Annotated in this window: 50 protein-coding genes, 1 pseudogene and 1 other annotated feature (2 of these 52 cut by a window edge); of the genes and pseudogenes, 16 read left to right on the top strand and 35 right to left on the bottom strand. The window is 52.7% G+C overall.

The window, feature by feature from the left end; translation table 11 throughout:
* A protein-coding gene (apaH, locus tag C2U41_RS00585; protein WP_044699010.1) for a bis(5'-nucleosyl)-tetraphosphatase (symmetrical) ApaH crosses the window boundary here: on the top strand, nt 1-325 show its 3' end. Its footprint begins 524 nt before the window's first position; 325 of the gene's 849 nt are visible here — the last part of the coding sequence; its start codon lies off the left edge, out of view; the stop codon is at nt 323-325.
* Between the two features lie 96 nt (nt 326-421).
* Here the strand turns inward: apaH and folA are convergent, their stop codons facing one another.
* The 9 genes from folA to C2U41_RS00535 all read right to left on the bottom strand — a co-directional run bounded on the left by folA (nt 422) and on the right by C2U41_RS00535 (nt 8,751).
* A complete protein-coding gene (gene folA, locus C2U41_RS00580) occupies nt 422-901 on the bottom strand; it encodes a type 3 dihydrofolate reductase (RefSeq protein ID WP_003018873.1) in 480 nt (159 codons plus the stop codon).
* Nucleotides 902-1,099: 198 nt separating this feature from the next.
* Nucleotides 1,100-2,962, bottom strand: coding sequence for a glutathione-regulated potassium-efflux system protein KefC (gene kefC, locus C2U41_RS00570; protein ID WP_103848354.1), 1,863 nt, complete (start codon nt 2,960-2,962; stop codon nt 1,100-1,102).
* The gene (gene kefF / locus C2U41_RS00565; protein WP_003018878.1) at nt 2,955-3,485 is read right to left on the bottom strand and encodes a glutathione-regulated potassium-efflux system oxidoreductase KefF; all 531 of its coding nucleotides are present in this window, start codon (nt 3,483-3,485) and stop codon (nt 2,955-2,957) included. Before kefF ends, kefC begins: the two co-directional genes overlap by 8 nt.
* 103 nt (nt 3,486-3,588) lie before the next feature.
* On the bottom strand, nt 3,589-3,822 hold the full coding sequence (locus C2U41_RS00560; protein WP_003018880.1) for a YgdI/YgdR family lipoprotein: 234 nt from the start codon (nt 3,820-3,822) through the stop codon (nt 3,589-3,591).
* Nucleotides 3,823-3,913: 91 nt separating this feature from the next.
* Nucleotides 3,914-5,257, bottom strand: coding sequence for an MFS transporter (locus C2U41_RS00555; protein WP_003845694.1), 1,344 nt, complete (start codon nt 5,255-5,257; stop codon nt 3,914-3,916).
* A gap of 147 nt (nt 5,258-5,404) precedes the next feature.
* Nucleotides 5,405-5,692: a ferredoxin-like protein FixX gene (fixX, locus tag C2U41_RS00550; RefSeq protein WP_000203736.1), complete on the bottom strand. Its 288-nt coding sequence runs from the start codon at nt 5,690-5,692 to the stop codon at nt 5,405-5,407.
* Nucleotides 5,689-6,975 carry an FAD-dependent oxidoreductase gene (locus C2U41_RS00545; protein WP_003018887.1) on the bottom strand — a complete coding sequence of 429 codons (1,287 nt, stop codon included), beginning with the start codon at nt 6,973-6,975 and terminating at the stop codon, nt 5,689-5,691. Before C2U41_RS00545 ends, fixX begins: the two co-directional genes overlap by 4 nt.
* Before the next feature lie 48 nt (nt 6,976-7,023).
* The gene (locus tag C2U41_RS00540; RefSeq protein WP_003837367.1) at nt 7,024-7,965 is read right to left on the bottom strand and encodes an electron transfer flavoprotein subunit alpha/FixB family protein; all 942 of its coding nucleotides are present in this window, start codon (nt 7,963-7,965) and stop codon (nt 7,024-7,026) included.
* A 15-nt stretch (nt 7,966-7,980) separates the two neighbouring features.
* Nucleotides 7,981-8,751 (bottom strand): electron transfer flavoprotein FixA, encoded by a 771-nt coding sequence (locus tag C2U41_RS00535; RefSeq protein ID WP_003018893.1) that lies wholly within the window; start codon nt 8,749-8,751, stop codon nt 7,981-7,983.
* A 480-nt stretch (nt 8,752-9,231) separates the two neighbouring features.
* On the opposite strand from C2U41_RS00535, the gene caiT reads away from it, so the two are divergent.
* From caiT to caiE, 6 genes are all read left to right on the top strand, one after another.
* A complete protein-coding gene (gene caiT, locus C2U41_RS00525; RefSeq protein WP_103848353.1) occupies nt 9,232-10,749 on the top strand; it encodes an L-carnitine/gamma-butyrobetaine antiporter in 1,518 nt (505 codons plus the stop codon).
* 34 nt (nt 10,750-10,783) lie between these two features.
* Nucleotides 10,784-11,926 carry a crotonobetainyl-CoA dehydrogenase gene (gene caiA / locus C2U41_RS00520; RefSeq protein WP_003018898.1) on the top strand — a complete coding sequence of 381 codons (1,143 nt, stop codon included), beginning with the start codon at nt 10,784-10,786 and terminating at the stop codon, nt 11,924-11,926.
* 105 nt (nt 11,927-12,031) lie between these two features.
* Nucleotides 12,032-13,249, top strand: a complete 1,218-nt coding sequence (gene caiB / locus C2U41_RS00515) for an L-carnitine CoA-transferase (RefSeq protein WP_044699018.1) — start codon at nt 12,032-12,034, stop codon at nt 13,247-13,249.
* Nucleotides 13,250-13,310: 61 nt separating this feature from the next.
* Nucleotides 13,311-14,864, top strand: a complete 1,554-nt coding sequence (gene caiC, locus C2U41_RS00510; protein WP_044699019.1) for a crotonobetaine/carnitine-CoA ligase — start codon at nt 13,311-13,313, stop codon at nt 14,862-14,864.
* 54 nt (nt 14,865-14,918) lie between these two features.
* Nucleotides 14,919-15,704: a crotonobetainyl-CoA hydratase gene (caiD, locus tag C2U41_RS00505; RefSeq protein ID WP_044699022.1), complete on the top strand. Its 786-nt coding sequence runs from the start codon at nt 14,919-14,921 to the stop codon at nt 15,702-15,704.
* A 6-nt stretch (nt 15,705-15,710) separates the two neighbouring features.
* A complete protein-coding gene (gene caiE, locus C2U41_RS00500) occupies nt 15,711-16,307 on the top strand; it encodes a carnitine operon protein CaiE (protein ID WP_032937507.1) in 597 nt (198 codons plus the stop codon).
* A 75-nt stretch (nt 16,308-16,382) separates the two neighbouring features.
* On the opposite strand, the gene caiF is transcribed toward caiE, so the two are convergent.
* The 11 genes and pseudogenes from caiF to C2U41_RS29615 all read right to left on the bottom strand — a co-directional run bounded on the left by caiF (nt 16,383) and on the right by C2U41_RS29615 (nt 29,896).
* Nucleotides 16,383-16,778 (bottom strand): carnitine metabolism transcriptional regulator CaiF, encoded by a 396-nt coding sequence (gene caiF / locus C2U41_RS00495; protein ID WP_003018912.1) that lies wholly within the window; start codon nt 16,776-16,778, stop codon nt 16,383-16,385.
* A gap of 273 nt (nt 16,779-17,051) precedes the next feature.
* Nucleotides 17,052-20,279 (bottom strand): carbamoyl-phosphate synthase large subunit, encoded by a 3,228-nt coding sequence (gene carB, locus C2U41_RS00490; RefSeq protein WP_048216847.1) that lies wholly within the window; start codon nt 20,277-20,279, stop codon nt 17,052-17,054.
* Nucleotides 20,280-20,296: 17 nt separating this feature from the next.
* On the bottom strand, nt 20,297-21,445 hold the full coding sequence (gene carA / locus C2U41_RS00485) for a glutamine-hydrolyzing carbamoyl-phosphate synthase small subunit (protein ID WP_003018918.1): 1,149 nt from the start codon (nt 21,443-21,445) through the stop codon (nt 20,297-20,299).
* A 455-nt stretch (nt 21,446-21,900) separates the two neighbouring features.
* Nucleotides 21,901-22,722: a 4-hydroxy-tetrahydrodipicolinate reductase gene (gene dapB, locus C2U41_RS00480; RefSeq protein WP_049016558.1), complete on the bottom strand. Its 822-nt coding sequence runs from the start codon at nt 22,720-22,722 to the stop codon at nt 21,901-21,903.
* Nucleotides 22,723-22,895: 173 nt separating this feature from the next.
* Entirely contained in the window at nt 22,896-23,810 is a 915-nt protein-coding gene (rihC, locus tag C2U41_RS00475) for a ribonucleoside hydrolase RihC (protein ID WP_103848352.1), read from the bottom strand.
* Nucleotides 23,811-23,876: 66 nt separating this feature from the next.
* Nucleotides 23,877-24,827, bottom strand: a complete 951-nt coding sequence (gene ispH, locus C2U41_RS00470; protein ID WP_003018925.1) for a 4-hydroxy-3-methylbut-2-enyl diphosphate reductase — start codon at nt 24,825-24,827, stop codon at nt 23,877-23,879.
* 1 nt (nt 24,828) lies between these two features.
* Nucleotides 24,829-25,278 carry an FKBP-type peptidyl-prolyl cis-trans isomerase gene (gene fkpB / locus C2U41_RS00465; protein WP_003018929.1) on the bottom strand — a complete coding sequence of 150 codons (450 nt, stop codon included), beginning with the start codon at nt 25,276-25,278 and terminating at the stop codon, nt 24,829-24,831.
* A 117-nt stretch (nt 25,279-25,395) separates the two neighbouring features.
* Complete coding sequence (lspA, locus tag C2U41_RS00460) at nt 25,396-25,893, bottom strand: signal peptidase II (protein WP_003018932.1); 498 nt, start codon at nt 25,891-25,893, stop codon at nt 25,396-25,398.
* On the bottom strand, nt 25,893-28,709 hold the full coding sequence (gene ileS, locus C2U41_RS00455) for an isoleucine--tRNA ligase (RefSeq protein ID WP_103848351.1): 2,817 nt from the start codon (nt 28,707-28,709) through the stop codon (nt 25,893-25,895). Before ileS ends, lspA begins: the two co-directional genes overlap by 1 nt.
* 37 nt (nt 28,710-28,746) lie before the next feature.
* Entirely contained in the window at nt 28,747-29,685 is a 939-nt protein-coding gene (gene ribF / locus C2U41_RS00450; protein ID WP_003837336.1) for a bifunctional riboflavin kinase/FAD synthetase, read from the bottom strand.
* Between the two features lie 7 nt (nt 29,686-29,692).
* A pseudogene (locus C2U41_RS29615) lies at nt 29,693-29,896 on the bottom strand (DUF2575 domain-containing protein).
* A gap of 117 nt (nt 29,897-30,013) precedes the next feature.
* Here C2U41_RS29615 and rpsT point away from each other — a divergent pair.
* From rpsT to C2U41_RS00430, 3 genes are all read left to right on the top strand, one after another.
* Nucleotides 30,014-30,277: a 30S ribosomal protein S20 gene (gene rpsT / locus C2U41_RS00440; protein WP_003018940.1), complete on the top strand. Its 264-nt coding sequence runs from the start codon at nt 30,014-30,016 to the stop codon at nt 30,275-30,277.
* 463 nt (nt 30,278-30,740) lie between these two features.
* Complete coding sequence (locus C2U41_RS00435) at nt 30,741-32,114, top strand: MFS transporter (protein WP_003837335.1); 1,374 nt, start codon at nt 30,741-30,743, stop codon at nt 32,112-32,114.
* Nucleotides 32,115-32,154: 40 nt separating this feature from the next.
* A complete protein-coding gene (locus tag C2U41_RS00430) occupies nt 32,155-34,194 on the top strand; it encodes a glycoside hydrolase family 31 protein (RefSeq protein ID WP_003845653.1) in 2,040 nt (679 codons plus the stop codon).
* A 49-nt stretch (nt 34,195-34,243) separates the two neighbouring features.
* On the opposite strand, the gene nhaR is transcribed toward C2U41_RS00430, so the two are convergent.
* The 4 genes from nhaR to dnaK form a co-directional block, all read right to left on the bottom strand.
* A complete protein-coding gene (nhaR, locus tag C2U41_RS00425; protein WP_003018949.1) occupies nt 34,244-35,143 on the bottom strand; it encodes a transcriptional activator NhaR in 900 nt (299 codons plus the stop codon).
* A 38-nt stretch (nt 35,144-35,181) separates the two neighbouring features.
* Nucleotides 35,182-36,348: a Na+/H+ antiporter NhaA gene (gene nhaA, locus C2U41_RS00420; RefSeq protein WP_003018952.1), complete on the bottom strand. Its 1,167-nt coding sequence runs from the start codon at nt 36,346-36,348 to the stop codon at nt 35,182-35,184.
* A 206-nt stretch (nt 36,349-36,554) separates the two neighbouring features.
* Entirely contained in the window at nt 36,555-37,688 is a 1,134-nt protein-coding gene (dnaJ, locus tag C2U41_RS00415) for a molecular chaperone DnaJ (RefSeq protein ID WP_003837322.1), read from the bottom strand.
* An 85-nt stretch (nt 37,689-37,773) separates the two neighbouring features.
* On the bottom strand, nt 37,774-39,696 hold the full coding sequence (gene dnaK / locus C2U41_RS00410; protein WP_003018959.1) for a molecular chaperone DnaK: 1,923 nt from the start codon (nt 39,694-39,696) through the stop codon (nt 37,774-37,776).
* A 383-nt stretch (nt 39,697-40,079) separates the two neighbouring features.
* On the opposite strand from dnaK, the gene C2U41_RS00405 reads away from it, so the two are divergent.
* The 3 genes from C2U41_RS00405 to satP all read left to right on the top strand — a co-directional run bounded on the left by C2U41_RS00405 (nt 40,080) and on the right by satP (nt 41,946).
* Nucleotides 40,080-40,484 (top strand): DUF2541 family protein, encoded by a 405-nt coding sequence (locus tag C2U41_RS00405; RefSeq protein ID WP_003018965.1) that lies wholly within the window; start codon nt 40,080-40,082, stop codon nt 40,482-40,484.
* Between the two features lie 33 nt (nt 40,485-40,517).
* Entirely contained in the window at nt 40,518-41,231 is a 714-nt protein-coding gene (gene msyB / locus C2U41_RS00400) for an acidic protein MsyB (protein ID WP_003837316.1), read from the top strand.
* Nucleotides 41,232-41,379: 148 nt separating this feature from the next.
* A complete protein-coding gene (satP, locus tag C2U41_RS00395; protein ID WP_003018969.1) occupies nt 41,380-41,946 on the top strand; it encodes an acetate uptake transporter in 567 nt (188 codons plus the stop codon).
* 34 nt (nt 41,947-41,980) lie between these two features.
* On the opposite strand, the gene C2U41_RS00390 is transcribed toward satP, so the two are convergent.
* The 3 genes from C2U41_RS00390 to tal all read right to left on the bottom strand — a co-directional run bounded on the left by C2U41_RS00390 (nt 41,981) and on the right by tal (nt 45,064).
* Nucleotides 41,981-43,288, bottom strand: coding sequence for an MFS transporter (locus C2U41_RS00390; protein ID WP_003837314.1), 1,308 nt, complete (start codon nt 43,286-43,288; stop codon nt 41,981-41,983).
* A gap of 124 nt (nt 43,289-43,412) precedes the next feature.
* Nucleotides 43,413-44,000 carry a molybdopterin adenylyltransferase gene (gene mog, locus C2U41_RS00385; protein ID WP_103848350.1) on the bottom strand — a complete coding sequence of 196 codons (588 nt, stop codon included), beginning with the start codon at nt 43,998-44,000 and terminating at the stop codon, nt 43,413-43,415.
* Nucleotides 44,001-44,110: 110 nt separating this feature from the next.
* Entirely contained in the window at nt 44,111-45,064 is a 954-nt protein-coding gene (gene tal, locus C2U41_RS00380) for a transaldolase (RefSeq protein ID WP_003018974.1), read from the bottom strand.
* A 274-nt stretch (nt 45,065-45,338) separates the two neighbouring features.
* On the opposite strand from tal, the gene C2U41_RS00375 reads away from it, so the two are divergent.
* Both C2U41_RS00375 and yaaA read left to right on the top strand, forming a co-directional pair.
* Nucleotides 45,339-46,769, top strand: a complete 1,431-nt coding sequence (locus C2U41_RS00375) for an alanine/glycine:cation symporter family protein (RefSeq protein ID WP_054528040.1) — start codon at nt 45,339-45,341, stop codon at nt 46,767-46,769.
* Between the two features lie 77 nt (nt 46,770-46,846).
* On the top strand, nt 46,847-47,620 hold the full coding sequence (gene yaaA, locus C2U41_RS00370) for a peroxide stress protein YaaA (RefSeq protein WP_003018978.1): 774 nt from the start codon (nt 46,847-46,849) through the stop codon (nt 47,618-47,620).
* A gap of 84 nt (nt 47,621-47,704) precedes the next feature.
* Here yaaA and thrC read toward each other — a convergent pair whose 3' ends face one another.
* The 6 genes from thrC to yjjY form a co-directional block, all read right to left on the bottom strand.
* Nucleotides 47,705-48,991, bottom strand: coding sequence for a threonine synthase (gene thrC, locus C2U41_RS00365; protein WP_103848349.1), 1,287 nt, complete (start codon nt 48,989-48,991; stop codon nt 47,705-47,707).
* A 3-nt stretch (nt 48,992-48,994) separates the two neighbouring features.
* Nucleotides 48,995-49,924 (bottom strand): homoserine kinase, encoded by a 930-nt coding sequence (gene thrB / locus C2U41_RS00360; protein ID WP_003018982.1) that lies wholly within the window; start codon nt 49,922-49,924, stop codon nt 48,995-48,997.
* A gap of 1 nt (nt 49,925) precedes the next feature.
* Nucleotides 49,926-52,388, bottom strand: coding sequence for a bifunctional aspartate kinase/homoserine dehydrogenase I (gene thrA, locus C2U41_RS00355; protein ID WP_003018985.1), 2,463 nt, complete (start codon nt 52,386-52,388; stop codon nt 49,926-49,928).
* A gap of 23 nt (nt 52,389-52,411) precedes the next feature.
* Nucleotides 52,412-52,538, bottom strand: a sequence feature (Thr leader region).
* Entirely contained in the window at nt 52,468-52,533 is a 66-nt protein-coding gene (thrL, locus tag C2U41_RS00350; protein WP_032337689.1) for a thr operon leader peptide, read from the bottom strand. Its footprint overlaps the feature before it by 66 nt.
* Nucleotides 52,539-52,744: 206 nt before the next feature.
* On the bottom strand, nt 52,745-53,431 hold the full coding sequence (locus tag C2U41_RS00345) for a tRNA/rRNA methyltransferase (protein WP_003018988.1): 687 nt from the start codon (nt 53,429-53,431) through the stop codon (nt 52,745-52,747).
* A gap of 398 nt (nt 53,432-53,829) precedes the next feature.
* Entirely contained in the window at nt 53,830-53,970 is a 141-nt protein-coding gene (gene yjjY / locus C2U41_RS00335; protein ID WP_042998021.1) for a protein YjjY, read from the bottom strand.
* 95 nt (nt 53,971-54,065) lie between these two features.
* Between yjjY and arcA the strand changes: the two genes are divergently transcribed.
* On the top strand, nt 54,066-54,782 hold the full coding sequence (arcA, locus tag C2U41_RS00330; protein WP_001194359.1) for a two-component system response regulator ArcA: 717 nt from the start codon (nt 54,066-54,068) through the stop codon (nt 54,780-54,782).
* Nucleotides 54,783-54,842: 60 nt separating this feature from the next.
* Here arcA and creD read toward each other — a convergent pair whose 3' ends face one another.
* Entirely contained in the window at nt 54,843-56,204 is a 1,362-nt protein-coding gene (gene creD / locus C2U41_RS00325; protein WP_032937489.1) for a cell envelope integrity protein CreD, read from the bottom strand.
* Between the two features lie 57 nt (nt 56,205-56,261).
* On the bottom strand, nt 56,262-57,671 hold the 3' portion of the coding sequence (gene creC / locus C2U41_RS00320) for a two-component system sensor histidine kinase CreC (protein WP_046670903.1). It continues 15 nt past the right edge of the window; 1,410 of the gene's 1,425 nt are visible here — the last part of the coding sequence; its start codon lies beyond the right edge, outside the window; it ends in the stop codon at nt 56,262-56,264.

Below are 57,671 nucleotides of genomic sequence, written 5' to 3'. Positions count from 1 at the left end.
TATTACCAACGCCTTTACCCGCATGCGTTACTGCTTCCCCAACGGTCAACTGGATATGTATAGCAAAGAGTCACCAGAAGACGCACCTGCCCCGCTGAAGCCGTGGTTTGCCATTCCTGGACCTGTCAGTGAAGTGTACAGCATTGCATTCGGGCACTGGGCATCGCTGGAAGGCAAAGGCACACCAGAAGGTATTTACGCGCTGGATACGGGGTGTTGCTGGGGAGGCGATCTCACCTGTCTGCGCTGGGAAGACAAACAGTACTTTGTGCAGCCATCAAATCGCCATCTGAATCTGGATCCTGGCGAAGCGGTCAACGCCTGAGAGATTTATGCCTGATGGCGCTACGCTTATCAGGCCTACATCTGGCACAAGAGTAGGCCGGATAAGACTTTTCGCTGCCATCCGGCACTTACAGGATTAACGACGCTCCAGAATCTCGAAGCAGTAGCTGTGAGAGTTTTGCGCGTCGGCATCGTGGAATTCACTGAACACCGACTCCCAGTCATCCGGTTCGTAGTCTGGGAAATGCGTATCCCCTTCGACTTCAGCATCAATGTGCGTCAGATACAGCTTCTGCGCTTTTGGCAGGAACTGCTCATACACGCGCCCACCGCCAATCACCATAATCTCTGGTTCATCACCGCAGGCCGCAATGGCTTCATCAACAGACTTCACCCACTGCACACGATCGTCAGTGCCAGGCTTGCTGCTGATGACGATATTTTTACGCCCAGGTAACGGTCGCCCGATGGATTCCCAGGTGTGGCGTCCCATGACAACCGGCTTGTTTAAGGTATTACGTTTAAACCAGGCGAGATCGGCAGGGAGGTTCCACGGCATGGCGTTCTCCATACCGATGACGCGATCTACCGCTAACGCCGCAATCAGACTGATCATTGAATATTTCCCGGATACAAAAAAATTGTCGCCACTATACGGAAAGCGCAATCTTTCGTCGACTGGCGGAAAGAGGATGAACAGGAAAATTTTCCGTTCTGCTGGCGAACCGACCTATTTAAGGTGGTACGCCAGCATTACAGTAGTTCAAAAACAGCCAATTAGCAGTAAAGTTTGCAGAACATCACATTTTTTACCCTATGCTGACGGTTTCACTTCCGGCTCATCGGCGACGTCGCCCGTATGCTTACCTTCATCCGTGCCTTGCCAGCCATGGCGTTGAATTAACGATAAGTGCTGACGATCTTCCGCAATAATTTCACTCAGCATTGCGCTGGTGCGTTTATAAACGGCCGCGCGGGAAGTCGCGTCATTTTCCCCTTTCACCATCTCCTCTACCATCATGGTATTGAATCGGCGGAATACGTCCGCCCGCTCACGTGCCTCATAGCGCCCAAGCCCGAGACCCTCCAACGCCAGACGTCCGGTCTTCAGTGCACCTTCAAAGGTTTCGCGTTCCGGCATATCCACGCCCGCCTGGCGCAGGCGGATGTAATGATCCACATCGCGCGCACGAGCAATAATTTGCAGATGCGGGAAATGCTCTTTCACCATTTCGGTTAACTGCAGGCTGGTTTGCGGATCGTCAATGGCATTAATAATGACTTCAGCTTTCGCCGCCCCGGCAGACTCCAGCAGATCCATCCGGGTCGCATCGCCATAGAAAACCTTCATCCCGAATTTACGCAGCGTTTCGATATGGTCCGGGTCATGATCAAGAACCACCATTTTGACCCCACTCGACAACAACAGACGACCGGTTATCTGGCCAAATCGCCCAAATCCAGCGATGATCACCCGCGGTTGCTTCTCATCGATTTCATCGGCTTCCCGCTCTTCCGAAGTCGCCGATTTTTCCAGACGCGTCAAAATCACCAGCAAAATCGGCGTAGCCGCCATCGACAACGCCACCGCCAGCGTCAGCGATTTCGCCCAGTCAGGATCGAGCACATTTGCCATTTGCGCCGCGCCAAACACCACAAAGGCAAACTCACTGCCCTGCCCTAACAATACGGCAAACCAGCGACGCTGCTTGTTCGGTACCTGCAACGGTTTCGCTATCAACCACAGCATGACGGTTTTGATAACCAGGAAACCGACCAGCAAAATGATAATGCGCAAGGGATTATCAATCAGCGTACCAAAGTCGATAGACATCCCCACGCCAATGAAAAACAGTCCCAGCAGCAATCCTTTAAATGGCTCAATGTCGCTTTCCAGCGCGTGGCGATACTCAGAGCTTGCCAGCAGCACCCCGGCCAGAAAGGCCCCCATCGCCATCGACAGGCCAACCTCTTCCAGGAGCAGACCGAAGCCAAACACGAGGAACAGCGCAACGGCACTGAATACTTCCCGCAGGCCCGAACGCGCAACAAAACGCAAGGCCGGACGTGTGACATAACGCCCCAATACCACCACCAATACCAGTGCGCCCGCTACCTTCAGGGCTGACAATGCAAACGCCCCAAGCGTAGTCGATGCGCCGCTCGCCGCCAGTAACGGGATCATCGCCACCAATGGAATAGCGGCGATATCCTGGAACAGCAGCACGGCAAACGCGCTGCGGCCCATTTGCGAAACCATCAGGTTGCGTTCATTCATTGCCTGCATAGCGATAGCCGTTGAGGAAAGCGCCAGCGTCATGCCGATCAGTTCCGCTACCTGCCAGCGCAGGCCAAGGAACATACAGAACAAACCAATTAAGCCGCCGCAAACCACCATCTGTAGCGCACCGCCGCCGAACACCGATGCCCGCAATTTCCACAAACGTTGCGGATCCAGCTCCAGACCGATGACAAACAGCATCAGTACCACACCGATCTCCGCAAAATGCAGGATGGATTCGGCGTCCGTCACCAGCCTCAGACCCCAGGGTCCGATAATGCATCCGGCGATGAGATACCCCAGTACCGACCCTAATCCCAGCCGTACGGCGATGGGTACAATCAGCGCCGCCGATCCGAGATAAATCAGCGCCTGTATCAGCGTATGGCTATCCATGGTGTGCCTCCTGCCATTCCATCAGACGCTGTTTGTAGTGACGCGCCTGCGCTTGCAGCGTTTCATCATCACAGATAAACGTACAGTGCATCGCAAACGGCGGCAGCCATTTGAGGCCGCAATAGAGCGCTGTTGCCTGTAAAGGCTGAGAAAGCACATCAAATCCGGGATGGGAGCCAATATCGAAGTGGTTTTCACCGCCGCCGGTCGTCACCGCCCACAGCAGTTGTTTACCGTGCAGCGCAGTACCACCATGGCCATACGCCCAGCCGTGCGAAAGGACTTTATCCATCCACAGCTTGAGTAATGGAGGTGTGCTGTACCACTGCATCGGATGCTGCCAGATGATCAAATCAGCGCGCGCCAGCGCATCCTGTTCAGCGGCAATATCGATATTGAAGTCGGGGTAGAGCTGGTATAGCGAGCGTATCTCCACGCCCTCCAGCGTCCTTGCCTGTTCAAGCATCCGCTTATTCGCATGCGAATGCTGCGGATAGGGATGCGCATAAATGATGAGAATCATGATTAGCCTGTATCACTGCATTATTGTAATAACAGTGAGTTTAGTCACTTAATCCACAGGCTAACAGTCAATATTATTGAGTGGCTGAATGGAGAAAACTGAACTAGTTGTCCAGTTCGCTCATATCCTTAACCTGATCGCGGTTAATCTGTTCCGTCTTACCCGTCTGGGCATTTTTGTACGACACCAGACCAGTATCATCATCAACCTGCGGTTTGCCGTCAGTGACGATTGTTTTGCCATCGGTGGTTTTAACCGCCTGGTTTGAGGAACAACCGGCCACGGTAAACAGTGCTGCTGCGGTAAAAATTGAGGTGATCAGGATATGTTTTTGCATGGTGTTCTCCCTGCTTTTCAGTTGTTTTCAGTGATATACCCAGTTAACTGTAGGCTAACTGACTGAGTTGCAGGGAAAATACAGAACACTCCTAATAGCCCGCCCTGGTCACGGGCTTACTGCGAATCGTCATTTGACTGGTTTGCGCCAGCGTCAGACCTCGCGTTTCCGGGGCGAAAGCGATGGACACAAGCAGGCCAATCAGCGAAATTCCTGCGCCCATCAGCATGACATTGCTGATACCGTATTTGGTGATGAATACCGGCAGCGCCCAGGTTGAAACAATAGTACCGATGCGGCTTAAGGACATAATCACCCCGACGGCAGACGCGCGAATGTCGGTAGGGAACAGCTCGTTTGGGTATAGCCACTGCAGGTTTCCCGGTCCCCCCGAGAAAAACGCGTACACGGCAAACGCCAGCACCACCAGCCACGCCCCCATATCAGGAATTAACCCCAGTACAGCCAGCGCCAGCGTCATCATAATAAAACTGCCAATCAACAGCGGTCGGCGACCCGCGCTATTGAGCCAGAACATGGGCGGAATGCATCCCAGCATAAAGCACAGGCTTATCACCACATTGCCCAACGCTGCGCTTTTCCCGGCACCAAGCCCCAACAGTCCAACAATCTGCGGACCAAAGGTATAAATGGCGAACATCGGGATCACCTGACAGGTCCAGATAGCGGCAACAAACAGGACAAACGGGAAGTGTCGGCGATTAAACAACTGAAGGAAACGCGTCTCCTGCGGTGCCTCTTCGTCGAACACCACCGGTTCGCCGAACAGTTTGATCATCATCGCTTCACACTCTTTCACCCGACCTTTACGCAGCAGCCAGCGCGGCGATTCAGGAAGATCGAAGCGCCCAATCAGGATCAAAATACAGGGGATCACCGCGCTGCCCAGCATCCAGCGCCATCCTCCCTCAACATCATAAAGCCAGTAACCGACCAGATCGGCACAGGTGGCGCCGACATACCACATCGCGGCGATAAAACCGATGGAGAAAGCGCGCTGGCGGGTATTGGAGAACTCGGTAATCATCGAGGTAGCAATCGGATAATCGGCACCAATCACAATGCCGATCAGCACGCGCATCACCAACAGCTCAACGGGCGAGGAAACAAACATGGTTGCTGCCGATATCACGCCAATGGCGATAATATCGATGATGAACATTTTGCGCCGCCCGACCTTATCGGAAATGTAGCCAAACAGCGACGTCCCCACAAACAGACCAGCGAGAGTGCCGGCGCCCAGCAGACCAATCCACTGTGCGTCCAGTTTCAATGCTGGCGTGAGCTGTTCCAGCGCTACGCCAATCATCACCAGCACATAACCATCCAGAAATGGCCCACCGCTTCCCCACAGCATTATCCGGCGGTGAATAGAGGTAAATTTGATGTCATCAAAGTTCCTGGGCTGCTGCATAGCGACTTCCTGTTTCAACACGGGCAAAGTGTCATCTATAGGCCGGATAAGGCGTTTACGCCCCCATCCGGCACTGGCGTCACATGATTGCCGGATGGCGACGCTAGCGCGTCTTATCCGGCCTACGGGTGCACAACCTCGTACTTATTAACCGTAGCGAAACTCCACGCCAAATGTCCCACGCGGGTATTCCCACTTTTCCAGCGCTGTATCGAGCCCGAGAATGCGGCACGTTCCGCACTCCAGGCATCCGGCGTAATCAAACCGTACGCTGCCGTCGTCCTGCTTTTTATACAGCCCCGCTGGACAGGCCTTAATCAGCACTTCCAGCGCCTGTTTATCAGGATCGGTTTTGAGAATGATATGTGGGCTGTCTTCATCGACATTGAACTTATTGACGCCCAGTTTGACGTCCACATTGACGGGAGATGTCATAATACGGTCACTCCTTTCAGGCCATCTTTCATCAGGTTGATGAAGCCCACTTTCTTCGCATGGCGCAGGATTTTTTTACGCATTGGCACTGGGGCGGAACCATCTACGGTGAACAGGTCGCGTGCGATACTGACCGCCATTTCGGGATAGGCGGTAAACATGCGCGGGTTATCAAGAAAAGCAGGAAGCTTCTGGTACATACGCATATCGCGCATCGGGCCATCGTCCAGATGCTGACGGTATTCACCCAGCGACTGCTTGCTAAAGTCGTCGCGCTTCATCGCTGAAAGCACCGTTTTCGCCGCCGCTTCGCCTGCGGAAATGGCGAGATCCATACCGCGAATGGTAAAGCCGAGGTTCATACACATTCCGGCAGCGTCACCGGCGATCAGCACACCGTCCCCCACCAGTTCTGGCTGCATATTCATACCGGCTTCAGGTACGACGTGCGCGGCATATTCCACCAGCTTGCCACCGGCGATCAGTGGGGCAACCGCCGGATGCTGTTTGAAATCTTCCAGCATTTGCGGGACCGATTTTTTCGCGTCTTTCAGGTGATGAAGGCCGCAGACCAGCCCCAGAGAAAGGGTCGTTTCATTCGTATAGAGAAAGCCACCACCCATCAATCCATCAGTTGGCGAACCGGCAAACAGGCAAGCTGCACCTTCGTTCCCCTGTAACTGGAAACGATCTTCAATTACCGATTTTGGCAGTTCGATCAGCTCTTTTACGCCGACGGCAACATGCGATGCCTCGACGCGCTTTGCCATACCCAGCTTTTCAGCCAGCAGAGAATTCACCCCGTCGGCGAGGATCACCACTTTGGCTTCCAGAATATCGCCGTCGGCTTCCACGCCCACGACTTTACCCTCGCGCTGCACAACGTTATCCACACGAATACCGGTGATGAGCTGGGCGCCCGCCTCCTCGGCCTGCTCCATCAGCCAGGCGTCAAATTTGCTACGTAAGACGGAATAAGAAACCTGCGACGATGCGGCCTCTTCACCATTGCAATAGTCGATGGTCATCGCCCCTTTGTCGGTCATAAAGGCGAGCTTTTCGTGGGTGATTATGCGTTCAATGGGGGCCTGCTCAGCAAAACCGGGAATGATGCGCTCCAGGCTATGCGCATACATGCGCCCACCGGTGACATTCTTCGCGCCAGCAGAATTGCCGCGCTCGATAACCAGCACCTGTGCACCTTCCCGAGCCAGCACCAGCGCCGCAACCGAACCAGCCAGACCTGCACCCACGATGATGGCATCAAAGATATCTTCGGACATACGTACTCCTGTCAGCGGCAGGATACCTTCGCATCCTGCCCGAATGGTTTAACGCGCTAAGGCAGCCGTCAGCGCAGGCAGGATCTTCAGCGCATCGCCAACGATGCCATAATCTGCATACTGGAAAATCGGCGCATTTTTGTCTTTGTTGATGGCGAAAATCGTCTGTGCGCCGTTGGCACCGACCATATGTTGGATCTGCCCGGAGATCCCCACGGCCAGATACAGTTCAGGCTTAAGCATCAGGTTGGAGATGCCGACGTAGCGTTCATGCTCCATCCACTTCTCGTTTTCCGCCACCGGACGGGAACAGGCCAGCTCAGCGCCAATCGTCTGGCACAGCGCTTCTGCCAGCGAGATATTTTCTTTGCTACCAATACCGCGTCCCACGCTGACCACCAGACGGGCTTTGTCGAGATCGACGCTGTTGCTCTGACGCGCCTGAGTTGCCGTACGGGTCACGACAATGGCCGGAGCCTGCCACTGTACGGTATGCATCTCGCCGCTGCGGGTGGTATCCGGTTGCTGCGCGTCAAACGTTCCGCTACTGAGAGTGATCACGGCAAACGGTGAAGCGATTGTTTCTGCTCCCATCGCCAGGCCACCGTAGACCATATGTTTGACCGCCGCTATTCCATCCTGCACCGCGACTGCGCTGGCGTCATTTGAGACTGCAGCCGACAAGCGAAAGCCCAGCTTTGCCGCTAACAGCTTGCCCCGACGTGTATTCGGCAGCAGCACCGCGCCGCCCTCGCTGTGCTGACGAATGGTCTGAGCCATCACATCGGCGTAGTCTTCAACCATACGGTCTTCTGGTTTGCCGCTGAGCAGCCAGACATGATCCGCGCCTAAATGACATGCCGTTGCGCTGTCCGCATCGCTGAGCACAAACGTGTTAACTTTTTCACCTAAAGCCTGCGCACCATTCATCAGTTCCGGCAGACGAGAAGGGGTATCGCTGAATACCCAGATACTGGAAAATTTGTTCATAACATCCCCTGATAATTAAATGATTTTGCGAAGATTCTCGACAAACGCGGCAATCTGTTCTTCACCGTCACCTTCAATTACAACGCGCTGACGCTCGCGCTGTTTCGGCGCAGCAACCTGTTGTGCGGAATACGCCTGCACGCTGTTCAGCCCAATGTCTGCAGGTGACCAAACCTGAACCGGTTTTTTCGCCGCACCAAGAATGGCTTTCATGGAAGGGATTTGAGGGGTGTTGATGTCAGTAGAGACCGCGATAACCGCCGGAAGCGGGATACTCAGGGTTTCAACTTCATCTTCCAGTTCACGCTCTACCGTCAGAGTGCTGTCGGTAAGAGAGAGGATTTTGCTCACGCCGTTTATCGCCGGCACGTCCAGCATTTCGCCCACCAGCAGACCAACCTGCTGAGCATAAAGATCGGAAGAACCGTCGCCGCAAATAAGCAGATCAAAACCGGATTTTTGCACCGCGGCAGCCAGCGCAGTGGCAGTTTGTTGCGGCAGCGCCTGTTCAAATTGATCGTCAATGACAACAATCAGTTCATCAGGGCCACGGGAAAGCACATCTTTGCGCCCTTTTGCATTGGTCAGCGCTTTGCCTCCGACGCTCATGGCCACAACCTGAGCCTCTCCCACCTGCTGTTTTAACTGGCAAGCCGCTTCGATCGCATTCAGATCATATTGGCTGATTTTGCCATCTGCTTTGCTGAAATCGAGTGTTCCATCAGCATTATTAATCGCAATATCCTGCTCATCAGGTACGCATTTGTAGCAAGTAATTATCTTCATTGCATCTCCAGAAATCATGAAGGAAACGTATTTATATCGGCGGTGTTAAATACAGATATCACGCTCTTTAATTCGGAAATAAAACCTTAATCACCAATATTGAAAATGTCACACATTGAAATTCGTAACTTTCAATAGTGTTACATGCCTCACCAATATTGAAAGAATCACGTCAAATATGAAAATTTTCAATATTGTCTGCTGGTTCAACAATATTGAACGCCAGTCACTTAAAAAAGTTAAAAAACCAATGTCAATATCATGATTAATAAAGAAATTATCTAGATTTCCAGACAAAATAACCAGCATAAAAAAGTGTGACACAGATAACAGAATAGCCGGAAATGAATACCCATTATGAGTTACTCACTGAGGCGTCCCAGAGGTTAAAAAGTCATCAACAAATCATTAATAATAAATAAACAAACGATCACATACGGGCACGCTAAATAAATTTCGTTTTCACACTGGAATTCACTTATGAAAAATGAAAAGAGAAAATCGGGAATTGAACCGAAGGTTTTTTTTCCGCCATTAATAATTGTTGGGATACTTTGTTGGCTAACAGTAAGAGATCTTGATGCCGCTAACGTCGTTATTAATGCGGTATTCAGTTATGTCACCAACGTCTGGGGTTGGGCATTCGAATGGTATATGGTCGTCATGCTCTTCGGATGGTTCTGGTTAGTCTTTGGCCCGTATGCCAAAAAGAAATTAGGCGACGAAAAACCCGAGTTTAGTACCGCCAGCTGGATTTTTATGATGTTCGCCTCCTGTACATCCGCCGCGGTGCTGTTCTGGGGTTCCATCGAGATCTACTACTATATCTCTACCCCGCCGTTCGCTTTGGAGCCCAATTCCACGGGTGCGAAAGAGATCGGTCTGGCGTACAGCCTGTTCCACTGGGGGCCGTTGCCGTGGGCAACCTACAGCTTCCTTTCCGTGGCCTTCGCCTATTTCTTCTTTGTGCGCAAGATGGACGTCATCCGTCCCAGCTCTACGCTGGTACCGTTAGTGGGCGAAAAGCATGCGAAAGGGCTGTTCGGCACCATCGTTGATAACTTCTACCTGGTGGCGCTGATCTTCGCGATGGGTACCAGCCTCGGTCTGGCGACGCCGCTGGTAACCGAGTGTATGCAATGGCTGTTCGGTATTCCGCATACGCTGCAATTAGATGCCATCATCATTACCTGCTGGATCATTCTGAACGCCATTTGCGTAGCCTGTGGCCTGCAAAAAGGAGTCAGAATCGCCAGCGACGTGCGTAGCTACCTGAGCTTCCTGATGCTGGGCTGGGTGTTTATCGTCAGCGGCGCCAGCTTCATCATGAACTACTTCACCGACTCGGTCGGCATGCTGCTGATGTATCTGCCGCGCATGTTGTTCTATACCGATGCCATCGGCAAAGGCGGATTCCCGCAGGGCTGGACTGTTTTCTACTGGGCGTGGTGGGTCATTTACGCCATCCAGATGAGTATCTTCCTGGCGCGAATTTCTCGTGGTCGTACCGTACGTGAACTGTGCTTTGGGATGGTGCTGGGCCTGACCGCTTCCACCTGGATCCTGTGGACAGTCCTTGGCAGCAACACGCTGCTGCTGATGGATAAAAACATTCTCAACATCCCGCAGCTGATTGAACAACACGGCGTGGCGCGCGCCATTATCGAAACCTGGGCCGCCTTGCCATTCAGCACCGCCACCATGTGGGGCTTCTTTATCCTCTGCTTTATTGCCACCGTCACGCTAATTAACGCCTGCTCCTACACCCTGGCGATGTCCACCTGTCGCGAAGTTCGTGATGGTGAAGAACCGCCGCTGTTGGTGCGTATCGGTTGGTCCGTTCTGGTCGGCGTCATCGGCATCGTTCTGCTGGCGCTGGGTGGGCTGAAGCCCATTCAGACCGCAATTATCGCCGGAGGATGTCCGCTGTTCTTCGTCAACATCATGGTGACGCTGTCCTTTATTAAAGACGCCAAAATGCACTGGAAAGACATGTAATTCTTATTAACCCAATTGATCAAGAGGCTGAAAGATGGATTTCAACTTAAATGACGAGCAGGAACTGTTTGTCGCCGGTATTCGTGAACTGATGGCCAGTGAGAACTGGGAAGCTTATTTTGCCGAGTGCGATCGCGACAGCGTCTACCCTGAGCGTTTTGTAAAAGCACTGGCAGATATGGGCATCGATAGCCTGTTGATCCCGGAAGAACACGGCGGGCTGGAAGCCGGTTTTGTCACCGTTGCCGCCGTCTGGATGGAACTCGGACGTCTTGGCGCACCAACCTATGTGCTGTACCAGTTACCGGGGGGTTTTAACACCTTCCTGCGTGAAGGGACTCAGGAACAAATCGATAAAATCATGGCGTTCCAGGGAACAGGTAAGCAGATGTGGAACTCTGCAATTACCGAACCGGGAGCGGGATCGGATGTTGGCAGTCTGAAAACCACTTATACACGCAAAAATGGTAAGGTTTATCTTAATGGCAGTAAGTGCTTTATCACCAGTAGCGCCTATACCCCGTACATCGTAGTGATGGCGAGAGATGGTGCATCGCCGGATAAACCTGTTTATACCGAGTGGTTTGTTGACATGAGCAAGGCGGGTATCAAGGTCAACAAACTGGAGAAACTCGGTCTGCGCATGGATAGCTGCTGTGAAATCACCTTTGATGACGTTGAACTGGACGAGAAAGACATGTTCGGTCGGGAAGGTAATGGCTTCAATCGTGTGAAAGAAGAGTTTGACCATGAACGCTTCCTCGTCGCACTGACCAACTACGGTACGGCAATGTGCGCTTTTGAAGACGCAGCGCGTTATGCCAACCAACGCGTACAGTTTGGCGAAACGATCGGCCGTTTCCAGCTGATTCAGGAGAAGTTCGCGCACATGGCGATCAAACTGAACTCCATGAAAAACATGCTGCTGGAAGCCGCATGGAAAGCAGATAACGGCACCATTACTTCGGGTGACGCGGCCATGTGCAAATACTTCTGCGCCAACGCGGCATTTGAAGTGGTAGACACCGCCATGCAGGTGCTGGGTGGCGTGGGTATCGCGGGTAACCATCGCATCACGCGCTTCTGGCGTGACCTGCGCGTTGACCGTGTTTCTGGTGGTTCTGACGAAATGCAGATCCTGACGTTGGGTCGTGCGGTATTGAAGCAATACCGTTGATTCGTTCGTTTCGTAGGCCGGATAAGGCGTTTACGCCACCATCCGGCAATATGCCCGGTGGCGCTGCGCTTACCGGGCCTACAAAAAAATGCCAGGAGAAAAATGATGAATCATTTACCAATGCCAGCCTTCGGCCCGCTTTCCGGGGTACGCGTTGTCTTTTCAGGGATCGAAATTGCCGGTCCGTTCGCCGGACAGATGTTCGCCGAATGGGGTGCTGAGGTTATCTGGATTGAAAACGTCGCATGGGCCGATACCATCCGCGTGCAACCTAACTATCCGCAGCTCTCACGCCGTAATCTGCATGCCCTGTCGCTGAATATTTTCAAAGATGAAGGCCGGGAAGCGTTTCTGAAGCTGATGGAAACCACCGATATTTTCATTGAAGCCAGTAAAGGCCCGGCCTTTGCCCGCCGCGGTATTACCGATGAAGTGCTGTGGGAACATAACCCGAAACTGGTTATCGCCCACCTTTCCGGCTTCGGCCAGTTTGGTACCGAGGAGTACACCAATCTTCCGGCGTATAACACCATCGCACAGGCGTTCAGTGGCTATCTGATCCAAAACGGTGACGTGGATCAGCCAATGCCAGCCTTCCCGTACACCGCCGATTACTTCTCCGGGATGACCGCGACGACAGCGGCGCTGGCGGCTCTGCACAAAGTCCGCGAAACGGGTAAAGGTGAAAGCATCGATATCGCCATGTACGAGGTGATGCTGCGCATGGGTCAGTATTTCATGATGGATTACTTCAACGGCGGCGAAATTTGCCCACGCATGACCAAAGGCAAAGACCCGTATTACGCTGGCTGCGGCTTGTATAAATGCGCCGATGGCTATATCGTCATGGAGCTGGTCGGCATCACGCAAATCAACGAGTGCTTCAAAGATATTGGCCTCGCCCACATTCTTGGCACACCGGAAGTCCCGGAAGGCACCCAGCTTATCCATCGCGTGGAATGCCCTTACGGTCCGCTCGTGGAAGAGAAACTGGACGCGTGGCTGGCAACACACAGCATCGCCGAAGTCCAGGCGCGCTTTGCTGAGCTGAATATCGCCTGCGCGAAGGTGCTGACCATTCCGGAACTGGAAGGCAACCCGCAGTACGTTGCCCGTGAATCCATTACTCAGTGGCAAACAATGGATGGCCGCACCTGCAAAGGGCCAAACATCATGCCGAAATTTAAAAACAACCCGGGGAAAATCTGGCGTGGCATGCCGTCACATGGCATGGATACTGCCGCCATTCTGAAAAACATTGGTTATAGCGAAGCAGACATAAATGAGCTGGTCGGCAAAGGCCTGGCCAGAGTTGAGGAATAAACGCGACGCGCTGACCGCTCATTGGTTAGCGCTCACGCCTGATTTCAGTGGATAAAGCAATATGGATATCGTTGGCGGACAAAACTTACGTCAGATGTGGGACGACCTGGCCGGGGTGTACGGAGATAAAACGGCGTTAATTTTCGAATCCTGCGAAGGAGTCGTTCGGCAGTTTAGCTATGCCTCGCTCAATGAAGAGATTAACCGCACGGCAAACCTTTTCCATTCCTTAGGGATCCGCAAGGGCGATAAGGTCGCATTGCATCTGGATAACTGTCCGGAATTCATTTTTTGCTGGTTTGGGCTGGCAAAAATTGGCGCCATTATGGTACCGATTAATGCCCGCTTACTGGGCGAAGAAAGTGCCTGGATCCTGCAAAACAGCCAGGTAAGCCTGCTGGTCACCAGCGCCCAGTTTTATCCTATGTACCGCCAGATACGGCTGGAAAATACCACGCCGCTTAATCATATCTGTCTGATTGGCGAACAGCTTCCGGTTGACGACGGCGTGAGCCACTTTACCCAACGGCAATCCCGCCAGTCCGCCACGCTGTGCTATACACCTGCGTTATCCACTGACGATACGGCGGAGATTCTGTTTACTTCAGGCACCACTTCACGGCCTAAAGGGGTGGTGATTACCCACTACAACCTGCGTTTTGCAGGCTACTACACTTCCTGGCAAATCGCTCTGCGCGATGATGACGTCTACATGACGGTGATGCCCGCTTTTCATATCGACTGTCAGTGTACCGCCGCAATGCCCGCATTCTCCGCTGGCAGCACCTTTGTGCTGCTAGAGAAGTACAGTGCCAGGGCGTTCTGGAATCAGGTGCATAGATATAAGGCGACAGTTACCGAATGCATTCCGATGATGATCAGAACGCTGATGGTACAACCTGCCGCGCCAACCGACAGACAGCATCACCTGCGCGAAGTGATGTTCTATCTCAATTTATCCGCACAGGAAAAAGACGCCTTTACCGAACGCTTTGGCGTCAGGCTGCTGACCTCCTACGGTATGACTGAAACCATCGTCGGTATTATCGGCGACCGTCCCGGTGACAAACGACGCTGGCCCTCCATTGGCCGCGTGGGATTTAGCTATGAAGCCGAAATCCGTGACGATCACAACCGTCCCCTGCCCGCCGGAGAAATTGGCGAAATCTGTATTAAAGGCGTGCCGGGCAAAACAATCTTCAAAGAGTACTATGCCCAGCCGGAGGCTACCGCCAAAGCGCTGGAACCTGAAGGCTGGTTACATACCGGAGATTCGGGCTATCAGGATGCGGATGGCTATTTTTATTTCGTCGACAGACGCTGCAACATGATTAAACGCGGCGGAGAAAATGTCTCCTGCGTCGAGCTGGAAAATATTATTTCTGCGCATCCGAAAATTCAGGACATTGTGGTTGTCGGTATTAAAGATTCAATCCGTGATGAAGCCATTAAAGCGTTTATCGTTCTTAATGAAGGTGAAACATTAAGCGAAGCCGAGTTCTTCAGCTTCTGCGAAAACAATATGGCGAAATTCAAGGTTCCCTCGTTTATGGAGATAAGAACCGACCTGCCGCGCAATTGTTCAGGAAAAATAATCAAAAAAAATCTGAAATAACCCTCCCGGTAGGAATTCCTCCTGCCGGGAAATCTATTTATCTGGAGATGAACTATGAGTGAATCATTACATCTGACCCGTAACGGCCCGATTCTGGAAATTACCCTCGACCGGCCTAAAGCCAATGCCATTGATGCCAAAACCAGCTTTGCCATGGGTGAAGCGTTTCTTAATTTTCGTGATGACCCGGAATTACGCGTAGCGATAATCACCGGCGGCGGTGAGAAATTCTTTTCTGCGGGCTGGGACTTAAAAGCGGCAGCTGAAGGTGAAGCGCCGGATGCCGATTTTGGCCCAGGCGGCTTTGCCGGTTTAACCGAAATTTTCGACCTTAATAAACCGGTCATCGCTGCGGTAAACGGCTATGCGTTCGGCGGTGGTTTTGAATTAGCGCTGGCGGCGGATTTTATCGTCTGCGCGGAAAATGCCAGCTTCGCGCTACCGGAAGCCAAGCTCGGGATCGTACCTGACAGCGGAGGCGTTCTGCGTCTGCCGAAGCTACTGCCACCGGCTATCGTCAACGAAATGATGATGACCGGCAGACGAATGAGTGCCGAAGAAGCGCTGCGTTGGGGTATCGTCAACCGCGTTGTCAGCCAGAGCGAACTGATGGATAGTGCGCGCGAACTGGCGCAGCAGCTAGTGAATAGCGCCCCGCTGGCGATCGCCGCGCTGAAAGAGATTTATCGTGCGACCAGCGAAATGCCGGTGGAAGAAGGCTACCGCTACATCCGCAGCGGCGTGCTGAAGCACTATCCGTCAGTGCTGCACTCCGAAGATGCGCTTGAAGGACCGCAGGCGTTTGCAGAAAAACGCGATCCGGTGTGGAAAGGACGCTGATAACCGATGAGCTATTACGCCTTTGAAGGCCTGATTCCGGTAGTGCATCCAGAGGCGTATGTTCATCCCAGCGCCGTGTTGATTGGTGATGTGATCGTGGGGGCTGGCGTCTACGTCGGCCCGCATGCCTCACTGCGCGGTGACTATGGTCGCCTGATTCTGGAGGCAGGTTCTAACTTGCAGGATGGCTGCATCATGCACGGTTATTGCGACACTGACACCATCGTGCATGAGAATGGGCATATCGGCCATGGCGCAATCCTGCACGGTTGCGTGGTGGGCAGAGATGCACTGATCGGCATGAACAGCGTCATTATGGACGGCGCAGTGATTGGTGAAGAGAGCATTGTCGCCGCCATGAGCTTTGTCAAAGCCGGATTTCAGGGGGAGGCAAGGCAGATGCTGGTGGGCTCACCCGCTCGCGTATTGCGTGAAGTCACGGACCAGGAACTGCACTGGAAACGGTTAAACACCAAAGAGTATCAGGATCTTGCGGTCCGCTGCCGGGCAGGTTTACGCGAAACGCAGCCATTAACGCGGGTCGAAGAACACCGGCCGCGCCTGAAAGGCACGACGGACGTAAAACCCAAATCAGCACAGTAATTGATGCCGGATTCGCTCACGCTTATCCGGCCTACGCGTCAACCACCGTTTATGCCGCCATCAGGCAACTGACAATTAGCGACGCATACTCTTGGAGAGCATCATCTGCCATTTCTGCTCACGGTTGAGCTCTGTTGGGGGAACGGCAGACAGCCGCGGCGTTTTCGCCACACTCACCTTTTTTTCCTGCAAATTGTGGCTCAATCGGTTGTAGAGGTGAGAATCAATACTGATGACTTTTACCAGACGCTGGCACTGGCAGCCCCGGCCTGCAATCTGATTAGGGATCATCTTAACTTCACAAACAATTTCTCCCACTTCCGACAGAATATAAGAGAGCGTATTAATTGCTTTGCAGTGTTCAATATCAAAATGGCGGGAAATTTCTTTTGCGGTGATCCAACGATCTTCAGCCATCATCCAGTCAGCAATTAACAAATAAAGCGGTCTTTCAACATATTTTTCACACATAAGCACACCATTTCACAAATTAAAAATCTGGCTACGGCCTGTCCAAATTAATAAAAACTAAGCCATATTAAAATTGTGGATATAAAAGATAGTATGCGACTTGAATGTTGATTAGTGTGAGCAATATCGTGCTTATTACATTGAAAATGTGGTTATGAAACTGCATTTGGCCAGGAATGACCTTACGAGAGATAAAAAAAGGGTTTCTTTACAGAAACCCTTTCAAGATTATATTGCAGGTCCGGTTAACGCAATTATCACCGGACTCTTTGTTTATGACTTTTTGATCTGCGCGTGCATTTCCTGTACCGAGGTCACCTTCTCAGTGGCATCGGCATTCAGCGCCATCGCCGTCGCGAAACCGCCGTTCAGGGTAGTGTCATAATGCACTTTGTACTGCAGGGCGCTACGGCGAATCAGCTTGGAATCCTCAATCGCCTGACGACCTTCGGTGGTGTTGATGATGTAAGTGTACTCGCCATTCTTGATACGGTCCTGAATGTGCGGACGCCCTTCATGCACCTTGTTCACCAGACGTGGATTGATACCCGCTTCGCCCAGCACAATCGCCGTGCCGTGCGTTGCATCCAGCTCAAAACCAAACTTCAGCAGTTTCGCCGCCAAGTCAACCACACGCTCTTTATCGCCTTCGCGAACGGAGAGCAGCGCACGCCCCTGTTTTTTCATGGTGGAGCTGCTGCCCAGCTGTGCCTTGGCGAACGCTTCCGCGAAGGTACGGCCCACGCCCATCACTTCCCCGGTAGAGCGCATTTCTGGCCCTAACAGCGGGTCAACGCCCGGGAATTTGTTGAACGGCAGCACTACTTCTTTTACTGAGTAGTACGGCGGGATAACTTCTTTGGTTACGCCCTGCTGTGTCAGCGTTTTCCCGGCCATCACGCGCGCCGCAACTTTCGCCAGCGGTACGCCAGTTGCCTTGGAGACGAACGGAACGGTACGCGCCGCACGCGGGTTCACTTCAATCAGGTAAACTTCGTTATTCTTCACCGCAAACTGAACGTTCATCAGACCGCGAACCTGCAGTTCGAAGGCCAGTTTCTGCACCTGCTGACGCATCACATCCTGAATTTCCTGGCTCAGGGTGTACGCTGGCAGAGAACATGCGGAGTCACCGGAGTGTACGCCCGCCTGTTCGATGTGCTCCATGATGCCGCCAATCAGCACCATTTCGCCGTCGCAGATAGCGTCCACGTCCACTTCAACCGCATCGTCAAGGAAACGGTCCAGCAGTACCGGCGCATCGTTAGAAACGCTGACCGCAGTCTGGAAGTAGCGACGCAGGTCGGCTTCGTCGTAGACAATTTCCATCGCGCGGCCGCCGAGAACATACGACGGACGCACCACCAGCGGGTAGCCAATCTCTTTCGCCTTCTCAACAGCCTGTTCGATAGCCGTTACGGTAGCGTTCGCCGGTTGCTTCAGCTTCAGACGGTCAACCGCCTGCTGGAAACGCTCACGGTCTTCCGCGCGGTCGATGGCATCCGGGCTGGTGCCGATTACCGGTACACCTGCCGCTTCCAGCGCACGCGCCAGCTTCAGCGGGGTCTGGCCGCCGTACTGTACGATGACGCCTTTCGGCTTCTCAATGCGCACGATTTCCAGTACGTCTTCCAGCGTGACCGGCTCGAAGTACAGGCGGTCGGAAGTGTCGTAATCAGTAGAGACAGTCTCCGGGTTACAGTTGACCATGATGGTCTCGTAACCGTCTTCGCGCAGCGCCAGAGAGGCGTGTACGCAGCAGTAGTCGAACTCAATGCCCTGACCGATACGGTTTGGACCACCACCCAGCACCATGATTTTATCGCGGTCGACGGACGGATTCGCTTCACACTCATCTTCATAAGTGGAGTACATATAAGCGGTGTCGGTCGCGAATTCCGCCGCACAGGTATCCACGCGCTTGTAGACCGGGTGAAGGTTATATTGGTCACGCAGTTTGCGGATTTCCGCTTCGCGAACGCCGGCCAGTTTTGCCAGACGCGCATCAGCGAAGCCTTTGCGCTTCAGTACGCGCAGGAAGTCAGCGTCGAGGCCGTTGATGCCAAGGTCAATGACTTTTTCTTCCAGGCGCACCAGCTCTTCAATCTGCACCAGGAACCAGCGGTCGATGTTGGTCAGGTTGAACACGCCATCGACGGACAGGCCAGCACGGAAGGCATCGGCGATGTACCAGATACGCTCAGCGCCAGCGTCTTTCAGTTCGCGACGGATTTTAGTCAGTGCTTCCGGGTCGTCCAGGCTGACTTTCGGGTCAAAGCCGGTCGCGCCCACTTCCAGACCGCGCAGCGCTTTCTGCAGCGATTCCTGCTGGGTGCGGCCAATCGCCATCACTTCACCAACAGATTTCATCTGCGTGGTCAGACGGTCATTAGCACCAACGAATTTCTCGAAGTTGAAGCGTGGAATTTTCGTCACAACGTAGTCGATGGACGGCTCAAACGAGGCCGGAGTACGGCCGCCGGTGATGTCGTTCATCAGTTCGTCGAGGGTGTAACCTACGGCTAGCTTGGCGGCGACTTTCGCAATCGGGAAGCCGGTAGCTTTGGACGCCAGCGCCGAGGAGCGGGATACGCGCGGGTTCATCTCGATGACAATCAGGCGACCGTTTTTCGGGTTTACCGCAAACTGGACGTTAGAACCGCCGGTTTCCACGCCGATTTCACGCAGTACCGCCATCGAGGCGTTACGCATGATTTGATATTCTTTGTCGGTCAGCGTCTGGGCAGGTGCTACGGTGATGGAGTCACCGGTATGGATGCCCATCGCGTCGAAGTTTTCGATGGAGCAGACGATGATGCAGTTGTCGTTTTTATCACGCACCACTTCCATCTCGTACTCTTTCCAGCCAATCAGCGATTCATCAATCAGCAGCTCGTTGGTTGGGGAAAGGTCCAGGCCGCGTTCGCAGATTTCTTCGAACTCTTCGCGGTTGTAGGCGATACCGCCACCGGTGCCGCCCATGGTGAAGCTAGGGCGGATAATGCACGGGAAGCCAACGTCAGCGGCAACCGCCAGCGCTTCTTCCATGGTATGGGCGATGCCAGAGCGCGCGGTGTCGAGACCAATTTTCTTCATCGCGATATCAAAGCGACGACGGTCTTCTGCTTTATCAATCGCATCAGCCGTGGCACCAATCATGGTCACGCCGAACTCAGCCAGCACGCCCTGACGCTCCAGTTCCAGCGCACAGTTCAGCGCCGTCTGACCGCCCATGGTTGGCAGCACCGCATCCGGGCGCTCTTTCTCAATGATTTTGCGTACCACTTCCCAGTGAATCGGCTCGATGTAGGTGGCATCGGCCATTTCCGGGTCGGTCATGATGGTTGCCGGGTTGGAGTTCACCAGAATAACGCGGTAACCCTCTTCACGCAGGGCTTTACACGCCTGTGCGCCGGAATAGTCAAACTCACACGCCTGACCGATAACAATCGGACCCGCGCCCAGAATCAGGATACTTTTTATGTCTGTACGTTTTGGCATGGCTCTTTTACTCCTGATTATTTCGCGGACTGACGGTATTGCTCAATTAACTCGATAAAGTGGTCGAACAGCGGTGCAGCGTCGTGCGGCCCCGGACTCGCTTCAGGGTGCCCCTGGAAGCTGAATGCCGGTTTGTCGGTACGATGAATCCCCTGCAAAGTGCCGTCGAACAGTGACTTGTGGGTCACGCGCAGGTTGGCAGGCATGGAGGCTTCATCTACAGCAAAACCGTGGTTCTGCGCGGTGATCATCACGGTGTTGTTATCAATATCTTTTACCGGATGGTTGCCGCCGTGGTGGCCAAACTTCATCTTAATGGTCTTCGCACCGCTCGCCAGCGCCAACAGCTGATGGCCGAGGCAGATGCCAAATACCGGAATATCGGTTTCGAGGAATTTCTGAATCGCGGTAATCGCGTAGTCGCACGGCGCCGGGTCGCCAGGGCCGTTGGACAGGAAGATACCGTCCGGATTCATCTTCAGAACGTCTTCTGCTGAGGTTTTCGCCGGTACAACCGTCAGGCGGCAGCCGCGGTCCGCTAACATACGCAGAATGTTACGTTTAGCGCCGAAATCATAAGCCACAACGTGGAACGGCAGTTCATCGGCAGATTTTGCTTCCGGCAGGTCACCCGCCAGCGTCCAGCTACCCTGCGTCCAGCTATAAGGCTCCGCGGTGGTCACTTCTTTCGCCAGATCCATACCGTTCAGGCCAGGGAAAGCTTTTGCCTTTTCCAGTGCCAGCGCCGCATCCGGGTTATCGCCCGCGATGATGCAGCCGTTCTGTGCGCCCTTTTCACGCAGCAAACGCGTCAGCTTACGAGTATCGATATCAGCAATCGCCACAATGTTATGGCGCTTCAGGTAAGAAGAGAGGTCTTCGGTATCGCGGAAGTTGCTGGCAATCAGCGGCAGGTCGCGGATGACCAGGCCTTGCGCATGTACCTGTGAAGATTCTGCATCGGCTTCATTGGTGCCGACATTACCGATATGAGGATAAGTAAGAGTGACGATTTGGCGGGAATAGGAAGGATCAGTGAGGATTTCTTGATAACCGGTCATTGAAGTATTGAAAACGACTTCCCCAACCGCCGAACCTGTTGCCCCTATGGCCCGACCGTGAAACTGGGTTCCGTCTTCCAGAACCAATAGCGCTGACTTAATCAAAACACCCTCCAGAGAATATTCACTCACTTTATTTGCATATTAATTCATTAACACCTCATGAATCAATGCAAATTTGCTTACCTATGGATTTCTGGCAAACGGCGGCATTCTAGAGATAGCCCACGTAAAAGTCTACCCAAAAGGGTAATTTTTATTATTATTTTGCGCCACTGGGATAAATCACACGATTTAACAGGCAAAAAGATCAGCTAACTTGTGGTGGAAAACGCTTGCGGTAGGCAAAGAGTGTAAAAACAGAATGCGGGAGAGAAAAAAGTGGACCATTTGGTCAAAATTTACATTGAGGTAACATAAAAACCCAACAAAACATATACAAACACTCATTTAAAAGAAAAAATATATTCAAAAGATAAAAATTAAAGGGCAATAAAATATTGCCCCATGCAATCAAATAATTATGATCACAATAACCACATCACGAAGGGTAGTAAAAGCTATAAATTACGTAAATCAAGCACATCTTTCATATCAAAAAGACCATTTGACTTTGATTTTAGCCAAATTGCCGATCTCACCGCGCCGTTCGCAAAAGTCATGCGGCTGGACGCTTTATGCGTGATCTCAATACGCTCGCCAATATCAGCAAACATCGCGGTATGCTCACCAACGATATCCCCCGCCCGCACCGTGGCAAAGCCGATCGTGCCCGGTACGCGCTCGCCGGTGTAACCTTCACGCGAATAGACTGCGCAGTCTTTCAGATCTTTATCCAGCGCCCCGGCAATCGCCTCGCCCATCGCCAGCGCAGTGCCTGACGGCGCATCAACTTTATGGCGGTGGTGGGCTTCAATAATCTCAATATCGGTGTAATCGCCCATCACTTTCGCCGCTTTCTCCAGCAGCTTAAGCATAACGTTCACGCCGACGCTAAAGTTCGCGGCGAAAACAATAGCAATCTCCTGCGCGGCATCACGAATAGCCTGTTTACCCGCGTCATCAAAGCCGGTGGTGCCAATCACCATCCCTTTACCGTGTTGGCGGCAAAACGCCAGATGCGTCAGCGTGCCTTCCGGGCGGGTAAAATCGATGAAAACATCAAAATCATCTTTCACCGCTTCAAGGCTACTTTGTACGGTAACGCCCGTTTTCCCGGCTCCCGCTAACTCTCCGGCATCGCTTCCCAGTAAGGATGAGCCTTCGCGCTCCAGCGCCGCGCCGAGCTGTACGCCATCCATGCCGAGAGTGGCTTGAATCAACTGACGCCCCATGCGTCCTCCGGCTCCCGCGATGGCAACGCGGATTTGTGCATCATGCATAGCTATTCTCTTTTGTTAATTTTACGTAAATCGTTTTCAGATTAACCAGCGCAACGCTGCGCCGCCAGCCGAAAACGTCGATAATTAGAATTTAATGATAAACAGGCAGAGATATCAGTAAAAGGCATGACGCCACGGAATAAGCAGCGTCATCGGGTTATAAAGCGTGGAGATCAAGGGGCCAGCGCCAGTACCTCTGCCACCCACTGCTGGAAACCTTCAACGTTCAGGCCCAACGCAACCTGCGCATTTGCTGGATGCCCCAGACGTCCTTCGATGTCCACCACCGTCGTACCCGAGGTATATTCGCCCTGGGTTTCAACCGCCACGAAACACGACTGCAGGGTAAACAGTTCCGGGCGCACCAGCCAGGCAATGGCACACAGATCGTGCATTCGCAGCCCCGTATTCATACTGCCGCTACGGTAATGGCTAAACAGCGCGTGCAGCATTTTTCCCGTCTGGTTAAGCTGGGGGAGCGTCGCCAGATAGCCCGGGGCGAGCATGGCCTGGTTAGTAACATCCAGCCCACACATCACAATATCCAGCCCGCTCTGGAAGACTTTCGCGGCAGCCTCGGGATCGATAGCAATATTAAACTCGGCGTTGGGTGTGAAGTTCCCGCGCCCGGCAGAGCCGCCCATAATCACCAGACGGTGAATGTTGAATACGCATTCAGGATAATGGGTCAGCAGCAGCGCAATGTTGGTCAGCGGGCCAATTGCCACCAGCGTCACGGGCTGCGGGGCATGCATCAGCGCATCGCGAATCGCCTGGAAGGCGGGTTTTGCCATCGCCTGGCGGTCGTGTTCGACAAATTCATACCCTTCCATACCGGACTCGCCGTGCACGGAAGCGGCATCACGCAGTGGCCGCACCAGCGGCATTGATGCTCCCTGCGCCAGTGGAACATCCGCATTCCAGAAGTGCAGCAGTTGCAACGCATTACGGGTGGTTTTTTCCACCGACACATTGCCTGCTACCGTGGTCATCAGTTGCAGATCCAGCTCAGGGGCAAACAGCGCGGCGGCAATGGCGGCGGCATCATCAATGCCGGGATCGGTATCAAGAATGATCGGTAAGCGCATGGTTTCTCCATAAAAAAATGCCAGACGTTAAGTCTGGCATCTTCTCATAATCGTAACCGGAAAGACTTACTCTACTTCACGAACATCCACACGCAGCTCTTTCGGCACTTCGAAAACGATGTTCTCTTCGCGGCCTTCAAGCGGAATAGCTTCCCCACCGCCAAGTTCCTGCAGACGAGCAATCACGTTTTGCACCAGGATATCCGGCGCCGAGGCTCCGGCCGTCACGCCTACGCACTTCGCCTCTTTCACCCACGCTTCCTGGATGTCGGTCGCATCGTCAATCAAATACGCCGCTTTCCCCATTCGCTGTGCCAGTTCAGCCAGACGGTTGGAGTTAGAGGAGTTCTTCGAGCCGACCACCAGCACAACATCAGCCTGTTCCGCCAGCGCACGGACCGCTTCCTGACGGTTGGTGGTGGCATAACAGATATCGTCTTTGCGCGGTCCGACAATTTTCGGGAAGCGTTGACGCAGAGCATCAATAACGTCAGAAGTATCGTCAACAGAGAGCGTGGTCTGCGTCATGAAGGATAATTTGCCTTCATTTTTCACATTCAGTTTCAGCACATCATCTGGTGATTCAACCAGATACATTCCGCCTTGCGGGTTGCTGTACTGGCCCATCGTGCCTTCAACTTCCGGGTGTCCGGCGTGACCAATCAGAATGGATTCTTCGCCACGACGGCTGGCGCGAGCAACTTCCATATGCACTTTCGTGACTAGCGGACAGGTTGCATCAAAAACCGTGAGGTCGCGGCCTTTGGCTTCGTTACGCACCGCCTGAGACACGCCATGAGCGGAGAAAATCAGGATCGCGCCATCCGGCACTTCGCTGATTTGCTCGATAAAAATAGCGCCGCGCTCGCGCAGGCTATCCACCACATAACGGTTATGTACCACTTCATGACGGACATAAATCGGCGCGCCGTAAATAGCCAACGCGTTTTCGACAATGCTGATAGCGCGGTCTACGCCAGCGCAAAAACCGCGCGGGTTGGCCAACAGGATCTGCATTTTACGCCTCCAGTGCCGGTTCGACTTCCAGCACTTCAATATCAAAATGAACGGTATGCCCAGCCAGCGGATGGTTGAAATCAACCGTGATCGAGTCACCGTTGATTTCACGGATCACGCCAGGCATCTCACTGCCGTCCATTGCGGTAAAGAGCATGATAGCGCCAATTTCTGGCTCGCCCGCGTCCATAAATTCCCGACGCGAGAAATACTGAATTAAGTCCGGACTTGATACGCCAAAGGCGGCATCCGGCTCCAGAGCAAAGGTGGTTTTATCGCCTTCTTTTAGCCCCAGCAGGTGTTGCTCCAGTCCTTCAGACAGAGAACCGTCGCCCAGGCGAAACAGCGCAGGCTTGCCGTTATTGCGGGTTGACTCTGCGGTGGAGCCATCGTCGAGCTTAAGGGTGAAGTGCACCAGCACCGCACTGTTACTCTGTACTGATTTAGACATGCAGGTTGCTCTTTAAAATTGCTGCCGCCTGTCTGCCCGGTGGCGCTACGCTTACCGGGCCTACAAGGATCGCAGTAAATTGTAGGCCGGATTAGCATAGCGCCATCCGGCATTTTTTTATGCGGCTTTTTTCTCTTTCGACGGCAGGAAGCCTTCGAGAACAATCAATGCCGCCCCGATACAAATAGCTGTATCGGCCAGATTGAAGGTCGCGAAATGCCAGTCGCCGACGTAAAAGTCAATCATATCAACCACGAAGCCGTGCCACAGGCGATCGAACAAGTTGCCCAGCGCACCGCCAATGATTAACGCATACGCGATGTTGTTCAGCTTCTGCGTCGCCTTCGAGCGATACATCATCACCATCAGGATGACGCAAATACCGATAGCGATACCGGCAAAGAACCAACGTTGCCAGCCGCCGCTGTCAGCTAAGAAGCTAAACGCCGCACCATAGTTACGCGCGTAGTGCAGATTAAGCGACGGAAACAGCGACACCGTATCCCCCAGAGCAAAGTTCTGGAGGATCAGGTATTTGCTGCCTAAATCGATAATCAGCACGACTACCACCAGCCACAGCCAGCGTAGTCCTGTTGAACAAAGAGGCTTACTCATCAGGCAAACTTACGTTGTTCGCCATCACCGGCGATGTTGCTGACACAGCGTCCGCAGATATCTGCATGTTCCGCCACCTGGCCGACGTCGGTAGTGTAATGCCAGCAGCGCGGGCATTTCTCACCTTCGGCTTTGCTCAGTACGATTTTCAGACCTTTGAGCAGTTCGCTCTGCTGAGCATCAGCAGGAGCAGCCGCATAATCCGCAACCGTCGCACCTGAGGTCAGCAGTACAAAACGCAACTCTTCACCCAGCGCGGTCAGTTTCGCCGCCAGCTCAGGTTCAGCGTACAGGGTCACTGCCGCTTCCAGAGAACCGCCGACTTTCTTATCCGCACGCGCCTGCTCGATAACCTTGTTCACTTCGCCGCGCACTTTCAGCAGCTCGTCCCAGTAGGCATCGTTCATCGCTTCGGTTTCGCCTAAGCCAAACAGACCTTCGTACCATTCACCGGTAAAGACGTACTTCTCACGATCGCCCGGCAGGTAGCCCCAGATTTCATCGGCGGTGAAGGACATGATCGGCGCCATCCAACGAACCAGCGCTTCTGCAATATGGAACAGCGCAGTCTGGCAGCTACGACGCGCCACGCTGTCCGCTTTCGCGGTGTACTGACGGTCTTTGATGATGTCGAGGTAGAACGAACCCATTTCTACGGAGCAGAAGCGCATCAGGCGCTGTACCACTTCGTGGAAGTCATAGGCTTCATAGGCTTTCAGGATTTCGTCCTGCGCCACTTGCGCACAACCTACCGCCCAACGATCCAGCACCACCATCTCTTCCGGTTTCACCATGTCTTTAACCGGATCGAACCCGTTCAGGTTCGCCAGCAGGAAGCGCGCGGTGTTACGGATACGACGATAGCTGTCGGCAGCACGTTTCAGGATTTCGTCAGAAACGGCCATTTCGCCAGTATAGTCGGTAGAAGCAACCCAAAGACGCAGAATATCCGCGCCCAGTTTGTTCATCACGTCCTGCGGAGAAACGGTGTTACCGATAGATTTGGACATCTTACGGCCCTGACCATCAACGGTGAAACCGTGGGTCAGTACCTGGCGATAAGGTGCTTTGCCTTTCATGGCGGTGGAGATCATCAAGGAAGACATGAACCAGCCACGGTGCTGGTCAGAACCTTCCAGATACATATCTGCCGCATGGCCCGCAAACTCAGGACGCACATCCACGACGGATGAGTGGGTTGAACCGGAGTCGAACCACACGTCCAGCGTATCCGGGACTTTGACATACTGGTCAGCTTCGTCGCCGAGGATATCTTTCGGATCGAGATCCCACCACGCCTGGATGCCGTCAACTTCAACGCGTTTAGCCACTTCTTCCATCAGTTCGATAGCGCGCGGATGCAGCTCTTCGGTGTCTTTGTGAACAAACAGAGACATCGGCACACCCCACGTACGCTGACGGGAGATACACCAGTCAGGACGGTTGGCCACCATCGATTCAATACGCGCCTGGCCCCAGTCCGGGATCCACTGTACGCCTTTGATCTCTTTCAGCGACTGCGCGCGCAGGCCTTTCTGATCCATGCTGACGAACCACTGCGGGGTCGCACGGAAGATGATCGGTGACTTGTGACGCCAGCAGCATGGGTAGCTGTGCTGCATCTTCTCAACGTGCAGCAGCGCGCCTTTTTCGCTCAGCAGCGCAACGATTTTGTCGTTGGCTTTAAAGACGTTCACACCGTCCAGATCCGGATAGGTACCCGCCAGGTATGCGCCGTCCGGGCCAACCGGGTTAGCGATTTCCAGACCGTATTTCTGGCTGATGACGTAGTCATCCGGACCGTGACCGCCAGCGGTATGGACCGCACCGGTACCCGCGTCCAGCGTAACGTGATCGCCAAGGATAGCCGGCACGTCAAAGCCCATAAACGGATGGGTAAAGTGCAGCAGTTCCAGCTCAGCGCCTTTCACTGTGCCGAGAATGGTGTATTCAGCCGCGCCAATACGCTGCATGACGCTTTCAACCATATCTTTCGCCAGAATCACAGCCTGGCCGTCAATCTGCACCAGCGCATAGTCAAAATCAGGTGCCAGAGAGATTGCGCGGTTCGCCGGTAACGTCCACGGGGTAGTGGTCCAGATAACCAGAGAGATCGGGCCGTTGACGTCAGAAACGCCAAATTTCGCTTTCACCGCATCCTGATCGGCAGCGTGGAACGCCACGTCGATGGACGGGGAGGTTTTGTCATAATACTCAACTTCCGCTTCCGCCAGCGCGGAACGGCAGTCAACGCACCAGTGCACCGGCTTCGCACCTTTGTGCAGGTGACCGTTGCCGATGATTTTACCCAGCGCGCGAATGATATTGGCTTCGGTTTTGAAGTCCATGGTCAGGTACGGATGCGACCAGTCGCCCAGTACGCCAAGACGGATAAAGTCTTTACGCTGACCGTCAACCTGCGTAGCAGCGTATTCACGGCATTTAGCGCGGAACTCAGCGGCGGTGAACTTCTCGCCCGGCTTGCCGTATTCCTGCTCTACTTTCAGCTCGATCGGCAGACCGTGGCAGTCCCAGCCCGGAACGTAAGGCGAGTCATAGCCCGTGAGTCCTTTGGACTTCACGATAATGTCTTTCAGAATCTTGTTAACCGAGTGACCAATATGAATGCTGCCATTCGCATAAGGAGGGCCATCATGCAGAATGAAGGTTTTTTTGCCTTTTTTGGCCGCACGAATGATGCCGTACAGGTCATCATCAGTCCAACGCGCCAGCATTCCCGGTTCGCGCTTGGCGAGATCGCCGCGCATCGGGAACCCTGTTTCCGGCAAATTCAGGGTTGATTTATAGTCACTCATCAGATTCTCGGTTCCGTATTTAAAACTCGTATAGGCATTAAGCCGGTTTTGTTAGCCCAAAAAATTCACGGGCAGTCAACTCATCACGCGCAATCTGCGCTTTTAGTTCATCCAGCGAGGCAAATCGCTGTTCGCTGCGTATTTTTTTACGCAGTACTACATCTATATGGCGACCATACAGGTCCATTACAACGTCCAATAGATGCACTTCCAACTGCTGGCGTACGCCTGCTACCGTCGGGCGGGTGCCGATGTTGGCGACGCCGGGCAACGGTTTGTCACCCAGTCCCATCACTTCAACCGCATAAACACCTTTCACCGGAGAAACCTGACGACGAAGCGGTAAGTTTGCCGTCGGAAAACCGATGGTGCGCCCTAACTCATCACCGTGAACGACGCGTCCTGAGATAGTAAAAGGATGCCCAAGCAGGCTTTCGGCCAGTTGCAGGTTATCTTCGGCCAGCGCCTGACGTACTGCGGTGCTGCTGATACGCACACCGCCTTCACAGAAGGTTTGGGTGCTGGTGATATCAAAACCATACTCAGCGCCCGCTTCCTGTAATAACAAGAAATCGCCCGCACGGCTAGCGCCAAAGCGGAAATCATCGCCAACGGCAAGAAATTGTACACCAAGGCGCTTCACCAGCAGGTCGCTGATGAAGGTCTGCGCCGTTAATGCGGCGAAACGCCTGTCAAAACGCACACACAGCACGTAGTCCACACCGCATTCGGCCAGATAACGCAGTTTTTCCCGCAGGCGGGTAAGGCGCGCAGGTGACTTGTCCGTCGCAAACAGTTCCAGCGGTTGTGGCTCGAAAATCATTACCACCACCGGTAAATTGCGTTTGCGCCCTTCTTCCCGTAGGCCTTGCAGCAACGCACGGTGGCCACGGTGCACACCGTCGAAATTACCAATAGTCAGCACACACCCATGCGGGGCCTGGCTGAGATTATGTATGCCTCGTATCAGCTTCATGTCTGGCTCAAAACAGTGAAAATCGTGAAAGTATACCCTGTACCGCGGTCAAGGTTAACCGGCGATTGTTTCTACGAAACAGAAAGAGGATGGTTTTCATTGTTATGAAACAAATTGACGCCCTTCACGGGTACACCAATGCAATTTTTCTCGTCGAAAAGCTGTATTCACGCCACGCAAGCTGGTAGAATCCTGCGCCATCACTACGCAACGAGTGCTGGAATTTAAACGGCGCTTATTTGCACAAATCCATTGACAAAAGAAGGCTAAAAGGGCATATTCCTCGGCCTTTGAATTGTCCATATAGAACACACTTGGGAGTTGGACCTTGGCTAATATCAAATCAGCTAAGAAGCGCGCCGTTCAGTCTGAAAAGGCCCGCAAGCACAACGCTAGCCGTCGCTCTATGATGCGTACTTTCATCAAGAAAGTATACGCAGCTATCGAAGCTGGCGACAAAGCTACTGCACTGAAAGCATTTAACGAAATGCAACCAATCGTGGACCGTCAGGCTGCTAAAGGTCTGATCCACAAAAACAAAGCTGCACGTCATAAAGCAAACCTGACTGCACAGATCAACAAACTGGCTTAATCGCCTGCTTGTTGACGCTTTGTGAAAAAACCCGCGAAAGCGGGTTTTTTTATGCCTGCTATCTGGCGTTTTTCTCTTCAACCACTGATGTTGTTCTCACTCGCCCACGCTCTTCCTGACCAGCCTGTTTTTTCAGCTATCCCTCCCTTAGTTAGTCGCGTCGCGTAATACTTGAAAGTTATTTTCTTTCACTGTTTTCCTTTTTTTATTTCATTATTAAAAAAACTGTGACCACCTTAGCAAATAGAAACATCGCTCATTCAAAAACGAATAAACGCAATCCTGATGTAAGATTTGATAATTGATTGCTGCGGTAGGGTCAACTACTTTCCATGTACACCTTACTCACTCATTTTAATCTGAGGTTAAATTCAGTAACGACATAAAAAATAATATTTAAAACTTGCTTGGAAAGTAAAAGTTGTTTTTCTGGGCGTATCGCACCAATATCGGAGTTATTATTATGAGTTCTGTTATTGAGGATACCCAGTCTTGCGGGTCAGCATCATTATCTTTACTACAGCGTATTAGCTACGGCTCTTTGGATGTGGCAGGTAATCTACTGTACTGTTTCGGCTCAACCTACATCTTATATTTCTACACTGACGTTGCGGGTATTAGTCTCGCCGTAGCAGGTGTCATCCTGCTGTTGGCGCGTATCGTAGATGGTATAGATGCCCCAATCTGGGGGATCATTATCGATAAAACACGTTCACGTTACGGTAAATGTCGTCCCTGGTTCTTATGGCTGCCGCTGCCTTTTGGTGTATTCAGCGCGCTGTCATTTTGGTCTCCAGATATCAGTATGACAGGAAAAGCCATATATGCAGCAATATCCTACATGATTGCCAGTATTTTATTTACCGGACTCAATACACCGCTCAGCGCAATATTACCTCTAATGACTCTGTCCCCTAAGGAACGGCTGGTATTAAATTCCTGGAGAATGACCGGGGGACAAATTGGGGTTTTATTAATGAATGCCACAGCATTACCCCTGGTTGCATTTTTAGGCAACGGAAATGATCATGCCGGATTTATTTACACGGCAATTCTGTTTGCTGCGATATCCTGTTCGCTAACGCTTTTCGCCTTTAAAAATATCCGCGAAATGGATGCGGATAAAATACAGCAAGAACCCAAACTGCCGATGAAAAAAAGTTTCACGGCAATGAAAGGTAACTGGCCATGGATCCTGATGGTGCTGGCCAATCTGATCTTCTGGATTGCCCTGCAACAGCGGTCCACAACCATTGTTTATTATCTGACCTACAACCTCGATCGCAAAGACCTGGTTCCGCTGATTAACAGTCTGGCGACGATTCAGATCCTGTTCATCATCGCCATCCCTTTCTTTAGCAAATTCCTGGCTAAAACCTGGATATGGGTAGGAGGCTTGCTGGTCGCCACGTTCGGCGGCGTCTTGATGTGGCTGGCGGCGGACAACATACCTTTCCTCATCGCGGCCTGGGTGCTCGGCAATATCGGTAGCGGAATCGCCTGCTCAATGCCGTTTGCCATGTTGGGCTTTGCCGTCGACTTCGGTGCCTGGAAAACGGGCATCAAGGCCACGGGCATTCTTATCGCCTTCGGCAGTACTTTCTGCATCAAGATGGGCAGTGGTCTGGGTACCGCTTTCGCCGCCTGGATCATGAACAGTTTTGGCTATGTCCCGAACCATGCCCAAAGCGCTGCGGGCCTGGAAGGCATTACCTGGGCCTTTATCTGGGCGCCCGCCCTACTCTTCGCACTCGCGGCGATCCCGCTACTTTTCTTCCGTAAGTACGAAGCAATGGAAGAGACGATTCGCCACGATCTGGAAACCATCACCCAATAACTTTCTTAATCTTTACCCTCAAAATATGGGAGGCACCACCATGCCATTTGTGCAACATGACCCGCGTCGTCTGGTCTGGCAGCAAAACGATCGCTATTTGTGGATTGAACCCTGGGGCGAGAACAGCCTGCGCGTACGCAGTGGTCGTCATCTGCCGGTAATGAGAAATGAAGACTGGGCATTGACTGAGCCAGTCGCAGAAAGCCACTGCCACATCGATTATGAGCACCACCAGGCGACAATGACCAACGGCAAAATTATCGCTATCGTCAATCAAAAAGGACAAGTTACCTTTTACCGTCATCCACACAAACCCCTGTTGCAGGAGTTCTGGCGCCTGCGGGGCGAAATTGGCGAGGATGAATCTTCTCACGGCCAGTACGTCAGCGCACTCAACCTTGAGGGACGCGAATTCCGCCCTATTCAGGGTGGGAAATATTCACTTAAAGCCCGCTTCGAAGCCACCGAAGGGGAAAAAATTTACGGCATGGGCCAATATCAGCAGGCCAATCTGGATCTCAAAGGATGCGTGCTCGAACTGGCCCAGCGCAACTCTCAGGCATCGGTGCCCTTTATGCTCTCAAGCCTGGGCTACGGATTTTTATGGAACAATCCGGCGGTCGGCCGCGTGACATTCGCCCACAACGTGACCGAGTGGGAAGCTCAAATCAGCGAGCAGCTGGACTACTGGATCACCGCTGGCGATACCCCGGCAGAAATTAGCCGGGCGTATGCGCTCGCCACGGGCACGCCGCCGATGATGCCGGATTACGCCATGGGCTTCTGGCAGTGCAAGTTACGTTATCGCACTCAGGAGGAGTTGCTCGCCGTCGCCCGCGAGTACAAACGGCGCAATCTCCCCATCTCGGTAATCGTGATCGATTTCTTCCACTGGCCAAATCAGGGGGACTGGATGTTCGACTCGCGGGACTGGCCCGATCCCGATGCCATGATCGCCGAGCTAAAATCGCTGGGTATTGAGCTAATGGTCTCCGTCTGGCCAACTGTGGATAGCCGAACCGAGAGCTATCGGGAGATGCGCGAAAACGGCTGGCTGGTGCAAACAGAGCGCGGATTGCCAATTAATATGGATTTCCTCGGCAATACCACTTTCTTTGATGCCACCCATCCCGACGCTCGCGACTACGTATGGGGTAAAGCAAAACGCAACTATTACGATAAAGGCGTGAAGCTCTTCTGGCTAGACGAAGCCGAGCCGGAGTTCAGCGTTTACGACTACGATAATTATCGCTACCACGCCGGACCGGTGCTGGAAGTGGGCAATATCTACCCGCGAATGTACGCCAAAACCTTTTTTGACGGCATGAAAGCCGATGGCGAAGACCAGGTTATCAACCTGCTACGCTGCGCCTGGGCCGGAAGTCAGAAATACGGCGCGCTGGTCTGGTCAGGTGATATCCACTCATCGTTTCGTTCTCTGCGCAATCAGTTTGCCGCCGGGATGAACATGGGTATTGCAGGTATCCCGTGGTGGACAACAGATATTGGCGGCTTTCATGGCGGCAATATTCACGACCCACACTTTCATGAGTTGCTGATTCGCTGGTTCCAGTGGGGCGTGTTTAGCCCAGTGATGCGCCTGCACGGCAACCGCGATCCGCAGATTTTACCAGAACATCCTTACCGTGACGGTATTGCCCAGTGTCCGACCGGGGCGGCAAACGAAGTGTGGAGCTATGGTGAAGAGGTGTGCGAAGTGTTGACCGGCTGTCTGACGTTGCGAGAAAAGTTAAAGCCGTACATCAAAGCGGTGATGGCGGAAACACACCAACGCAATGCCCCGGTTATGCGCACCCTGTTTTTTGAATTCCCAGAACAGACAAGGAGTTGGGAGATTACCGATCAGTACTGTTTTGGTCCCGATCTGCTGATTGCTCCGGTGATGCATGAAGGCATGCGCGAGCGTGACGTTTGGCTACCGGAAGGGGAAACATGGACGGATCTTGCAACCGGCGAGAGCTATCAGGGAGGACAAACGCTGCGCTATGACGCTCCCCTGAACAGAATTCCGGTATTTATCCGCGAAGGCGGGCAGTATCGTAATATGTTGAAACTGTAGTCAAAGTCCGGCTGCGGTTAGTACACCGCAGCCGGCAACATGAAGGCGTTTAGACCTGTGGCGACTTGAACAGTGCTGAGTAGTCCGCATTGCAAATACGCTGCACCGCCGGATGCTGGATCATCCTTTCCGCAAATATGGCGTGATACTCCTCCATCACATTCTCTACGCGTCCAATTTCAACAATAGAATCATCGGCATAGAAATTGTGTGAATACAGAGTAGGCGCAACGAAAATGGCATTATGCGTTGCGCCAAACGCTTTCATCAGCGCAGCATCATCAAACTCGCCGAGGATTTCGACATTCAATCCTTGTGAGTTAATCCAGTTCAGCAGCTTACGTCCAAGCATCGAACGACGACCTGGGATCAGTAATCGACGCTCCTCAAGGCAGGCCGGGAAGGGTTTTTCAGGCAGCGGTTTGGTGCACCAAAAACTCACGCTGCATTCGCCTATCCGCACTGAGAAAAGCCCTTCCTGCTGCGTAGAGTCGATCGGGCAGTCGGAGATAATCATATCCAGCTTATGCTGACTGAGTTGATCCAACAGCATCTCATGTGTTGACTCAAAACAACGCAGATGGATTTGTTCATCTTCAACCACAGCGGCATCAAGCACGCTACTGACCAGCTGCTTCGATAGCGCATCCGCCACGCCGACATCAAACAGTAAATTAGACTCTTTGCGGTAGTTCACGATATCCAGCATTTCCTGGCTTAAGGTGAACATCTTATCCGCATAACGAAAAACCAATTCGCCTAACTCACTAGGCTCCAGTCCACGCCCCTTGCGCTTGAACAGCTTTCCCTGCAAACGTTCCTCAAGCGCTTTAATCTGTCCGGTAATGGTTTGCGGCGTCAGATAAAGCGCTTCTGCAGCGCCAACCACCGAACCTTCTTTATAGACATGCCAAAAGTAGTACAGGTGGTTGTAGTTTATATGAGACATACTCACTCCCTGAAAATTGTCACAAAAGGGTTATCCCGTCAGGCTGACGCGTTCAACCGGGTGCGTAACCAGCAGTAACCTATTACCGCCGACAGCAAGGAACCGATCAGGATCCCCAGTTTCGCCCAGTTAATCAGCTCAGGATCGACGTTCCCAAACGCCAGGCTGGCGATAAAAATCGACATCGTAAAGCCAATGCCGCACAGAATGCCGACCGCCATAATCTGCTGGAAATTCGTTCCCTCTGGCAATTGCGCCACCTTGAGGCGTAACGCCAGCCAGCAAAACAGACTGATACCCAACGGTTTACCGATCAACAAACCAGCAATGATCCCCAGCGGTAACACCGAGGTCAGTCCATCAATAGTAACGCCCTGCAGTGAAACGCCCGCGTTGGCGAAGGCAAACAGTGGCAGGATCAGGTATGCCACCCATGGATGCAGAACATGCTCCAGTCGCTTCGCCGGTGAACGCCCGTGTTTTTCCTTTAACGGAATGAAGAAACCGACGATCACGCCAGCCAGCGTCGCATGCACGCCGGACTTCAGTACCGCAGTCCATAGCACCACGCCCACCAGAATATAAATCCCGGTACGTCTCACGCCACACAGATTCAAGGCCGCCAGGACGAGAATGGCACACGCGGCAACGCCCAGCGACAGCAGCGAGAGATCGCTGGTGTAGAACAGTGCGATGATTACGATAGCGCCGAGGTCATCAATAATCGCCAGCGCCATCAGGAATATTTTCAACGCCAGCGGAACGCGGCTGCCCAACAGCGCCAGCACGCCTAATGCAAAAGCGATATCCGTTGCCGCCGGGATCGCCCACCCTTCACGGGTGATGGGATCGGCATAGTTGAATGCTAGGTACAGCAGCGCCGGGACAATCATGCCCCCGATAGCGGCAATGATCGGAAACGCTGCCTGACGCAGGCTGGCCAGCGAGCCTTGCATCAACTCACGCTTCACCTCCAGACCAATCAACAGGAAGAACACCGCCATCAACGCGTCGTTGATCCACAGCAGCATATTTTTGTTGATCTCAAGCGCGCCAACCCGCAGTTGAACGGGCGTTTCCAAAAAGGCGTGGTACCATCCACTGGTTACCCCGATGTTTGCCATCAGCATAGCGACCACGGCAGCGATGATCAGAATGATGCCCCCCGAGGCGTCACTACTAAAAAAACGATGCAGATGTTTCACTTTTATTCTCTCTATTGGGTGAATACTTCGTAAATACTATCTTACACCCTCAAAAAGCTCGTTAAAATTAGATTATTTGTGATTGATAGATCGGTTTTTACGATGCATCCAAATAAAGTCGATAAAGATTTTCCGAGCGGAAAACAGAAATAAAAAAGCCTGAGGCTTTTCAGTCCCAGGCTTTTTATTCGAGATAAAACGGCGAATTAGCGAGTCAGATCGTCAAAGAACTTCTTCACACCGTCGAAGAAACTTTTGGAGCGCGGACTGTTTTGTTCACCCGTCGGGCCGCCAAAGCTGTCCTGCAAATCTTTCAGAAGTTGCTTCTGCTTGTCATTCAGGCCAACCGGGGTTTCCACTACCACGCGGCAAAGCAGGTCTCCCTGAGCGCCACCGCGTACAGACTTGACGCCCTTTCCACGCATGCGGAAAAGTTTGCCAGTTTGCGTTTCGCCCGGAATTTTTAGCTTCACGCGACCATCCAGCGTCGGGACTTCAATCTCGCCGCCCAGAGCAGCCATCGCAAAGTTGATCGGCACTTCGCAGTAGAGGTTGTTGCCTTCACGTTCGAAAATTGGGTGTTGTTTTACCTGCACCTGAACGTACAAATCACCTGCTGGCGCGCCATGCTCACCGGCTTCGCCTTCACCAGACAAACGGATACGGTCGCCGGTATCAACCCCTGCCGGGATTTTAACAGACAGCGTTTTGCTCTTCTCAACGCGACCATGCCCGTGGCATTTGTTGCACGGATCTTTGATCAGCGTACCGCGGCCCTGACAGTGTGGACAGGTCTGCTGTACGGCAAAAAAGCCCTGACGCATCTGTACCTGACCAGAACCGTGACAGGTTGGACAGGTCTGCGGCTGAGTGCCCGCCTTCGCGCCGCTACCGTGGCAGACGTCACACTCTTCCAGAGTCGGAATACGGATCTCTTTGGTGACGCCACGCACGGCTTCTTCCAGAGTGAGATCCATGTTGTAACGTAAATCAGCACCACGTGAGGCGCGCTGACGACCACGACCGCCGCCAAAGATATCGCCAAACACGTCACCAAAGATATCGCTGAAGTCAGCCCCGCCGCCAAAACCGCCGCCGCCGCCCATGCCGCCTTGCTCAAACGCAGCATGACCGTACTGATCGTAGGCCGCACGTTTTTGCGCATCGGTCAGGATCTCGTACGCTTCTTTGATCTCTTTAAACTTGGCTTCGGCCTCTTTATCACCCTGGTTGCGGTCCGGGTGATATTTCATGGCCAGGCGCTTGTAGGCCTTTTTGATTTCACGCTCTTCCGCTGATTTGGAAACGCCTAAAATCTCGTAATAGTCTTGCTTAGCCATCTCTTTTTATCTGCCCCTAACATGCGTGCACGGGCGGAGAGGAAACCTCTTCGCCCGTGCCAGTAATTACCCGTTCAAAGGGCGATTATTTTTTGTCTTTCACTTCTTCAAACTCGGCGTCGACAACGTCGTCATCTTTCGCGTTATTTGCAGAAGCATCAGCGCCTGCTGCACCAGCCTGTTGCTGTGCGTGCTGCTGCTGAGCGATTTCCATCAGTTTCTGGGAAACCTGTGCCAGCGCCTGCATTTTCGCTTCGATATCCGCTTTGTCTTCACCTTTCAGAGAAGTTTCCAGCGCGGTCAGTGCAGACTCGATGGCAGTTTTGTCGTCAGCCGGCAGTTTGTCGCCTGCTTCTTCAACCTGCTTGCGAGTGCTGTGCAGCAGATGGTCACCCTGGTTACGGGTCTGAACCAGCTCTTCAAACTTACGGTCAGATTCTGCGTTCGCTTCTGCTTCGCGAACCATTTTCTGAATTTCTTCTTCGTTCAGACCAGAAGAAGCCTTGATGGTGATCTTCTGCTCTTTACCGCTGTTTTTGTCTTTCGCGGAAACGTGCAGGATACCGTCGGCATCGATGTCAAAAGTAACTTCGATCTGCGGCATACCGCGCGGAGCCGGGCTGATACCATCCAGGTTAAACTGACCCAGATCTTTGTTATCAGCAGCACGTTTACGTTCACCCTGCAGCACATGGATGGTTACCGCAGACTGGTTGTCTTCAGCGGTAGAGAACACCTGGCTGTGCTTGGTCGGGATAGTGGTGTTTTTCGCGATCAGCGGAGTCATTACGCCACCCATGGTTTCGATACCCAGAGACAGCGGGGTAACGTCCAGCAGCAGCACGTCTTTAACATCACCGGTCAATACACCACCCTGAACAGCAGCACCGATTGCTACGGCTTCGTCCGGGTTAACGTCTTTACGCGGTTCTTTACCGAAGAACTCAGCAACTTTCTTCTGCACCATCGGCATACGCGTCTGACCACCAACGAGGATAACGTCGTTGATATCAGATACGGACAGGCCAGCATCCTGCAGAGCAACTTTCAGCGGCTCGATAGAACGGTTAACCAGGTCTTCAACCAGGCTTTCCAGTTTCGCACGGGTCACTTTGATGTTCATGTGTTTCGGACCGGTCGCGTCTGCAGTGATGTACGGCAGGTTCACGTCGGTCTGCTGAGCGGAAGACAGCTCGATCTTCGCTTTCTCAGCGGCTTCTTTCAGACGCTGCATCGCCAGCGGGTCATTACGCAGGTCGATACCCTGATCTTTCTTAAACTCGTCAACCAGGTAGTTGATCATACGGCTGTCGAAGTCTTCACCACCCAGGTGGGTATCACCGTTGGTTGCCAGAACTTCGAAGGTTTTTTCGCCGTCAACTTCGTCGATTTCGATAATAGAGATATCGAAAGTACCACCACCGAGGTCATATACCGCGATAGTACGGTTGCCGACTTCTTTATCCAGACCGTAAGCCAGCGCAGCTGCGGTTGGTTCGTTGATGATACGTTTTACTTCCAGACCTGCGATACGACCGGCGTCTTTAGTTGCCTGACGCTGAGCATCGTTAAAGTATGCAGGTACGGTGATAACTGCTTCAGTTACCGGCTCACCCAGGTAATCTTCAGCCGTTTTCTTCATTTTTTTCAGCACTTCAGCAGAAATCTGCGGCGGTGCCAGTTTCTGACCTTTTACGTCAATCCATGCATCACCGTTGTCAGCACCGATGATTTTGTACGGCATGATGGCTTCATCACGCTGTACTTCTTCGTCCTGGAAGCGGCGGCCAATCAGGCGTTTAATCGCAAACAGGGTGTTTTGCGGGTTTGTCACTGCCTGACGTTTAGCCGGCTGACCAACCAGAGTTTCACCATCCTGGGTATAAGCGATGATAGAAGGCGTGGTGCGATCGCCCTCGGCGTTCTCCAGCACACGTGCAGTAGTGCCATCCATAATCGCTACACAAGAGTTGGTAGTACCCAGGTCGATACCAATAATTTTACCCATCTAAACGTCTCCACTAAAAATTCGGTCATCATGTGGTTGTGAATCTGTAATAAGGGCGAAACGTGCGGTTTCAACTACCCTGAATCGTTTTTTTTCAGACTCACCACTGCGGTTGCTTACAAGATGGGGTCGTAACCCACGTCATCAAGGGGGGCATGAAAATTTTTTTTAGCCTTGTGGCAATAAAATCGCAGAAAAAAGGCTAAAAGATTAAAAAATGAATAGTCTCAAATCAAAATTAATTCATAAAACAGATAAATTCAGCACAGCCATTCACATAAAAATTGTAATAAAAAGAAAAGATTACAAGCATGAATCATGATTCTGACAGCGGTAAGATGGTCTGAAACGACACACTTTTACAGCCGTCAAAGAGAAATTCCATGAAATCCGTATTAACCCTTTCCGCCAGCCTGCTTATGGGCCTGCTGCTGAGCAGCGCCGCACACGCTAACGATCATAAAGTCCTCGGCGTGATCGCCATGCCTCGTAATGAAACCAACGATCTAACGCTGAAACTTCCTGTTTGCCGCGTGGTGAAACGCATTCAACTTACGGCCGATCATGGTGATTTACAGCTCAGTGGTGCATCGGTTTATTTCAAAGCTGCCCGCATGTCCAGCCAGAGTCTGAACGTGCCTTCCTCCATCAAAGAAGGGCAAACGACCAATTGGATCAACATCAATAGCGACAACGACAATAAGCGCTGCGTGAAAAAAATTACCTTCTCCGGCCATACGGTGAACTCTTCTGATATGGCGACGCTGAAAATCATCGGCGACGACTAATTCCCCATACTTTTATTCAAAAGCCATAGAAACATGAATGTCACCTATTTGAATGACGACGATCTCGATTTTCTTCAGCATTGCAGTGAGGAGCAGCTCGCCAATATTACCCGCCTGCTTACACATAATGAAAAGGGGAAAGCCCGTCTGTCGAGCGTTCTCAACCACAACGATTTATTTAAATCGATGGAAGGACATCCGGAACAGCACCGCCGCAACTGGCAACTGATTGCTGGCGAACTGCAGCATTATGGGGGCGACAGCATTGCCAATAAACTCCGTGGACATGGAAAACTGTATCGGGCGATTTTGCTGGACGTTTCGAAGCGTCTGAAGATTAAAGCTGATAAAGAGATGTCCACGTTCGAAATTGAACAGTCTCTGCTGGAGCACTTTTTACGCAACGCCTGGCAAAAAATGGATGCCGGACAAAAGCAGGAATTTCTGCAGGCTGTCGATGCAAAAGTTTCTGAACTGGAAGAACTGCTACCGTTATTATTGAAGGATCGTCACCTGGCAAAAGGCGTCTCTCACCTGCTCTCCGGCCAGTTAACCAAAATTCTGCGAACCCACGCCGCCGTCAGCGTAATCGGGCACGGATTACTGCGCGGAGCCGGACTTGGCGGCCCGGTAGGTGCGGCTTTAAACGGGGTTAAAGCGGTGAGCGGCAGCGCTTATCGGGTGACGATCCCGGCTGTACTCCACATTGCCTGCCTGCGCAGAATGTTCAACCACGCACAAGCGTGATGCCCATCACAGGGAAAATAATTCGTTTTCCCTTCGTTAGATCATAGACAGTGCCCTCTCCCCTGATTATTATGCCGCGCCCCGAAGACAGTGATCGTTATTTGGGGAAACTATTTCACCATTCAATCAATGATGATTTTGAGGAATTATGGGCAACACTAAGTTGGCTAATCCGGCACCGCTGGGCCTGATGGGCTTTGGCATGACCACCATTCTGCTTAACCTGCATAACGCGGGTTTCTTCGCTTTAGACGTTATTATTCTGGCGATGGGCATTTTCTACGGCGGTATCGCGCAAATTTTTGCCGGTCTTCTGGAATATAAAAAAGGCAACACCTTCGGTTTAACCGCCTTTACCTCCTACGGTTCGTTCTGGCTGACGCTGGTTGCGATTCTGCTGATGCCGAAAATGGGCCTCGCGGATGCAACCAATGGTCAGTTCCTGGGCGCTTACCTGGGTCTGTGGGGCGTGTTCACTCTGTTCATGTTCTTCGGTACGCTGAAAGCCGCGCGCATGCTGCAGTTCGTGTTCCTGAGCCTGACAGTGCTGTTCGCCCTGCTGGCCGTTGGCAACATTGCAGGTAACGAAGCAATCATTCACGTAGCGGGTTGGGTTGGCTTAGTGTGTGGTGCAAGCGCCATTTACCTGGCGATGGGTGAAGTGCTGAACGAACAGTTTGGCCGTACCATCCTGCCGATTGGTGAAGCGCACTAATCTGACAATATCCCCCCTGAAGGGGGGATATTCCTTACAAACGCTGTAACTCTCCCTGTACGCTCGTATCGCGATGATAAATATCCTGTCGCAGCCAAATCCCCAGACCTAACCCCACCAGCGATAACGCCAGCACATACCAGGCCGGAGCCATTGGCGACACGCTCATTAACATCGTCACGGCGATTGGCGTCAGACCACCAAAAATGGCATATGAGACGTTATAGGAAAAGGAAATGCCGGTAAAACGGACTTCCGCCGGAAACGCCCGCACCATGACATAAGGCACTGCGCCGACCACGCCAACGCATAATCCCACCAGCCCGTATAACAGGAACAAGTGCTGAGGATGGCTGCCGGTCAGGTGATAGAAAAACCAGCTCGAACAGGCCAGCAGCAGGCTGCCGACAATAAAGGTTTTGCTGGCGCCGACCCGGTCGACAATAAATCCGGCCAGCAGACAGCCGACGCACAGCATAATGGTAGCGACACTGTTGGCCTGTAACGTTAGCGCGGGTGCAAAGCCATACTGCTTCTGCAACCAGACTGGTGACATCAGGATCACCACCACAATCCCGGCCGATAACAGCCAGGTCAGCAGCATTGAAATAACCACCGCTTTTTTATGCTTACTCACCACCGACTTCACCGGTAGCTCTTGCGCAAGTGCTTTACGCTGCTGCATTTCGAGGAAGATGGGCGTTTCCTGCAACCAGCGGCGCAGGTACATCGCCACCAGCCCAAAAACGCCCCCCAGCAGGAACGGGATACGCCAGCCGTAGTCATGCACCGCCTGTTGCGTCAGGTTGGTATTCACCAGCGTCGCAACCACCGACCCCAACAGAATCCCCACCGTCAGCCCGGCGGTCAGCGTGCCACAGGCAATGCCGATGCGGCGCTCCGGTACATGCTCCGCCACGAACACCCACGCGCCCGGCACTTCTCCGCCGATGGCAGCGCCTTGCAAAATGCGCATCAGCAATAACAGCAGCGGTGCGAGGATCCCCATTGAGGCGTAGGTAGGCAAAAGACCAATCGCCAGCGTCGGTATCGCCATCAGCAAAATGCTCAGGGTGAACATTTTCTTACGCCCGACCAGATCGCCAAAGTGCGCCATGATGATGCCACCCAGCGGACGCGCCAGATATCCGGCGGCAAAAATGCCGAAGGTTTGCACCTGACGTAGCCACTCAGGAATGTCTGCCGGAAAGAACAGTTCACCAACAACAGCGGCAAAGAAGACGAAGATAATGAAATCATAAAACTCAAGCGCACCGCCGAGGGCAGCAAGCGTAAGAGTTTTATAATCCTGGCGATTCAGCGGTCGAGTGTGTTGTGACATAGCAAACCATCAGTCAGTGGAGTTATTGAATCTGTCTGTCGATATATGTAAAGCAAAAATTACTATATCGTAAACAATTCAATACTCCACTGTGATTGGCACTTATGTCACGATCGGGCTACTTTCAGCTGTTTGTATCGCGAATTGCGCTTTTAGGACGAAAAGATGCTACAACAGCCGGTGCGGTTTCCACATACGGCCCATCCAGCAACTGTATACAATACGGTACACTTGCAAAAATACCCGGTACGATAACCTTACCGTCGGCATCTTTCACGCCTTCCAGCGTTTCTTTGAGCGATTTCGGCTGCCCAGGCAGATTCAGGATCAACGCCTGTTTGCGAATAACACCAACCTGGCGGGAGAGAATAGCCGTTGGCACAAAGTGCAGACTTATCTGGCGCATCTGTTCACCAAAGCCTGGCATCTGGCGGTCAGCGACGGCAAGCGTAGCATCGGGGGTCACGTCGCGACGTGCCGGACCCGTTCCGCCGGTAGTCAGCACCAGATGACAGCTCATTTCATCAACCAGCTCGCATAAGGTCTGTTCGATGATCGCCTGTTCATCCGGGATCAGTCGCGTTTGCAACTCAAAAGGGGTGGTAAGGGCAGATGCCAGCCACTCTTCAAGGGCCGGGATACCTTTATCCTGGTAAACGCCGCTGGAAGCACGGTCAGAAATGGAAACCAGGCCAATGCGTAAAGTATTCATGATTATTCCGTTTAAACAGTCTCGTTTAACAGAATGATACACTGCGAAAGGAAGGACAGACAGGTTTCAGAAGAGGTAGCGTGACCCATATCAGGGCCACGCGTTAATGATTACAGCAGATCGCCGATCATTTTTTCCAGTTTACCCTGGTCTACAGCAAACTTACGGATACCGTCCGCCAGTTTATCTACAGCCATCGGATCCTGGTTGTGCTGCCACAGGAACTCAGCTTCGGTGATGCGTGCAGGACGCGCTTTCACTTCGCCGGAGAAGGACAGTTTACGTTCGATAGCGCCTTCGCTTTCCGCCAGCTCTTTCAGCAGTGCCGGAGCAATCGTCAGACGATCGCAGCCTGCCAGCTCAATGATTTCGCCGATGTTACGGAAGCTCGCACCCATCACCACGGTTTCGTAACCGTGCTGTTTGTAGTACTCGTAGATTTCCGTTACGGAAACCACACCCGGATCTTCTGCCGGTGCATACTCTTTCTTGTCAGTGTTGGCTTTGTACCAGTCAAGAATACGACCAACGAACGGAGAAATCAGGTATACGCCAGCTTCTGCACATGCACGTGCCTGCGCGAAGGAGAACAGCAGAGTCAGGTTACAGTTGATGCCTTCTTTTTCCAGCTGCTCAGCGGCACGGATGCCTTGCCAGGTTGAAGCCAGTTTAATCAGAATGCGATCGTTGCTGATGCCAGCGTCGTTGTACATCTTGATCAGACGTTTTGCTTTCGCGATGGACGCGTCGGTGTCGTAAGACAGACGAGCGTCAACTTCAGTAGAGATACGACCCGGGACCAGTTTCAGGATCTCCAGACCGATATTTACTGCCAGTTTGTCGGTCGCGTCGACGATCTGCTGTGCGCGGTCGTTGCTCTGCTGCTTAGCCCAGGCTACAGCGTCATCAATCAGCTTGCGGTATTCTGGGATCTGCGCTGCGTTAAGAATGAGAGAAGGGTTAGTTGTGGCATCCTGAGGCTGATACAGCTTCATTGCCGCGATGTCTCCGGTGTCGGCCACTACTGTGGTGAACTGACGAAGGGAGGTCAATTTGTCCGTCATGATAGCGATTCTCTTTAAACAGCTTGTTAGGGGGATGTAACCGATCTTCCCTGATGATAGCACGACGCACTCTCAGCGCAACCGCCTGGATTGTCCGACCCGCTGCTCAGCCCTGATTACGCATCTCAAAGCCTGTGATGCGCAATTGCGGGATATAACGATTGTTATGATAAACTCCCGCAATCACTCTCATGACAAGGTATATACTGGTCGATTATTGGTAGCGCTTACACGGAAATCTTCGCGCTTACCGGCATCAACAAGAGGGATGTTAATGCCTGATTTTTTCTCATTTATTAATGAAATACTCTGGGGATCGGTGATGATCTACCTCCTGCTTGGCGCAGGATGTTGGTTCACCTGGCGTACAGGGTTCGTGCAGTTCCGCTACATTCGCCAGTTTGGCACAAGTCTTAAAAACAGCATTAGCCCGCAGCCGGGCGGTTTAACTTCCTTTCAGGCTCTGTGCACCAGCCTTGCCGCGCGTATCGGTAGCGGGAACCTGGCCGGCGTAGCGTTGGCGATCGCCGCTGGCGGCCCTGGAGCCATTTTCTGGATGTGGGTCTCAGCGGTCATTGGTATGGCAACGTCATTCGCCGAGTGCTCACTTGCCCAACTGTATAAAGAACGCGATAGCAAAGGACAGTTCCGCGGTGGTCCTGCGTGGTATATGGCACGTGGTCTGGGCATGCGCTGGATGGGCGTCCTTTTTGCCATCTTTTTACTGATTGCCTATGGACTGATTTTTAACAGCGTTCAGGCGAACTCGGTCTCTCGTGCGTTGACCTTTGCTTTTGACATCCCTCCCCTCTTCTCCGGTATCGCACTGGCAATAGTGTCATTACTGGTCATCGTCGGCGGTATTAAAGGCGTCGCACGCCTGATGCAATGGTTCGTTCCGATGATGGCACTGCTGTGGGTTGGAAGTAGCATCATCATCTGTCTGTGGCATATCGGGCATCTTCCCGACATTATCGTCACCATTATAAAAAGCGCCTTTGGCTGGCAGGAAGCAGCAGCGGGTGCGGCCGGATATACGCTAAGCCAGGCTATTGCCAACGGTTTTCAGCGCGGCATGTTTTCTAACGAAGCCGGAATGGGATCTACGCCGAATGCAGCCGCATCGGCCGCCTCCTGGCCACCGCATCCTGCGGCACAAGGCATTGTGCAAATGATTGGGGTATTAGGCGACACTCTCGTGGTCTGTACGGCTAGCGCGATGATTATTCTGTTGGCAGGCAATGGCACCAGCTATGTGCCAATGGAAGGCATCCAGTTACTTCAAAAAGCAATGGTAACGCTGACGGGAGAATGGGGAGCCGGATTCGTGGCTTTTATTGTGATTCTGTTTGCCTTTAGCTCGATCGTCGCCAACTACATCTATGCGGAGAACAATCTCGTCTTTCTGAAACTGGACAATATGCGCATCATCTGGCTATTGCGAATCGCTACCATTAGCACCATTATCGGCGGAACGTTTGTCAGCTTCCCGCTGGTCTGGCAGTTGGCCGATATCATTATGGCTTGTATGGCCATTACTAACCTGACAGCGATTCTGCTGCTTTCTCCGGTTGTCCATACCATCGCCAGCGATTATCTGCGCCAGCGTAAACTCGGGGTGCGCCCGGAATTCGATCCGCACCGTTATCCTGATATCAGACAACAGCTTGCCCCCGAAAGCTGGGATGAAACGCCGCGCGGATAGCGCGGCAATCACAACCATCGATCAAATCTGTCGTTTTTTTTGCTAAAGTCGCAGTAAATTTCCTGCAAGGACTGGATATGCTGATTCTGATTTCACCTGCAAAAACGCTCGACTACCAAAGTCCGCTGGCAACAACACGCCATACGCTACCCGAACTGCTGGATCACTCTCAGCAGCTTATCCATGTGGCGCGCCAGCTCTCTGCGCCGCAGATTGGCAAGCTGATGGGAATTAGCGACAAACTGGCGGATTTGAATGCCACGCGTTTCCATGACTGGCAGCCTGACTTCACGCCGGACAATGCGCGCCAGGCCATTCTGGCATTTAAGGGCGACGTGTATACCGGGCTGCAGGCTGAAACCTTCAGCGAGGCGGATTTCGACTTCGCTCAGCAGCATTTAAGGATGTTGTCCGGACTGTACGGCGTTCTACGTCCACTGGATTTGATGCAACCTTATCGTCTGGAGATGGGCATTCGTTTGGCCAATGCGAAGGGTAAAGATCTCTACCAGTTCTGGGGAGATATCATCACCGATAAACTTAATGAAGCACTTGAAGCACAAGGCGACAGCGTGGTGATTAATCTCGCTTCGGATGAGTATTTTAAATCCGTGAAGCCGAAAAAGCTCAATGCCGAGCTGATTAAACCAGTCTTCCTCGACGAGAAAAACGGCAAGTTCAAAGTCATCAGCTTTTATGCCAAGAAAGCGCGCGGCCTGATGAGCCGCTACATCATTGAGAACCGCTTAACGCAGCCGGAACAGCTGACCGCATTTAACAGCGAAGGCTATTTCTTTGATGAAGAAGCGTCAGGAAACGGCGAACTGGTGTTTAAACGCCACGAGCAATAATTTATATGCCGGATGACGGCTAACGCCTTATCCGGCCTACAGGTTTTGTAGGCCCGCTAAGCAAAGCGCCAGCGGGCACCACCGTTAACTGCGGGTCATCATCAGCTTACGCAGTTGCGCAAAATCAGCAGGCAGGTGATGAGAAAGCAGCGGCAAGTCCGCGCGTTCCGCCAGTTCTTTTGGCAACGCCAGCGTCAGATCAAGAATCTCTTCAACGCTTTCTTTAAACTTCGCCGGATGCGCAGTACCGAGGAACAGGCCATACTCGCCAGGGTTTAGCTGATCACGCAGCGCACGGTAAGCCACCGCCGCATGCGGTTCAGAGGTGTAGCCTAACTCATGCAGCTCGCGCATCGTTTCCTGTGTCGTGACATCGTCAACGGCGGCGTAACCCAGCTCATTCAGACGCCAGATTTTACGGCGGAACAGTTCTTCCACGCGCGGCCAGTTGTTCGGCTGACTGACATCCATCGCATTCGACAACGTCGCCTGGGTTGCTTTCGGTGCCCACTCGCCTTGTGCAAGGAAGCGTGGAACCGTATCGTTGACGTTGGTCGCGGCGATAAAACGCTTCACCGGCAGGCCCAGTGATTTCGCCAGCAGCCCGGCGGTCAAATCGCCAAAGTTACCGCTGGGAACAGAAATCACCAGCTGATTCCGCGCCTCTTGCGGCAGTTGCGCCACGGCCTCAAAGTAGTAACAAATTTGCGCCAGCAGACGGCTGATGTTGATTGAGTTAGCCGAATTCAGCCCCAAAGCCACCTTCAGTTCGTCATCATCAAACGCCTGTTTAACCAGCGCCTGACAGGCATCAAAATCACCGTCGATGGCGACAGTTTCAATATTGCCGCCCAGCGTACAGAACAATTTTTCCTGTAATGGGCTGATCTTGCCGTTCGGGTAGAGGATCACCACGCGCACATTTTTCAGGCCATAAAAGGCATGTGCAACCGCCGCGCCGGTATCACCTGAGGTCGCCGTCAGAATGGTTACCGGCTTGTCGCCGCTGATGTGCGTCAGCATTTGCGCCATAAAGCGCCCGCCAAAGTCTTTAAATGCAAGCGTAGGGCCGTGGAACAGTTCCAGACAGCCGACATCTGCGGCAACCTGAGCAACCGGTGCCGGAAAAGCAAATGCAGCACGCACGCGTTTTTCCAGAATTTCCTGAGGGATCTCATCACCAATAAATGCGGACAGGATCTTCGCGCTGCGGCTAACGAAGTCCTGGTTCAGCATCTCATCCACTTCTGTCAGATTGAATTCCGGTAGATCGTGCGGAAAAAACAATCCCTGATTCTTGCCAAGCCCTTGCGTGACGGCCTGCGCAAAGCTGACCTGCTCGTTATGATCTTTCAGATTATACAGTTTCATTGATTATCCCAGTACCCGTGCGCCTGCCGTGTCCAGCCGGCAAATATGAACAAAGCCTTCCTGATTTTGCAGGTAATTTTTACTCAGCCAATCTGCTACGCGCTGCGCCGTATCCGGCTTATCGCACAAGGCGAACAGCGTCGGCCCTGACCCGGAGATCCCGCTGGCCAGCGCGCCAATTTCTGTTACCGCCTGACGCGCCTGACTAAAGCCTGGCAGCAAGCGGGTACGATACGGCTCAGCAATGACGTCCTTCATCAGCTTCGCGGCAAGCCCAGGCTGACGGGAATAGCAGGCATGGATAAATCCAGCCAGATGTCGCCCGTGGGCGATACAGTCCTGACGGCGATACTGCGCAGGTAGAATCGCCCGCGCTTCTGCCGTCGACACTTTAATCCCCGGATACGCCAGTACCCATAGCCACTCATCAAAGCCTGGCACCTGCTGGCTGATAATGCCGTTTTCTTCAATCATTAACTGCATGCCGCCCAAAAAGCACGGGGCAACATTATCGTAATGAATACTGCCGGAGATACGCCCTTCCAGCTCGCCCATTATCGCCAACAGGCGCGTATCGTTGAGCGGCTTACCGCAGTGTTCGTTCATAGCGACTAGCGCCGCCACGACGGAACAGGCGCTGGAGCCTAACCCGGAGCCAATCGGCATATTTTTTTCCAGCGTCATCGCCACCGGAACCGTTTTACCCAGCTCCTGGCAGAATCGCTCCCAACACTGATAGACAATATTTTCGCGCGGCTCTGACGGCAGCTTGTTGGCAAAGCGCCCAAGGTTGTTCAGGCTGAACTGATCAGCCGCCTCAACGGACACCACATCGCCCAACAGCGAACCGTCCACCGGAGTTACTGCCGCACCAAGCACATCAAACCCGACGCTCATATTGGCACTGGAAGCCGGGGCATAAACTCTCACCATGTCAGACTCCTAACTTCCATGAAAGGGTGCGTAGCAGGTCGGCAAAGACGCCCGCTGCCGTCACGTCGTTACCCGCGCCATATCCGCGCAGAACCAATGGTAACGGCTGATAGTAGTGGCTATAGAATGCCAGCGCGTTCTCACCGTTTTTCACTTTAAACAGCGGATCGTTGCCGTCTACTGCATCAATTTTCACGCGACAAACGCCGTCCTCTTCGATATTGCCAACATAACGCAATACTTTTCCCTCATCACGGGCTTTCGCCACGCGCGCGGCAAAGACGTCATCCAACTGTGGCAATTTCGCCATAAACGCGGATACATCACCGGAATCATCAAACTCTTTTGGCAGAACTGGCTCAATGACCACGTCTGAAAGCTCCAGCTCACGACCTGTCTCACGGGCGAGGATCAGCAGCTTACGTGCCACATCCATGCCGGAAAGATCGTCACGCGGATCGGGCTCGGTATAGCCCATCTCACGCGCCATGGTGGTGGCTTGCGAGAAGCTCATGCCTTCATCCAGCTTGCCGAAAATAAACGACAGCGAGCCGGAAAGAATACCGGAGAAACGCTGCAATTCATCACCTGCGCTGAGCAGGTTTTGCAGGTTTTCAATTACCGGCAAGCCTGCGCCCACGTTGGTGTCGTAGAGGAATTTACGCCGGGACTTCGCGGCGGCAAAACGCAGCTGATGGTAGTAATCCATCGACGAGGTGTTGGCCTTTTTGTTCGGCGTAACCACATGGAAGCCTTCGCGCAGGAAATCAGCATACTGATCCGCCACCGCCTGGCTTGACGTACAGTCGACAATCACCGGATTAAGCAGATGATATTCTTTCACCAGGCGAATTAAGCGCCCAAGGTTGAATGGCTCTTTCGCGCTTTCCAGCTCCGACTGCCAGTTCTCCAGATTCAGTCCATGGACGTTAGTCAGCAGAGCCTTCGAATTCGCCACGCCGCACACGCGAAGATCGATATGCTTCTTTTTGAGCCAGGTTTGCTGACGTTTAAGCTGCTCCAGTAGCGCACCGCCCACGCCGCCTACGCCAATCACAAACACTTCAATCACCTGGTCGGTGTTGAACAGCATTTGATGGGTCACGCGAACGCCGGTGGTCGCGTCGTCGTTGTTCACCACCACCGAAATAGAACGCTCAGACGACCCCTGGGCGATCGCCACGATATTGATGTTCGCGCGAGCCAATGCGGCAAAGAATTTCGCCGAAATGCCACGCAGAGTACGCATACCATCGCCAACAACAGAGATGATAGCCAGACGCTCAGTTACCGCCAGCGGCTCCAGCAGGCCTTCTTTCAGTTCGAGGTAGAATTCATCCTGCATGGCGCGTTGCGCACGTGCGCAGTCGCCCTGCGGGACGCAGAAGCTGATGCTATATTCGGAAGAGGATTGGGTGATCAGCACTACCGAGATGCCCGCACGCGACATTGCGGCAAAAACGCGTGCCGCCATACCCACCATGCCTTTCATTCCTGGGCCGGAAACGCTAAACATCGCCATGTTATTGAGATTAGAAATACCTTTTACCGGCAAATCGTCGTCATCACTGCTGGCGCCAATCAACGTGCCAGGCGCTTGTGGATTGCCGGTATTTTTAATCAGGCAAGGGATCTGGAACTGGGCAATAGGGGTAATGGTGCGCGGGTGCAGCACTTTGGCGCCGAAGTAAGAAAGCTCCATCGCTTCCTGATAAGACATCGACTTCAGCAGTCGGGCGTCGGGTACCTGACGCGGATCGCAAGTATATACGCCGTCAACATCGGTCCAGATCTCACAACAATCCGCGCGCAAACAGGCGGCCAGTACGGCGGCAGAGTAGTCGGAGCCATTACGCCCCAGCACCACTAACTCACCTTTCTCATTCCCGGCGGTAAATCCGGCCATCAAAATCATGTGGTCCGCAGGAATACGGCTGGCGGCAATGCGGCGCGTAGATTCGGCGATATCAACGGTAGATTCGAGGTAATGGCCGACTGCCAGCAATTTCTCCACCGGATCGATGACCGTCACGTTGTGCCCGCGCGCTTCCAGCAGGCCTGCCATGATGGCGATCGACATTTTTTCGCCACGGCAGATAAGCGCGGCATTGATGCTGTCCGGGCACTGTCCCAACAGGCTGATGCCATGCAGGACGTGTTTAATCTGGGCAAACTCTTGTTCAACAAAGGCTTTGAGCGGGGCCAACGGAAAACCCGGCTGCGCGGCGGCCAAACCCACCAATAGCTCAGAGAAAATACGTTCGGCGTCGCTGATATTGGCTAAAGCATCCTGACCACCGATGGTCTTCTCAATCATCGCCACCAGATGGTTGGTAATTTTTGCGGGGGCAGAGAGCACGGTCGCGACCTGCCCCTGTCTGGCATTGCTTTCCAGAATATCGGCAACCCGCAGAAAGCGCTCTGCATTTGCCACTGATGTACCGCCGAACTTCAACACTCGCATGGTTTACCTCATTGCCTTTGGTCGAAAAAAAAGCCCGCACTGTTTAGGTGCGGGCTTTTTCTTGTGTTTCCTGTACGCGTCAGCCCGCACCGTTACCTGTGGTAATGGTGATGGTTGTGGTAATAGTGATGCTGATGCGTTTCATGATGTTGTGTGCTCTGTAATTATTATCTGTCTGTCTTGTATTCTTTTAGGGTTAAAGTATCTGCTGACCTAAGTCAATAAATTTTTAAATTGATCACATTCCGAAACTTGTTCATGAGCGACTGCTTGCCCTTTTACTTTCAACCAATACAGCATGTCTCGCCCACTTGAAACCAGAGTAAAACACTGCACAACAAACATTGATCAAAACTTTATTTTGTTAGATTTTTTTCTATATCATGTAAAAAACGGTGCAACATTGCCGTGTCTCGCTGCTCTAACAGACCCATTCGCTGTTGCAGCCAGTCCGTCAACTTAATGTCGTCAGAAACGTTCAGCGTGGCTAATAAACGCAAAACACGTTCGCGCAATGCCTGTAGCTGATGCTCATCCGTCATCTCAATGTTTCTGGCCGGTTGTTGTATTAAACCTGCTAATTGATAGCAATACACCATCACCGCCTGCCCCAAATTGAGTGATGGATAGTCAGCCACCATCGGTACCCCGGTGAGGACATCCGCCAGAGCCAATTCTTCGTTGGTCAGCCCCGAATCTTCACGACCAAAAACCAGCGCGGCGTGATCCATCCACGTTGATTTTTCCTGCAACAGGGGAACCAGTTCGACCGGCGTAGCGTAATAATGAAACTTCGCGCGGCTGCGCGCCGTGGTCGCGACGGTAAAATCCACGTCGTGAAGCGCCTCGGCTAACGTTGGAAAAACGTTAATATTATCAATAATATCACCCGAGCCATGCGCAACCCATCGCGTGGCAGGTTCCAGGTGGGCCTCGCTGTCAACGATCCGCAACTGGGTGAATCCCATGGTCTTCATCGCACGGGCTGCCGCACCAATATTTTCCGCTCTGGCGGGGGCAACCAGAATAATTGTTAAACGCATTTTGATACTCTTTTAGCCTATGTGCAGGTAATAATGTGACGTGCATCAACATATTACGCAGCGCGAATTTACATATTTTTAACAGAAATCACTGAAAAAGCATTTCGCATCCGGTAAAAAATGCTAAACTATTTCCAGACTGAACTATTGCCCTTTATGTTAACAAAAGTTGCATATCCTTCTGTTTATCCATGATAATTTAATTTAAAATGGATCGCATTGGTTGGATTCATTACATTTATTAATTAGCGCGTGCAACTAGTTGTAATATTGCAATTTTGTGATGAAAGCAAACATTTGGATACGTTGATTTCATCAAACTGTTAACGTGCTACAATTGAACTTGATATATGTCAACGAAGCGTAGTTTTATTGGGTGTCCGGCATGTCTTAGCCTGTTATGTTGCTGTTAAAATGGTTAGGATGACAGCCGTTTTTGACACTGTCGGGTCCAGAGGGAAACTACCCACGACCAAGCTAATGATGTTGTTGACGTTGATGGAAAGTGCATCAAGAACGCAATTACGTACTTTAGTCATGTTACGCCGATCATGTTAATTTACGGCATGCATCAGGCAGGTCAGGGACTTTTGTACTTCCTGTTTCGATTTAGTTGGCAATTTAGGTAGCAAACATGCAGACCCCGCACATTCTTATCGTTGAAGACGAGTTAGTAACACGCAACACGTTGAAAAGCATTTTCGAAGCAGAAGGCTATGATGTATTCGAAGCGACAGATGGCGCGGAAATGCATCAGATTCTCTCTGAATATGACATCAACCTTGTGATTATGGATATCAATCTGCCTGGGAAAAATGGCCTCCTGTTAGCGCGCGAACTCCGCGAACAAGCTAACGTTGCGCTGATGTTCCTGACGGGCCGTGATAACGAAGTCGATAAAATTCTCGGCCTCGAAATCGGCGCAGACGATTACATCACCAAGCCGTTTAACCCGCGCGAACTGACTATCCGTGCTCGTAACCTGCTGTCGCGTACCATGAACCTGGGTACCGTCAGCGAAGAACGCCGTAGCGTCGAGAGCTACAAGTTCAATGGCTGGGAGCTGGACATCAACAGCCGCTCTCTGATTGGTCCTGATGGCGAGCAGTATAAACTGCCACGCAGCGAATTCCGCGCCATGCTTCACTTCTGTGAGAATCCGGGCAAAATCCAGTCTCGCGCAGAACTGCTGAAAAAAATGACCGGTCGCGAACTGAAGCCGCATGACCGTACCGTTGACGTGACTATCCGCCGCATTCGTAAACATTTCGAATCAACGCCGGATACGCCAGAAATCATCGCCACCATTCACGGGGAAGGCTACCGTTTCTGCGGCGACCTGCAGGATTAATTCGATCCTCACAGGTAAAAAAACGGCGCAATATGCGCCGTTTTTCATTTCACCACAGCCCTATTTCCATAAGCGAAACTCGTCACTCTGCGCAGGCTGAGACTCCGGAATTTCTGTCGGCTTTGGTTTTGGCTGTGCCAGCGAGTGCCAGTCAAGATGACGCGTCAGGAACATCACGCCACACAACGCGACCAACAGCACGCCGGTTCCCAGCAGTAAAGAGCTGTCCTGTGAACGGAGCAACACCCACATCACACCATCCAGCCCCAGCAGCGCTACGGTGAACAAAATACTCTTAAGCCAACCCTGTAATATCGCCTGCAGATACACACCGTTCATCAACGCCCCCACCAGACTCGCCGTAATCCACGCGGCGGTAAAACCAATATGTTCTGACAACGCCAGCAGCAACAGATAAAACATCACCAGCGATAATCCCACCAGCAGGTACTGCATCGGGTGCAGTCGAAGGCTGGTCATGCTTTCAAGAACAAAGAAAGACATAAAGGTCAGCACAATCAGCAAAATGGCATATTTTGTCGCCCTGTCCGTCAGTTGGTATTGATCCGCAGGCGTGGCGACAGCGACGCTAAATGCAGGCATTCCCTCCCAGCCAATCTTTTCGCCATCAAAGCGTTCGCCGAGGTTATTGGCAAACCAACTGCTTTGCCACTGGGCATTGAATCCAGACTTACTGATTTCGCGCTTAGCCGGAAGAAAATCCCCAAGAAAGTTGGGATGCGACCAATTGCTGGTTAAGGTCATTTCACTGTTACGGCCAACCGGAACAACGGAGAAATCTCCTGTTCCGCTCAAATTCAGCGACAGCGTCATGCTCAGGTTTTGCTCCGCCCAGCTCGCGTCGGGTAACGGAATGTGGATCCCCTGCGCACGTCCATCCAACCCCGTCCCCGGCTCAACCGCCAGCGACGTTCCATTGACCTGCGGCGCTTGCACCACACCAATCCCGCGCGCATCCCCCACTCCAACCACGATAAATGGTTTGCCGACGCTGACGTTGGGATGGTTTAAATCACGCAAACGTTCAGCGTTAAACTCGGCCTTCACCGAGATATCGTTGTGCCAGACCTGGCCCTCATAAATACCGATTTTACGCGCTTCAACGTTCTGACTCCCCTCAACCACCAACGACTCCGGCAGCCAGAAATGGATATAGCTTCGCTTACGCTGGATCTCTTTGCCATCCTCCAGCGAGGTATAAAGCTCTGTCACCGGAATGGCTATCAACGGGCCGACCATCTTTTGCGGTCCGCTGGTGCTCTGGCGGATTGCATCTTCAACGTCATTGCGATAATCCGATCGCTCTACGATTATCTGCCTGACCATTGTCAGGGGAATTAACAGCAGCAGCATGGCGCCACCCAGAGTGACGATTTTCCAGAACAGGGGTGATTTCAACATAGCGTTCTCCTTTGCAATATCAGCAAGGTAGAACAGCTATGTGCGGAGAATTTGAAGTTATGTGAAGTGACGGTGAAGCGTAAACGAAGCTTGTGCGCCGCCCTCTGGTCGGTTAGATAATGTCACCGCGCCTTCATGCAGTCGTGCAACTTCACTGACAAACGCCAGCCCCAAACCGCTGCTCTTGTGTCCATTCTCGCGGGGCAGCGAGTAGAAGCGCTCAAAAATACGCGGCAACGCAAAGTCAGGGATCCCGCTACCGCTGTCGGTAACCTGCAACGTGACCCGATCCTCGTGCTGATGTGCACTCAGCACAATCGTCCCGTCCTGTGGCGTAAAGTCGATAGCGTTGTCGAGTAAATTCCCCAATGCCTGCTCCAGTAACGCGGGATCGGCTGCGACGCTAAGCGATGAAGGCAGAATGGTCAGCGTGATGTTTTTTGCCGCCAGCTGCACGCTACGCGCCTCTTTAAGCTGAGCAAACAGCGCATCTACCGCCACTGGCGTCAACGTAATGTCCTGCCGATTCTCCAGTCGCGCCTGACGTAACAAGGTTTCAACCAGCGCCTGCATGCGCGCATTTTGCGTCAGAATATTATCGGTAAAGCGCGCTACCACGTTTGGCGGCGGACCTTCGCGCAGTATCTCTGCCGCGCCACGAATGGCCGCCAGCGGGCTTTTCAGCTCATGCGTTAACGCGTAGACATACTGCTCAATGTAGTTCTTGCCTTCGAGCTTCAGACGCATACTTTCCAGCGCCTGCGCCAGTTTGCGTAACTCGCTACTGCCTAAATCAGGCAGTGGGACGGGGCGATTCTCAGTAACGGAATCGGCATAACGCGCCAGCCGGGCAATGGAGCGGTTTATCCACCATACCATCCCGAAGCCAATCACCAGGGCAATACCCAGCAATACGGCGCTGGCCCACAGCATTCGCCGTTCACTGCGTTTAATCACCGGCGCCATCGCTGCATTTGGTTTGCCGACACTGAGCACACCGATAATACGACCACCGTCTACAATCGGCGCGGCAACGTACATCACCGAGCTTTCCGGATCATCCGGGTTTTGCGGCGTACTACGAGCGCCATACTGCCCACGTAACGTTAACCACACGTCGTTCCAGCGGGAGTAGTCCTGACCGACGGCCTGGTTAGCTGAATCAAACACCACCTTGCCCTGCGCGTCCGTCATGTAGACATGGTATTCATTACGTACTTTGTTAATGCCGCTGATATTGGCGCGGAATGGGCGGTTATGCAGTTGCGAAAAGGCCTGCGCCAGCTTGCCGTTGGTGGGGGTGTCAGAGAGTAAGTCATCACGCGCCAGCGCAGCCAGCAGCGTGGCGGTATCAATCAATGAGCCTTCAGTCGCTCGACGGACGCCTGGCTTAATTTCCTGCACAAAGATCGACAGAACGAACCAGGCAGCGACGGCAACAATCAGAAAATAGCCGAGCAGCAAACG

Origin of the sequence: Citrobacter freundii complex sp. CFNIH4 (assembly GCF_002934505.1) — a bacterium.
Taxonomy (GTDB): Bacteria; Pseudomonadota; Gammaproteobacteria; order Enterobacterales; family Enterobacteriaceae; genus Citrobacter; species Citrobacter freundii.
Note: the sequence above shows the minus strand (reverse complement) of the source record. Positions and strands in the feature narration are given on the sequence as shown.

Excerpts from the sequence above, each read along its gene's own strand:
- folA (WP_003018873.1), bottom strand. The coding sequence starts at position 901 with ATGATCAGTCTGATTGCGGCGTTAGCGGTAGATCGCGTCATCGGTATG.
- kefC (WP_103848354.1), bottom strand. The coding sequence starts at position 2,962 with ATGGATAGCCATACGCTGATACAGGCGCTGATTTATCTCGGATCGGCG.
- kefF (WP_003018878.1), bottom strand. The coding sequence starts at position 3,485 with ATGATTCTCATCATTTATGCGCATCCCTATCCGCAGCATTCGCATGCG.
- C2U41_RS00560 (WP_003018880.1), bottom strand. The coding sequence starts at position 3,822 with ATGCAAAAACATATCCTGATCACCTCAATTTTTACCGCAGCAGCACTG.
- C2U41_RS00555 (WP_003845694.1), bottom strand. The coding sequence starts at position 5,257 with ATGCAGCAGCCCAGGAACTTTGATGACATCAAATTTACCTCTATTCAC.
- fixX (WP_000203736.1), bottom strand. The coding sequence starts at position 5,692 with ATGACATCTCCCGTCAATGTGGACGTCAAACTGGGCGTCAATAAGTTC.
- C2U41_RS00545 (WP_003018887.1), bottom strand. The coding sequence starts at position 6,975 with ATGTCCGAAGATATCTTTGATGCCATCATCGTGGGTGCAGGTCTGGCT.
- C2U41_RS00540 (WP_003837367.1), bottom strand. The coding sequence starts at position 7,965 with ATGAACAAATTTTCCAGTATCTGGGTATTCAGCGATACCCCTTCTCGT.
- C2U41_RS00535 (WP_003018893.1), bottom strand. The coding sequence starts at position 8,751 with ATGAAGATAATTACTTGCTACAAATGCGTACCTGATGAGCAGGATATT.
- caiT (WP_103848353.1), top strand. The coding sequence starts at position 9,232 with ATGAAAAATGAAAAGAGAAAATCGGGAATTGAACCGAAGGTTTTTTTT.
- caiA (WP_003018898.1), top strand. The coding sequence starts at position 10,784 with ATGGATTTCAACTTAAATGACGAGCAGGAACTGTTTGTCGCCGGTATT.
- caiB (WP_044699018.1), top strand. The coding sequence starts at position 12,032 with ATGAATCATTTACCAATGCCAGCCTTCGGCCCGCTTTCCGGGGTACGC.
- caiC (WP_044699019.1), top strand. The coding sequence starts at position 13,311 with ATGGATATCGTTGGCGGACAAAACTTACGTCAGATGTGGGACGACCTG.
- caiD (WP_044699022.1), top strand. The coding sequence starts at position 14,919 with ATGAGTGAATCATTACATCTGACCCGTAACGGCCCGATTCTGGAAATT.
- caiE (WP_032937507.1), top strand. The coding sequence starts at position 15,711 with ATGAGCTATTACGCCTTTGAAGGCCTGATTCCGGTAGTGCATCCAGAG.
- caiF (WP_003018912.1), bottom strand. The coding sequence starts at position 16,778 with ATGTGTGAAAAATATGTTGAAAGACCGCTTTATTTGTTAATTGCTGAC.
- carB (WP_048216847.1), bottom strand. The coding sequence starts at position 20,279 with ATGCCAAAACGTACAGACATAAAAAGTATCCTGATTCTGGGCGCGGGT.
- dapB (WP_049016558.1), bottom strand. The coding sequence starts at position 22,722 with ATGCATGATGCACAAATCCGCGTTGCCATCGCGGGAGCCGGAGGACGC.
- rihC (WP_103848352.1), bottom strand. The coding sequence starts at position 23,810 with ATGCGCTTACCGATCATTCTTGATACCGATCCCGGCATTGATGATGCC.
- ispH (WP_003018925.1), bottom strand. The coding sequence starts at position 24,827 with ATGCAGATCCTGTTGGCCAACCCGCGCGGTTTTTGCGCTGGCGTAGAC.
- fkpB (WP_003018929.1), bottom strand. The coding sequence starts at position 25,278 with ATGTCTAAATCAGTACAGAGTAACAGTGCGGTGCTGGTGCACTTCACC.
- lspA (WP_003018932.1), bottom strand. The coding sequence starts at position 25,893 with ATGAGTAAGCCTCTTTGTTCAACAGGACTACGCTGGCTGTGGCTGGTG.
- ileS (WP_103848351.1), bottom strand. The coding sequence starts at position 28,709 with ATGAGTGACTATAAATCAACCCTGAATTTGCCGGAAACAGGGTTCCCG.
- ribF (WP_003837336.1), bottom strand. The coding sequence starts at position 29,685 with ATGAAGCTGATACGAGGCATACATAATCTCAGCCAGGCCCCGCATGGG.
- C2U41_RS00435 (WP_003837335.1), top strand. The coding sequence starts at position 30,741 with ATGAGTTCTGTTATTGAGGATACCCAGTCTTGCGGGTCAGCATCATTA.
- C2U41_RS00430 (WP_003845653.1), top strand. The coding sequence starts at position 32,155 with ATGCCATTTGTGCAACATGACCCGCGTCGTCTGGTCTGGCAGCAAAAC.
- nhaR (WP_003018949.1), bottom strand. The coding sequence starts at position 35,143 with ATGTCTCATATAAACTACAACCACCTGTACTACTTTTGGCATGTCTAT.
- dnaJ (WP_003837322.1), bottom strand. The coding sequence starts at position 37,688 with ATGGCTAAGCAAGACTATTACGAGATTTTAGGCGTTTCCAAATCAGCG.
- dnaK (WP_003018959.1), bottom strand. The coding sequence starts at position 39,696 with ATGGGTAAAATTATTGGTATCGACCTGGGTACTACCAACTCTTGTGTA.
- C2U41_RS00405 (WP_003018965.1), top strand. The coding sequence starts at position 40,080 with ATGAAATCCGTATTAACCCTTTCCGCCAGCCTGCTTATGGGCCTGCTG.
- msyB (WP_003837316.1), top strand. The coding sequence starts at position 40,518 with ATGAATGTCACCTATTTGAATGACGACGATCTCGATTTTCTTCAGCAT.
- satP (WP_003018969.1), top strand. The coding sequence starts at position 41,380 with ATGGGCAACACTAAGTTGGCTAATCCGGCACCGCTGGGCCTGATGGGC.
- C2U41_RS00390 (WP_003837314.1), bottom strand. The coding sequence starts at position 43,288 with ATGTCACAACACACTCGACCGCTGAATCGCCAGGATTATAAAACTCTT.
- mog (WP_103848350.1), bottom strand. The coding sequence starts at position 44,000 with ATGAATACTTTACGCATTGGCCTGGTTTCCATTTCTGACCGTGCTTCC.
- tal (WP_003018974.1), bottom strand. The coding sequence starts at position 45,064 with ATGACGGACAAATTGACCTCCCTTCGTCAGTTCACCACAGTAGTGGCC.
- C2U41_RS00375 (WP_054528040.1), top strand. The coding sequence starts at position 45,339 with ATGCCTGATTTTTTCTCATTTATTAATGAAATACTCTGGGGATCGGTG.
- yaaA (WP_003018978.1), top strand. The coding sequence starts at position 46,847 with ATGCTGATTCTGATTTCACCTGCAAAAACGCTCGACTACCAAAGTCCG.
- thrC (WP_103848349.1), bottom strand. The coding sequence starts at position 48,991 with ATGAAACTGTATAATCTGAAAGATCATAACGAGCAGGTCAGCTTTGCG.
- thrB (WP_003018982.1), bottom strand. The coding sequence starts at position 49,924 with ATGGTGAGAGTTTATGCCCCGGCTTCCAGTGCCAATATGAGCGTCGGG.
- thrA (WP_003018985.1), bottom strand. The coding sequence starts at position 52,388 with ATGCGAGTGTTGAAGTTCGGCGGTACATCAGTGGCAAATGCAGAGCGC.
- C2U41_RS00345 (WP_003018988.1), bottom strand. The coding sequence starts at position 53,431 with ATGCGTTTAACAATTATTCTGGTTGCCCCCGCCAGAGCGGAAAATATT.
- yjjY (WP_042998021.1), bottom strand. The coding sequence starts at position 53,970 with ATGACTAAAGTACGTAATTGCGTTCTTGATGCACTTTCCATCAACGTC.
- arcA (WP_001194359.1), top strand. The coding sequence starts at position 54,066 with ATGCAGACCCCGCACATTCTTATCGTTGAAGACGAGTTAGTAACACGC.
- creD (WP_032937489.1), bottom strand. The coding sequence starts at position 56,204 with ATGTTGAAATCACCCCTGTTCTGGAAAATCGTCACTCTGGGTGGCGCC.